This window comes from Ancylomarina euxina (assembly GCF_003863355.1).
Taxonomy (GTDB): Bacteria; Bacteroidota; Bacteroidia; order Bacteroidales; family Marinifilaceae; genus Ancylomarina; species Ancylomarina euxinus.
Window position 1 is genome coordinate 57,672 of the sequence record NZ_QQWG01000006.1, and the last position, 57,671, is coordinate 115,342.

The window sequence follows — 57,671 nt, forward strand, 5'->3', positions numbered from 1 at the left end:
GAAGCCATTGCTGGTAATATGGGCTGTGTCTTACCTAAAAAAGGATTCCTTGAAGAATTACGTCAAATCTGCGACGAAGAAGGTATTCTTTTGATTTTTGATGAGGTGATGTCTGGTTTCCGTTTGGGTAAAGGTGGTGCACAAGAGTATTTCGGCATTAAAGCTGACTTGGTAACCTTTGGTAAGGTTATCGGTGGTGGAATGCCTGTTGGTGCTTATGCGGGTCCTGATGAAATCATGAAAATTGTTTCTCCAGTAGGACCAGTATATCAAGCTGGAACGCTTTCGGGTAATCCTATTGCCATGATTGCAGGTTACACCCTATTGACTGAATTAAACGAAAAACCTGAGCTTTTCACTGAACTAGCTGATAAGTGTGAATACCTACACAAAGGTTTAGATCAAGTTCTGGCTGCTTCTGGCTTCGACTATAAAATCAACCGTTGTGGATCGATGATTTCAATCTTCTTTACGAATGTTGATGTGGTTGACTTCGATACGGCTGCAACAGCTAATAACGAGCTATTTCCTAAATTCTTCCATGAAATGTTGAAGAGAGGTATTTACTTGCCACCATCATCTTTCGAGAGTTATTTCTTATCTAACTCATTAACATACGAGATGCTTGATAAAACCATTCAGGCTGCTAAGGAATCCTTGGAAGCCATGAAAGCTTAAACCTTTTTAAGACTTCATATATCATCCCAAGTTCAAATAATGAACTTGGGATTGTTTTTTTTAGAGCACCACTCTTATTTCAAAAATTCATCACATCAATTAGATAAGGGAAGTACTCAGTTGCAAACTTGACCTCTTCCGTTGCACATGGAAGGTGTTCTGTTGGGGTGTGAAGGTCGTCCGTTGCACAACGGAGAGACTAAATTTCGTAAGGGAAGTCTTAAAAAAATCGAACCAGGGTATATGTTTTCTTACGCACTACTTTTCTTGGGATATCAAGTCAACTCTTCTACAATTTTTGTAAATTTACCTTCCTCATAAGACAAACACCTAAGACAAACCCCAATCATGCCTATCACACTAAAAGACCTTAAAGAAACCCACCAAAGAATAAAACCATATATTCATAACACACCTGTTCTAAGCTCAAGCTTAATTAACGAAATTGCAGGTGCTCAGCTTTATTTTAAGTGTGAGAATTTTCAGAAGATGGGTGCTTTTAAAATGCGAGGTGCTTTAAATGCTGTTCTACAATTGAGCGATGAGCAAAAGAAACGTGGTGTCGCAACACATTCGTCGGGAAATTTTGCCCAGGCTCTGGCCTTATCAGCAAAACTACAAGGCATAAAAGCCTATATCGTGATGCCCGAAAACGCACCTGAGGTCAAGAAAAAAGCTGTAAAAGGCTATGGTGGTGAAATCATAGAATGCGAAGCAAATCTTGAGGCCCGGGAAACAAGTCTCAATAAAGTTGTCTCAGAGACAGGTGCCACATTCCTGCATCCCTACAACGACTACCAGGTGATTCAAGGACAAGGAACGGCTACAATGGAGTTAATTGAAGAACATGATGATTTGGATTATATCATTGCTCCTGTTGGTGGCGGTGGCTTACTTTCAGGTACTGCCCTTGCTGCTTACCACTTTTCACCTAAAACCAAAGTCATCGCTGGTGAACCTTTCGGTGCTGATGATGTCTGGCAATCTTTAGAGAAAGGCGAATTGATTCCTCAAACGAATCCTCAAACCATGGCTGATGGACTACTCACGTCGTTGGGAGACAAAACCTTTCCCCTTATTCAGGAATTGGTCGAAAAAATCATCCGTGTGGAAGAAGACGAAATCGTTACAGCCATGCGACTGATATGGGAACGCATGAAATTAATCGTTGAACCTTCAAGTGCTGTAGCACTGGCTGCCATATTAAAAGAGAAGGAAAAATTTCAAGGTAAGAAGATTGGTATTATCCTTTCTGGAGGCAATGTAGATTTAGGGAATTTGCCTTTTTAATATCAATTGTATAACACTATCAACAAATGCATTTTTAAACGATATATATTAAAACAAACCTGTTTTTCACAGGATTATGGAAAAATAACATTACGATCAATGACATTGCTAGATACATGATTAATCGCGTCTCTACGGTTGAGCATACTTCAATGGAATGTGATGGCGCAACAGGATTAAAAAATCCAATGTTATCGGATGGTTTATCAAAAATAATACGATGGTATAAAGCTTGTGTATCATTAAAATCTCATAAAATTCATGTTGATTTCATATGGCAAGCCCGATTCCGTGATCATATTATTCGAAATGATGAATCTTTTCAAAAATCAAAGAATATATCATCAATAATCCTTTAACTTGGTTTGAAGATAAATTTCACATCACCAGTTAAAATCACTGAAAACAATTTATCCTGTTAGCTATCGGGAGCCCACAAAACTTAGCAAGACCATCAGTATATGAATAAAAACAGCAACAAGCCTATCGAAAGCCATATTGTCCCAAAACAAAACACCCCTATTCGTCTGCAGGAATATGGTGTCGGAATTTTTAATGCCGCCATAACCAAATCGGCCTTAAAAAAAGCCTTAAAGAAAAAATATATTAGAGTTGATGGTCATGTTGCCACTACGGCTACCTTTATAAAAGGAGGAGAAACCATTGATATTTTCATTACGGAAGCGATTAAGCCTAAGAAAAAACTGATTTTCCCACTTGAAGTATTATTTGAAGACGATTACTTAGCCGTAATTCATAAACCTGCGGGTATTTTGGTGAGCGGCAATCGTTTTAAAACCATTGCCAATGCCTTGGTTCAAAACATCAAACGAAGTGAACTTCCTGATGCAATTATCCCACAACCTGTTCATCGTTTAGATTATGCAACCACAGGAATTTTATTGGTAGGGAAAACGAGCAGTAGCATTCGGGCTCTTAATAAACTATTTGAAAACAAAGAGGTTGACAAAAGCTACTATGCCATAAGCATTGGTGAAATGGACATGGAAGGAAAAATCACTTCAGAAATTGATGGCAAAAAATCTCATTCAAACTATAGAGTCTGTGAATCTGTTCCATCAGAAAGATTTGGCAAACTCAACTTGGTGCAATTAGAACCGGAAACAGGTAGAAGGCATCAATTACGTATACATCTGTCGAGTATTGGGAATCCAATATTAGGAGATAAAGAATATGGAATCGAGAATTTAATATTAAACGGTAAAGGCTTATATTTGCATGCCTATTCTTTAAAATTCAGACATCCATTTACAAATGAAGAAATCCATCTAAAGGATGAACTGCCTCAAAGGTTTAAAAAAATATTTGATTAAATACAAACGACATCATTCATCCGTTCTGTTTTAGCTTTTGAGGTTTTATTAAAGCTCCCCTATCTTAAATTTGGTATATTTAAAATAAAAGCTCAAAATGTATCCATACCACAACAAAATAAAACAACGAATAAAAAACGATGAATTGAAAGGCTATGAGTATGTCGATAAATACAAATCAATAAGTCCTTGTTTGATACTGCACTTTATTACAGAACCCAAAATTAGACCCATTCGAGAACATCGTTTTAAAGAATACGAAGAGATCATTAATAAGCTTGCAAAAAAATAAAACGGCATATGGACTTTGAAGCAATCCTATCCACATTCCCTGGCAAAGAAGCCGCTGTTCTCATTGCTAAAGAAATAGCCAATGAGCCTACTCTGATGCCTAAACTTTGGAGATTTGCTACAAGTGCACATGAAAAATCGTGGCGAGCAACTTGGTTGATGGATAAGGTTTACGATGAAGCACCAGAACTCGTTCGCCCCTACATTCCACAAGTGATTCAACTTATTCCAAATCTCAAGTGCCAAAGCAAGCAGAGACAATTCCTAAAATTAATTTCTGCAGAACCACTTCCCAAAACCATATCGGGTGATTTTATTAATTCTTGTTTTGATCTACTAATCTCCAACTCCACTCCTGTTGCTGTTCGGGTTTATGCCATGCAAATTCTATTTAATTTCTCACAACAAGAACCTGATATCAAAAACGAATTAGCACTGGTTATTGAAGAATTTATTAGTGATGGATCAGCTGGCTTTAAGTCGAGAGGCAGAAAAATTCTTAAGAAACTGAATACCTAATATAAATATTTATCCAATTCAGCCTTAAGCTGAAAGAATGTTATTGGCTTAGATATGAGTTTTAAATCTGTTGATATCAAAAACATGACTGGAGTTGAAGTCATATTGTAGGCTACAGCAAACTCTCCTTTCAATCCAGCCTTATCGCAAGCATTAACCCAAGTATAATCACGATCTTCAACAAAATTCTCCCAAGACCTGATATTATTATCTATAGAAATAGCGACAACTTCGAGCCCTTTACGATGATAAGTTTGATATAAATTCTGAATTCTATCGAGTAATTCAACAGAACCCTCACAATGAGCTGACCAGGCAACCAATAAGGTGATGTCACTATTCACCTTTGAGAGTGATTCAATGTTGATACTCATACAGTTTTGAAGAATAAAATCAGGTGCTTTTGAACCAATAGAAAAAGTCTTTTCATTTTCCATTCGAGTTCTCATGCTCTTATTTGCCAAAACATACTCGCATGAATTGGCCAACTTGTATGTTTTAACAACTGCGGCATATACGTTTGGAAAACTAATTTCAGGATAAGTCTGCATTAAAAAATTGACTAAACACTCCTGAGCATATTTATTCACTTCAGCTAGCCAGAAGATTTGTTGGATCATTAGATCAATTTCTTTCGATTCATTGCGTTTAAGAAGAATTTGAATCTCCTTAGTATCGAAAAAACGTTCCAGTTTATTATAAAAACAAGGCGAGCCTACCATGAGCGTATCTGTAAAATCAAAATATTGAAAATACTGATCAACGAAAAAACGACTCATACTTTTCTGATTCAAGTCGGGTAGTATATCAGCATAACTTAATGCTAATTTCAAGGACCAATCCTCAGTTCTTTTAGACCACAAATCCTTCACAAGATCTTTATATTCCTTTTGTATTTCTTTATGAATCCTTAAAATATCCTTGGTTTCAAGGGAACTATCTATTGCTTTCTGATATTCATCACCTATACGTCTTGCTTCCTGATTGTAATATCCAAATTCTGAAATATAATATTGCAATTGATTGTTCATGTTTCCAGATTCGAAGACAAGCTCAGTCTCTGGGAAATGACCTCTTATCTCAAAAGACAAATGAGGCATCTCCATTCTGAAATCGACTAGATGTCCATCTTTATCAGATAAACGATATACTCCAGGTTCACCTTCCCAATTAAAAAGTAAAACGCCAAAAGCCTTCACGCGCGAACTATCAATAGTTACAATCCCCAGATCATCTCCCTTAAGCAAATAAAATTGCTCTGAGATATGATTGTTTGCTTTAACTGACAAGCTCATTTGCTCTTGAGAAAGACTCGAAAAACTTACAAATAGAAAAATAATTAACAGATATTTCATAAAATGACTGCGGTAATATATATAATCTGGTTACGATGTAAACTAAGAAGATTGATTAATTTAGCAATCAAACTGTTTTGCTTTCTCCCAAATCACATCCATTTCTTCCAAACTCATTTCCTTTAAACTGCGCCCTAAGCCCATAGTTTGACTCTCCAAATAATTGAAACGTTTTGTAAATTTCTGATTCGTTCTTTCCAGTGCATTCTCTGGGTTTACCCCATATAAGCGTGCCGTATTAATCAATGAAAAGAATAAGTCTCCAAATTCTTGTTCTATTTTATCCTGATTACCTGCTTTAATTTCAACTTCAAGCTCCGAAATTTCTTCCTTCACCTTATCCCATACTTGTTCCTTCTCCTCCCAATCGAAACCAACACCTCTTACCTTATCCTGAATACGATTAGCTTTCACCATAGCTGGTAAAGATTGTGGTACCCCTTCCAGAACAGTGCCTTTCCCATCCTTCTCCTTAAGTTTTAGTTGCTCCCAGTTTTCCTCTACCTCTCGAGCATCAGCCACCTTTACATCAGAGAAAATATGAGGATGACGGTAAATTAATTTCTCACTAATGCCTTTACAAATATCAGCAATATCGAAATCATTGGTTTCTGAACCAATTTTTGCATAAAAAACAATGTGAAGCAGCAAATCGCCTAGTTCCTTCTTTATCTCCTCTTTATCATTCTTTAATATGGCATCAGCCAACTCGTAAGTTTCCTCAATGGTTAATGTACGCAGGCTTTCAAGCGTTTGTTTTTTATCCCATGGACATTTCAAACGTAATTCGTCCATAATATTTAGTAGCTCTTCAAAAGCTTTCAAATTCTCATTCATTCTTTCAAAATTTAATAAGAGTATTTACTCTAATAATTATCGCTCAAGACTCCATGCCTCAGGTTTTGCGGCAAACCATGGTTTTACCTGTTCCCAATTTCCTCTAAAAAAAGCTGAATTTCTATATTTATTCAAAGCATTTTCTGACTGCCAATGGCTGTGTGAGAAAAATAGGTTTTTATTATTAACATCTTGAAGAATTTCAAGAAAAGAGCAACCGTCAAAGGCTACAATCTCCTCTTTTTCTCCAGCTGTCAATCTTTTAAAATCAGCAATATGCTGATCTTGAATTTCTAACTTTACAAATCTAACGATCATGAAATTTAACTCTTATATCCGAATTTGTGTCTATTTCCAATAATTTAGACAACTCACCTTTATTCATTGCTATCTCAAGCATTCCTGCCGAATTGAAAATAGCCAGAATATCTCCCTCTGGCACATCCTTGTAGTGCTGACTTATTTTTGTAATCAAATGTTGGTTACTCTGAACCAATATCTCAAAATCTCTCCCTTCCAGTGTTGAATAGAAAAGATCCTTCGAAATATTCACAATAGCATTGCTATACGAGTCAATATAAATGACCTTACCTGTTATGGTGTCCCTCTGAATGAGGGCTCGAATAGGTACCATATTATATAATGACTTTGCCTTTTTGCCCAAGTTAGATAATTTCCCATTATTATATAGATGAGCAGCTGCAAGTGCAAAAACAGACAATTCTGGAAAATTCAATAAATGATTCTCCTTATTATTCGCTTTCAGATGTATAATTTCATCTGGCTGGTCCCTAAAAATCAAATTAAACATACCATTGTCAGTCCCTATAAAATAATGCCCCTTATTGTATACAACAATATAAGGCTGATCAGAAGTGGTTTCAGAATTTACAGTGATGATATGAATACTACCTTCAGGATAATAATGATAAGCGTTCTTTACAATAAAAGCAGCTTGCGATATATTATATGATTCGATATTGTGACTCATATCTACTATTTGGGCACCTTCACATAGCGACAACAAACGTCCCTTTAATGCTCCCAAATAATAATCACGACCATTCCAGTCGCTGCATATTGTAATAACTCCCATGAACTAAATATTTTAATTAGTGTTTGATTTTCATTCTAAGATTAAACAGAGGCTGTCTATCCTTCAAAATTTAAAGAAATTATGAAAATGCAAATTGATAGACCCTAATTCAATCGAAAAAAATCACTAATTTGTAAGCTCAAAAGTAATAAATCTCGAACAATATTTATGATAGAAAGACATATATCTATAGGCTCAATTGACCCACTCGATTTTTATGGAATAAACAACTCTAAACTTGATATTCTTAAGGAACTATTCCCAAAACTCCAGATTGTTGGTAGAGGTAACGAACTTATTGTAAAAGGTGAAGAAAAAACTTTAGATCTATTTGAAACTAAAATTAATCTTATACTTCAACACTACAACCAATACAATTTGCTAACCGCTGCTAATCTGAAAAGAATTGTACTGGAGAATACTAAAGAGATAGAGAATCCTGAAGATCCTAAAAACCTGATACTTTTTGGAAATAATGGAAAACTCATTCGTTCCAGAACACCAAACCAAAGAAAGCTCGTTGAGGAATCGGAAAAAAATGACATGGTTTTTGCTATAGGCCCAGCTGGTTCAGGGAAAACTTATACGGCTGTTGCTCTGGCAGTAAGGGCGCTCCGAAACAACGAGGTAAAACGTATCATTCTGAGTCGGCCAGCTGTTGAAGCTGGAGAAAACCTCGGCTTTCTGCCTGGTGATTTAAAAGAAAAAATTGACCCCTACTTGCAACCTCTTTATGATGCTCTATTGGATATGATTCCTCCAAGAAAGCTAGCAGGATATTTAGACGCTGAAGTGATTCAAATTGCTCCCCTGGCCTACATGCGTGGACGAACACTTAACGAAGCATTTGTGATTTTGGACGAAGCTCAAAATACCACAAGCAAGCAGCTTAAAATGTTCCTGACTCGAATGGGTACTAGCGGCAAGTTTATGATTACAGGCGATATCACTCAAATAGATCTTCCGAGAAAACAACAATCTGGTTTGGTACAAGCTTTCCGTATTCTTAAGGATATTAAAGGTATTGCCATGGTTGAATTCGATAGTTCTGATATTATTCGCCATCATCTTGTGAAAAAAATTGTGAGTGCCTACGAAATAGATGAAGAAAACGAAGCGAAAAAGTGGAAAAAAGAGGAATAAATCTTTTAAATTTGCAGACGGAGTATAAATACTCCTCTTAAATTAAAGAATTACCATTTTATAAATAATAAATCTTTCTGTAAAGATGAACGAAGCAATTGTAAAAACAGATTTCACCTTTCCTAATCAAAAGAACTTATACGTAGGAAAAGTTCGTGACGTATATAATATCAACGATGAATACCTAGCCATGGTCGTTTCTGATAGAATTTCAGCATTCGATGTAGTTCTACCTGCAGGCATCCCTTTCAAAGGACAAGTTTTAAATCAGATTGCTGCCAAATTTTTGGATGCAACCGCCGACATCGTACCTAACTGGAAAATTGCGACTCCGGATCCAATGGTAACCGTTGGTCACCTTGCAGAGCCATTCATGGTTGAGATGGTGATTCGTGGTTATTTAACCGGACATGCCTGGAGAGAATATAAATCAGGGAAACGTACTCTTTGTGGTATGCCAATGCCTGATGGAATGGTTGAAAATCAAAAATTCGAAAAGCCAATCATTACCCCTACGACCAAAGCTCTTGAAGGACATGACGAAGATATCTCAAGAGAAGAAATTCTTGCTCAAGGAATTGTTAGTAAAGAAGACTACGAAAAATTAGAAGCTTATACTTTAGCTCTTTTCGAAAGAGGCACTGATATTGCTGCTGAGAAAAACTTAATTCTGGTTGATACAAAATATGAGTTTGGTAAAAAAGATGGCCAGATCTATTTAATTGATGAGATTCATACTCCGGATTCATCTCGTTATTTCTACGCTGAAGGCTATCAAGAAAGAATCGACAGAAACGAACCTCAAAAACAATTATCGAAGGAATTTGTTCGCGAGTGGTTGATGGAAAATGGTTTTCAAGGTAAAGAAGGACAGCAAATCCCTGAAATGAACTCGGATCGTATCAAGCAAATTTCTGAGCGATATATCGAACTTTATGAGCAAATCATTGGTGAGAAATTTGTGAAAGCGGATACTTCTTGCATTAACTCAAGAATCGAAAATGGAATTGCAGATTGTTTAAAAAGCATGTAATATTTCAATATTAAGTTATTATTTAAGGCTATTCTCTACCAAAGGGGATAGCCTTATTTCTTATTAGCATATTATAGTCAATATAGAATCATTTCTTATGTAAAAAAAAAGCTCATCCAAAATTGGTTTAAACAAAAACAAGCTTATATTTGTACTGACCAAACCCAAAACCGTTTAACTAACTAATACGACTATTTACATAAACAATATGTACATTAGTCAACAAGAACAATCTATGAAACGCCTTATTCCCCTACTGATTATCCTGCTATTAGGTACAACTACATTTGCAAATAACTCAACAAATAAATTCGGAGTTATAAATGGTACGATTAAAGATATAAAATCGAATGAAGCCATTGAGTATGCTACAGTTTCTGTTTTCAGCAAGGATAAATCGAAACTGATTGATGGAACCATCACTAACGAGAATGGTTTTTTCGAAATCAATAAATTAAAACCAGGTAATTATTATATCGAAGTATCCTTCATTGGTTATGAGAAAAAAATTATTCCTGATATTGCCATTAGGAGCTATCAAAAAATGATGAATCTTGATATCATCAAGTTAAATTACTCAACCAAGGCTCTTCATGAAGTTGTTGTAAACTCAGATAATCATGCTATAGATTATCAAATCGACAAAAAGGTAATACCAGTTGGGAGTCAACTTTCAGCAGCTGGTGGTACAGCAATTGATGTTTTAGGAACAGCTCCTTCAGTAAGCGTGGATGTAAATGGTAATGTTAGTTTAAGAGGAAGTACTAACTTCAAAGTTCTTATTGATGGACGTCCCACAATCCGAAGTGCTCAAGAAGTTTTAAGTCAGATACCAACCAATCAAATTGAGAATATTGAGATTATTACCAATCCATCTGCAAAATTCGATGCTGAAGGCGAAGCCGGTATTATTAATATTATCAGTAAAAAGTTTACTCTAAAAGGATCAAGCGGTTTTATAAATATCACTCCAGGCAGTCATGATAATAGGGCTGGAAGTGCAATGTTTAATCTAAAAAAACAGAAGAGTAATTTCAACTTAGGAGCCAATTATACTCAAAAAGCATATTCAGGTGAAAGAAATAATTATCAAACATTATTTACCGAACCCTATACATTTATTAACTCATCAGGAGAATTAGATTATAAGAGAAATATTTATAAATTTTCTACTGCTTATGATTTCGAAATTGACTCCTTAAATTCATTTTTTATTACTGCTGAAATTGGACGTTCAGATCTAGACAAAAAAGATGACTTAACCTACGATACTTTTCAAACAGGAAGTAGTCATTTTTTTGAAGAAAGTTTGGAACAAATAGATACTAGAACGGATCATTACGTTACAACATTCAATTATCTACGAAAATTCAATAAAAAAGGACATCACCTCAATACCTTTATCGATTATTCTGGCAGAAATTGGAAAAAAATAGTATTAAACAATAGCGAAATCACAGGCCAAAGCAATACTTATCATTCATTTATCGAAGAAGAGGCAAAAGGTGTTGTAATTTCATCAGACTACACCCTCCCCTTAGCTGGCAAAAGCAAATTTGAAGCAGGGTATAAATTTCTTTCATTTGAATTCAATACCGATCGGGATTTTAAGGTAAAAAATATTATTGATCCAGATTTCTCTCAGAATTCCGATTATAATAAAACAATGCATAGCCTTTATAGTACATACTTTGGCAAAGTAAATAAACTATCATATCAAATTGGCTTAAGAGCTGAGCATATCAATAGAGAGAATATATATGCAGGCAATAAATACAAGGTCAACCGTTGGGATCTATTCCCAAGCATTCATACACAAATGGATGTTGGTAAAGTGAGTGAACTATCGGCAAGTTATTCACGACGAATTAAACGCCCATCAAGTTCACTTTTAGAAGGCTTTGAAATATGGAATGATAGTCATAATCGCACCAAAGGAAATCCTAATCTAAAACCGGAATTAATTCATTCATTTGAATTAAATTTCAGCACCAAACTAGGAAAACATTCTCTGTCTTTTGACTCCTATTATAGATCTAAAAAAGGCAAAACAGAGCGAATTAAGACAATATCCGATGATAATTCGAGTATTGTTATTACAAGCTATGAGAATGTAGGTGAAGACCATACCGTCGGTCTTGAGTCATTTGCTAGCTTAGCGATTTCTAAATGGTGGAAAAACTTACTGCTTGTAGATGTTTCTCATTATAAAATTGATGGTGAATATTGGGATAGTTCTAATTTGAATAATATCGAAAAACATGATTTTTCAACTTCTAGCACCAACTACACTCTACGCAGTATAAGCAATTTTCATTTGAGTAAAATAACCCAACTACAACTTGATCTAGAATATAACTCAAAATCGAAATGGGCGCAAGGCGAAAACGGTGATTCATTCCTAGCGACAAGCACACTTAAGCACAGTTTCTTCAAACGAAAACTATCTGCAAGCTTTATTGTTCGCGATATATTAAATACTGCAAATTTGAAGAAAACATATTACAACAACGACTTTAGTCTAATTAATAAATTCAAACAAAAAGCACCAACTTTCAAAATAAGCTTAAGCTATAAGATTAATAATTATAAAAGCATTAGAAGAGCAAAAGGGGCCGATATAGGTCAAATGTAAAATTTCTAAAAATATAAATGAGAATCTGTGAATGATAAAGCTTAATCAGCTTCGTTTCACAGATTTTTTTTGCCTAACACTTTTTATCACGTCAAAATCTATCAATTCTTATATAAACCAGAAATTTTATGTCTCAAAATATTTTATTTGAAAAATTCTTATTTGCTTTGTAGTAAGCACATACAAAACTGACGAGAGTGCTCAGCTTACAACCTATAAACCAACTACTTTCATGGCATTTATTCAAAACGAAAAATTATTCTCAGGCAAATGGTTCTATAATTACGCCCTACTTGTGGCAGGAGCCTTTGTACTAGCCCTAGGTTATATTTTCTTTATTACACCTCACTTTATAGTCCCTGGAGGGGCTTATGGTATTGGTATTATCGTCCACAAGCTTTCTATTGGTTTATTTCCTCATGGTCCCTTTGGCGTTCTGGAAGCATCAGAATACTCCGGCTTCTTTTCGAATATCGCCTATTATTTTATGGACTATCAAAACGATATGTTTCATCAATACCAAGGAGGTATTCCAGTTGGTCTCACAGGCCTTGTTATTAATATTATCTTGGTTTTAGCGGGTATAAAGATCTTAGGCCCACGCTTTGGCTTAAAAACCTTTTTTGGCTTTTTCCTTAGCTCTCTTTTTATAGATCTGGCGACAAAATGGTGGGGATTGGTTCCCTTAGTTGATGATGTGCTCCTATCCTGCGTTTTTGGAGGTATTTTTATTGGTTTTGGTTTTGGCCTGATATTAAAAGCAAAAGCGACAACGGGAGGAAGCGATATTATTGGTATGATGGTATCTAAATCTACCAAATTACCATTAGGGCAAATGATCATTTATATCGACTTACTTATAATACTTTGTAGCCTGTATGTTGATATGGATTGGCAAATCCCTCTCTACTCACTTATCGTTCTTTATATTTCGGGTCGAGTAATTGATATCACCATTCAGGGTTCAACTTTTGAGAAAGCTTTATTCATTATCTCAGATAAAACAGAGGAAATCCGTGATAAAGTTGTAATAGATATGAAACGAAGTGGAACCTATCTTAAGGGACAAGGGATGTATAATGGGCAGGATAAAACAATGATCTTTATCGTTGTCAATCGTCGAGAATTATCTATTCTTAAAGATTATATTGAATATATCGATCCCAATGCATTCATCACAGTAATGGAAACCAATGAAATCTTAGGAAAAGGCTTTAAGTCTCTTTCTGATACAATGGAATAAATTCGATTTAGTTTCCTTCTAGAAACAACAAATACCTTCATAAATTATGAAGGTCTTTGTTGTTAAATGATGATTTAGGACTTACATCATGTTATGGAAAACATGCTGTACATCGTCATCCTCTTCTAACTTGTCAATTAGCTTTTCAACATCAGCAACTTGCTCTTCACTAAGCTCTTTTGTATCCATTGGAATACGTTCAAAACCTGAACTAATTGGTGTAATATCATTATCTTCCAAATAAGCTTGTACTCGACCAAAGTCTTCAAATGAGGCATATAACATGATACCATCTTCTTCAGCAAATACATCTTCAACACCCAAATCAATAACTTCAAGTTCTAGTTCTTCAAGATCCTGACCTGTGTTCTCAATTTTGAAATGACACTTATGTTCGAACATGAACTCGACACTACCGGTAGTACCTAAACTACCTTTAGTCTTAGTAAAGTAAGAACGAACATTTGCAACGGTACGCAGGTGATTATCAGTAGCAGTCTCTACCAATACAGCAATACCGTGGGGTGCATATCCTTCATATATAATCTCCTTATAGTCTTTTTGATCTTTAGAAGTCGCTTTTTTAATCGCTCGTTCGACATTATCCTTAGGCATATTAACAGCCTTTGCATTTTGGATTACTGCACGAAGACGAGAATTAGTTACAGGATCAGGGCCACCTTCTTTAATAGCCATTACAATTTCTTTTCCTATTCGGGTAAAGGCTTTAGCCATTTTATCCCAACGCTTAAACTTGCGTGCCTTTCTAAATTCAAATGCTCTTCCCATGATTTATGATTATAATTTTCGGCAAATGTAACACTTGCCTTTTATTCTATAAAATTTTTCGCTGATTAAATCGCAGATCTTACGATTTACGGTAGGTTTAATACTTATTAATCGCAATATCTGCATTATTTATTGCCTATTCCAATCCTGAATTAGGTTCTTTAGCCATATGATTATAGGTCAATTTTTCCAATAAGCCTGGAAACCATTTTTTCAACCAAACCGTAAATTTACCTTCTACAAAAGTTAAAATCAACTCGCGCTTACGTTTTACAACAGCTTTAGCAATATGAGCTGCACAAACCTCAGCGGTCATCATCTTAGCTTCATCGCGCGGTGTTTCGCCTTGAGAGCTACCATCTGCTGTTAAAGCTACATTCCTAACATTAGAAGCTGTAAAGCCTGGAGCAGCGACCAAAACGTGCACTCCCGTTTTTAAGTTTTCGACTCTAAGTGTATCCAGGAAACCACGAATCGCATATTTAGAAGCCGAATAACCCGTTCGGCCAGGTAAGCCGACATAGCCCGCTATAGAGATAACACCTACAACAGATCCTTTTGATTGAGTAATGTATGGCATGGCATATTTGGTACAATACACGGTACCCCAAAAATTCACATCCATCAAATTTTTAAGAACGGATAGATCACAATCTTTAAATAAGGCACGCATTGAGATTCCAGCATTGTTTATTAAAACATCTATACGCCCATATTTAGCAATAGCTTCTGAAACGAGATTCTGACAATCACTTTCAATGCTAACATCAGTTTTTACCGAAAGAACTTCGGCGCCTTGTTCGATTAATGCTGTTTCAACCTCTTTTAATTTTTCAAGGTTTCGAGCAGCTAAAACTAATTTTGATCCGCGAGATGCAAATTCAAAAGCCAAAGCCTTCCCTATCCCAGATGATGCTCCAGTAACAAGAACTATTTTATCGATCATATGCGTTTTATTCCTTTTTTATTTGTGTAGTGTAATTAAGAAGACTTTTTAATTTTACCGATATCTAATGGAATATTTCGATTGTCTACTTTTCAGAAACACAAATTTAATTTTTTTTCAGCTTTATTGTACAATCTAGACTAAATTATAAGTTGAAGCTTGAAAAATTAAAATTTCGGCTCATTTGATGCAAAAAACAACAAAATTGGCCATTTACTAGTCCATTTTTCTCAATCGAATATTGGCAGCTTATTCTCTAACAAAGCTTTAGATAAAGATAAAAAGGTTTTAACTTGCAGGAATCAAAATCAGATTTTATGCTCCTTTTTAAACCTTATCATAAGGGCAATATCAGTCATACAAAAGAATGTGCTTTTTTTTATCTTTTTTCAGTTTCTGATATCATTTTACGAACCAGTGCTATAAGGGTACTTGCAGCGCTCCAACATTAAAAAAACAAGGTATTACAAGCTTTTACGGTTTGCGTATTTAATTTAAAGGATCTATATTTGCAACGCTTTTGAAAACAAAGCTTCTTACTGATTCCTTAGCTCAGCTGGTAGAGCACATCACTTTTAATGATGGGGTCCTGGGTTCGAACCCCAGAGGGATCACAACAAGACAAGCAAAAGTCTTGCAAATAAAATCAGCACGATTCCTTAGCTCAGCTGGTAGAGCACATCACTTTTAATGATGGGGTCCTGGGTTCGAACCCCAGAGGGATCACAATAAGACAAGCAAAAAGTCTTACAAATAAAATCAGCACGATTCCTTAGCTCAGCTGGTAGAGCACATCACTTTTAATGATGGGGTCCTGGGTTCGAACCCCAGAGGGATCACAATAAGACAAGCAAAAGTCTTTTAAATAAAATCAGCACGATTCCTTAGCTCAGCTGGTAGAGCACATCACTTTTAATGATGGGGTCCTGGGTTCGAACCCCAGAGGGATCACAATAAGACAAGCAAAAGTCTTTTAAATAAAATCAGCACGATTCCTTAGCTCAGCTGGTAGAGCACATCACTTTTAATGATGGGGTCCTGGGTTCGAACCCCAGAGGGATCACAATAAGACAAGCAAAAGTCTTTCAAATAAAATCAGCACGATTCCTTAGCTCAGCTGGTAGAGCACATCACTTTTAATGATGGGGTCCTGGGTTCGAACCCCAGAGGGATCACAATAAGACAAGCAAAAGTCTTTCAAATAAAATCAGCACGATTCCTTAGCTCAGCTGGTAGAGCACATCACTTTTAATGATGGGGTCCTGGGTTCGAACCCCAGAGGGATCACAACAAGATAAGCAAAAGTCTTTCAAATAAAATCAGCACGATTCCTTAGCTCAGCTGGTAGAGCACATCACTTTTAATGATGGGGTCCTGGGTTCGAACCCCAGAGGGATCACTCGAAGAGATTGTTTATAAAACAATCTCTTTTTTATATCTACTGCGCACAAATCAGACCTACTCATCTTTTATTGTAATAATCCTACTATCTTTGTATAAAAATTACAAAAGATGAGTTTATACAAATTAGCTATACGCCCCATCCTGCTTCAATTCGATCCGGAAACGATTCACAAGTTTACCTTTAAGTGTTTTAAACTTTTTCAAAAATCAGCTTTGATGCGTTCCATCGTTTCAGCTCAATTCAATGTGAAACATCCCAAGCTTGAAAGAGAACTCTTTGGTTTAAAATTCCCAAATCCCGTTGGCCTGGCTGCAGGCTTGGATAAAAATGCCGAAGCTTTCGATTTTTTAGGGAGCATGGGCTTTGGTTTTATAGAAATTGGAACCGTCACACCAAAAGCACAAGCAGGAAATCCTCTACCTCGCCTTTTTCGCTTTGTAAATGATAAGGCTCTTGTCAATCGAATGGGATTTAATAACGAAGGTGTTGAAGAGGTTGTAAGCCGTCTACGCAAAAAGAAAACGCAGGTTATTATTGGTGGAAATATTGGTAAGAATAAGCTAACTCCAAACGAAGAGGCTACAAGCGACTATATTAAATGCTTTAAGGCTCTTTACCCTCTTGTCGATTATTTCGTTGTGAATGTAAGCTCTCCCAATACACCAAACTTAAGAGAACTTCAGGATAAAGACCCCCTAACCAAATTGCTAACTGACTTAATGGATCTTAATCGTTCTATGGTAAAGGCTAAACCTATTCTTCTAAAAATTGCTCCAGATCTGAATCAATCTCAACTTGATGATATCATAGATATCGTAAAAGAAACTAAAATTGATGGTATTGTTTCAACCAATACAACCATTTCAAGAGATGGCCTGTCTTATCCCGAAGATCAAATCCAAAAAGTAGGTGCTGGAGGTCTGAGCGGGCAACCTCTTCGTGAACGTGCAACTGAAGTCATTCGATACATTCATAAAAAATCGAATGGTAGCATTCCTATTATTGGTGTAGGAGGTATTATGAGCAAGGAAGATGCCCTTGAAAAACTGAAAGCGGGAGCTTCACTTATTCAACTATACACCGGTTTTATATACGAAGGCCCAGCCTTGGTTAAGGCCATTAATAAAGAATTACTCCGTAAACTCTAAACTTACTTGATACTCTCTTTGAATTAACACTTAAAATCGACTTGTGATAATTTATTGATTATATTCTCTTTTATCAAAAAGAGGCTAACTTTGTATACCTAACATTTAACAAATACCCCTTTTCATGGAGATTTTCATTAATCACAACAAAGTAAGTACCTTTAAAGGGGCTCGCTTATGCGACGCTTTGATGTCCTACTCAAAAGAGACTTATAAACTTCTGATAGAAAAGGAAATTTGGCTCGAAGATGAACGCGGCAACCCTATGGATGCTGACGGGCGACTTTGGGATGGCATTCAACTTTTTATTAAACTCAAAGCGAAATGATAAAAACAATTAAATCCTTATTCTTCCTCTCACTCCTACTGTTTATTGGAGCATGTAGTCAGGATTCATCCAATACTATTGTCGTTGAGAATAAGAATGAAGATATTGTGATTCTTCACATGAACGATATTCATGCAGACATCAATAATTTCCCTAAAATAGCGGCTTATATCAATAAACTGAGAGAAACCAATGAAAATGTATTTTTGCTTTCGGCTGGTGATTTATTTAGTGGTAATCCAGTAGTCGATCAACATAATAAGCCTGGTTATCCCATGATTGATCTGATGAACAAATTAAAGTTTGATGCTTCTGCTATTGGGAATCATGAATTTGATTATGGACAAGATGTTTTAAACAAAAGAATCAACCAGGCAAACTTCCCCTTTATCTGTGCTAATATAGAGGCTGAAAATGCTATTTTAAATCAACCAGAACCCTATATCACACTTGAGACTCAATTGGGATTCCAGATTATTATATTGGGCTTAATTGAAACAGGAACCCAAATTGGTGATCGCTACATTCCCTCTACTCACCCTGACAAGCTTGATGGTATTGACTTTCCTTATTACAGATATGAAATTAAAGACTATACGAATCTTAAAAAGTCGAATAACCTCTTTCTGGTCCTTTCTCATTTGGGAGAAGGTTCAGATCAGAAATTGGCTGATGAAAATTCTATAATCGATATAATCATGGGAGGTCACTCTCATAAAATTATTCAAACCCCTTATAAACGAAACAATGCTCTGATTTGCCAAGCGGGTTCGAAGGGGAGATATATTGGCCGAGTTGATATTAAAATTGAAGATGGACTTGTAGTTTCAAAATCGGCCAAACTAATAGAGGTCAACAATTTAAATGAAACTGATGAAGAAATTGCCTTATTGACTAACCAATACAATAACAACCCCGTTTTAGAGCGTGTGATTGCTCAAAATTTGGCTGAATTCAGAAATAAAGATGAGCTTGGTTCACTCATGACTGATGCGATAAATTGGAATTTAAACACGGATATTTCTTTTCAAAATTCAGGAGGAATTCGTTCATGGTTACCTTTGGGAGATATAAAAATCAAGCATGTTTATGAACTCGATCCCTTCAATAATGAAATCATTATTTTCGAGATGACTTGCGACGAAATACGTTCTCTTATCAATAACTCAGGAAAAGGTGATTTAAAGGTAGCCGGAATGCATTATCAATATATCGAAGAAGGAAATATTCAGCTTGAAAACTACGATGGAAATCTAATAGATGAAACAAAAACCTATAAGGTTGGTGTCAGCTCTTATATTGCCAGTGCCTATATTTTTGATCACAATGATGAAGGACAAAATTCTTTTATCAGTAGTTCAGAATGCCTCATTAAGTTTCTCGAATACAAAAAAGTGATTAATTATTCAGGAGTTAAACGTATTTTTGGCACAAATTAAAAAAACTCTATTATGAATTTCAAGAAGATTATAGCAGCAATTCTCGTTGTTTTAGGAATCATCCTCATTGCATACGGCTTTACTGAGCTCAACAGCTTAGAGTCACAATTCACCCGTGCTCTTGGACAAAAGGACAATAATGCTATGGGGAGTATCATTGGTGGTGCTATATCTGCAATGATTGGTTTATATCTAATGTTACATAAACGTTAAACCAAATATTCAGACATAAAAAAGGGGATAAACCATACAGTTTATCCCCTTTTTTATATGTCGTTTTCTATCTATATAATTTCTAATTACACATCATTGCAGATTGAATTAAGCTAACTCTTAACACAATATGTCCATTAGGTCTATTCCCAATAAACTCTGGTTTAAAACCAGCAGCTTCCAATTCATGCTTTACCAATCTAATTAAATCAGAGCTTACTTGATTGAAGTGATGAGCAACAACTAAACTTCCTTTATTGAATTTTTGTTCAAACTTATCTAGAATTTTACGCGCTTCAATTTTATGCTGCTGAATTTCTTTTTCTACAATATGCGAGTATGCGGATACGTTTTTCATAACTAAATAGAATTAAAGGTGAAAAAATAGATTACTGTTTAAACCGAATCAACAAGAACTAAAGTTTAAGTTAGTTCCCTCTTTGAGAATCATATTTGACTCTCCTTCCTCTCTTTAAACATTGTTTTAATTTCAAACAGAAATGTTTTATCTCAAACTTCTCTATGACAATTATAAACCTTTTTTATTAATAATCGATGATGAAACGCAAATTTATTTAGACTAACAAGCAAATAGTTGTGATTAAGCAAAATTCACTAATTTTATATCATCCTAAAAAACAAGCATTTGATATCTATAACGTAGCCAGCCTGAAAATATTCTATATTTTAATTCAGAATGCATCTAAATTCGACCAGCATTAAAGGGTCTTCTTCCTTCAGATGAGGATAAAAACCAATTAGTGCATTCCAAAGCTCTTCTTTTGATTGAAAACCATCTTTCCGGATTTCATTCACACTCATATTATTTATTGTTTTGAATGATAGTCCAGTGACTTCAATTGGCAAAGTCGAACCATCCGAAAAGTCAGCCATAGCTTCACCTAGAGGATAATGTGGCTCATCAATACGAGCCGTTTGTATTTTTTTACCAAGACGAATGTCTTGGTAAAAACTTTCGTGAAAATGTATTCTTACCATTTTATTAAAATATTATTCGCTTTCAATTTCATTCAATACCTAAAAGGTATTTATCTTAATATAAAATCATTACTTTTAATTAAATAATTCTATGAGTTTCTAGATTCAATTTTTTTATGAAAAAATCAATTCTCTGTTTATTAATAGCCTTAAGCTTTCCATTGCTTAGTTTTTCACAAAACTATTCTAATATTGACTTCGCACATCGTATTTCGGAGAAAGATCTTGAAAAAAATGTCAAAGCTCTTTGCTCCTCAATAATGCAAGGACGTGAAACTGGAACCCAAGGACAAAAAAATGCAGCAGTCTATATCTATTCGCAATTTAAACAGTTTGGACTGAAAGCAATAGATAAAAGTCAAGATAGTCTCTCCTACTTTCAAGATTTTAATCTTTCAAAACTTAGATTACCTTCGGGTAGTATTCGGATAAATACGAAAACCTTTCACAACTATAAGGATTTTGTGGCAGATCCTATACAAGATTCCACATTCTTAAATTTAGATGTTATTTTCATTGGGAACTCATCTATCGAAGACTATTCTGATATCGATTTCACAAATAAGGCAGTCTTTTTCCTAACATCAAATTTCCATAAAGCCTTTTATGAAGCTCATCAAATTTGGAAACATTCAAAACCAAAGTTGATCTTATTTAACGATCCTATAAATGATAAACTCTTTACTCGATTTATTAAAGCAAAAAAGCTCATTAGAAATAATCGATTTCGCTTTAAAGAGCCAACAAATCTGGCTGATTCTATCCATTCAACTAAAGAATCCGATTTTTTTAAAACTCTGATATCAAAACAGATCATCCCCATATCAGCACGCTTAGCTAAAGCCCTAAGTGGGTTAAAACTAAAACAACTCAAAAGAATTGTCAACAATCAAGATAAAATTGAAATAATCCAAAACCACTTAACTTTTAAATTGGTTAAAGAAGATGACATAGTCAAGACAGAGAATGTTATAGCAATGATAGAAGGTTCTAAGAAACCAGACGAATACATTCTTATCTCTGCTCATTATGATCATTTAGGAACAAACAACGGCCTGGTCTATACAGGAGCAAACGATAATGCCTCTGGAACTTCGGCACTTATTGAAATTGCTGAGGCTTTTAAACAAGCTGAATTAAAAGGATTTTCCCCTAAAAAGAGCCTTATTTTTGTTGCTTTTACGGGGGAAGAGAAAGGCTTGCTTGGATCCCAATACTTTGTAAACAATTCACCTGTTCTATTACAGTCTATCAAAACGAACTTAAATATGGATATGTTGGGACGTCTAGATGATAAGCATCAAAATCCAGACTATATCTACTTACTTGGCACTTCAGATCTAAATCCACAACTTAAACCTCTGAGTGACAGCTTAAATAGACTGCAGTCAAATTTGATTCTGAATTATAAATACGATCAGCCTCATAACCCACTCTATGGTGCTTCCGATCAAGCTTCTTTTGTAGAAAAGGGTATCCCCTCCATCATGTATTTCAATGGATTACACAATGATTATCATACTACAGAAGACACGGCCGATAAATTGAATTATAATAATATTAAACGGGTTGCACAACTCGTATTTCTAACAGCTTGGGAACTTGCCAATCAAGACTAAGTATAATTGCACAAGTCTTCAATATGATTCGTTTCGTGTACAATATTAACTCTTTTATCAAGAAAATAATCAAGCAATAATTTATTAAATCTTATTATTTGTTCAATTTAATTCTGATTTTTCAGATAAGAAGCACTATTTTTGTATAATATAATCAACAACATCCTGTTTATGAGAGCTATTCTACCCTTATCGATTATTGCCCTGAGTTTATTGTTATTCTCATGTCAAAAAGAATCTAAGCATTCTGGCTATGTAGATGAAAACGAAGCTTTAGTTGAAGATTTAAAAAAAGTATCTGGTGATTCAAGAACCTATAACTACGATTTTAAAATTCTGGAAGAGCCTAAATCAGAGGGTGTCAGTTACTATGAACCAACCTCTATTAATGAAGCCTTTACAAGTATTCCTAAAGAAATGAAGGATGCCATTCACTTGCCAAACGTAGGTAGTTTCCCTTTTACTTCTGGCACTGAGATGGCTAACATTGTAACATTTTGGAATAAAACGAATAAGCTCATTTTTGAAATTCAGATTTCTTATTTTGAAAATGGAGCTGGATACAAGGCTGACAATCAAGATTTCTTTATTATATCAGCAACCCAGTTGGCTGATAATCCATTTATAGACACCAGTTCTGAAGAGGATCCAATCGATTTATGGATTGAAGAATTTAATATGAACGGCATAGAAGGTCCCGAAGAAGTTGTAATCTATCGAAAATTAGATCTAACTCCTGACTATCCCTTATTCTTCAAAAATTGGCAACAAAATTGGTCAACCATGTACGCATACTATTCATATGATTCAAGCAAAAGCCTGATTGAGCACACGTCAACGGGTTCAAAAATGTATTATGCCTGGCACAAAGGTTTAATATTCCAAATTGGGTATAAGTTTGCAGATGACACCATCGATATGGAAGCCGTTGTTCGTAATATTATTTTAGGTTCTTAAATTATAAACCTTCACAATGCCTTTTTAGGTGTCGCAAGCCATTCTGTATACCTTCATCAGAATAGTGATGCCAAAAGCTGTCAAAGCCATGCTCTACTCCATGCAGATACTCAAAGCTATGGGGTAGTTTTATTTCATCCAGATAGTCATGCATAGCAAAACTCGCTTTTCTATTCTGATCTCTTACAAAACGATCTTCAGTCCCAATTTCCAGATAAAGCTTAACCCCAGAGTCAATTAATGTTTGACGATTATCACTTACCATTTCTTTGTTTAAGGCAAGGCTGTAATCGCTTACGTAGCCCATAGAAATGACCGATTTAAAACTATTGGGATATTTAAACAAATAGTGTAGAGCACCTCCTCCTCCTCTGGAGTGACCTTCAATCGAAACACCTTCCTTCACTCCACCTGCTTTAAAATTAGCTCTACAAAACTCTATAAACTCACCATTCAGTTCGGGTATTAGCAAAGCTTCATTTTCGGGAGTAAACCATTGAATCAAATCTCTGTTTTCATCCCCCCGAACACCAGCAATGACAACATCTGGGATTTTTTTCAACTTAATCCATTGATTTAAGTCCTCAGCCCTAACATACTTTGAAAAAGTTTCTTCATCACCTCCCTGACCGTGTAAAAATAAAATCAATCTATAACTTCGATTAGGATCCCAGTTGGGTGGTAAGTAAACAAAGTACGGTACCTGAGCTCTCACCATTGACTCAAATGAGGATATGGTATATTTTCCTATGGCTCTAGTTATATCGAAGGCTAATGTCATTTCTAATAGATCTGTTGAATCGATTAACATCAAATCCTATCTTATATATCCGATGATTTTTCATGATGCTTATCATTCATTGGATAAATTATTGGACTGCTTATTTAAAAAAGCTGTTGAAGTTTAATTGGTATGACAAAAATAGCTTTTTTCAAAAAAAGAGAGAGATGTTCCAAGCAATTTAAATTTGATACAACAAAAAATCCTGACTGTTCGAAAACGTGTCAGGATTAATTTTGGTTAAACTGTTAGAAGTCTAGGATAAATAGTGGCTATAAGTATTAATATCCAGAGTTTCCAGTGATTTTTTACAGAACGAGTAGATAAATGCACTGGCCAATCTCGCATTCGTTACTAAAGGTACATTTAGGTCGATTGCGGTACGTCTAATCTGATAGTCGTTAAACAATTCATCTTCGCTTAAATTCTTAGGAATATTGATCACAAAATCGACCTCTTTACTTCGAATCAAGTCTAGTGCTGTTATTTCCCCTTTTTCATCAGGCCAAGCAACACCTTCTATCTCAACACCATTCTCAGAAAGGAATTTTGCAGTCCCTCGCGTTCCATATAATTTGTACCCTTTCTTCTGTAGCATCTGAGTACTTTTTAGAAGCTCAATCTTAGAACGAATGGGGCCACTACTGATTAACACGCCTTTTTTCGGTATTCGATAACCCACTGATAACATTGATTTTAGTATCGCATCGTAATAATCTGGCCCAATACAGCCTACTTCACCTGTCGAAGCCATATCAACACCCAGAACCGGATCCGCTTTTGACAATCTTGAGAAAGAGAATTGTGAGGCTTTCACACCAATATTTTCTAATTCAAACATAGATGGCATTTGAGAAGGAATCGTTCCATTAAGCATCGCTTTGGTAGCCAACTCCACAAAATTGAAGTCCATTACTTTCGAAACAAATGGAAAACTACGGCTAGCTCTTAAATTACATTCGATCACTTTTATATCGTTATCCTTAGCCAATAATTGCATATTGAAAGGTCCAGTAATATTCAAAGACTTAGCAATCTCTCTTGCAATTTTACGAATACGACGAATCGTCTCGAAATAAAGTTTCTGAGGTGGAAATACCAAAGTGGCATCACCAGAATGAACCCCTGCAAACTCGACGTGTTCCGAGATAGCATCGATCAGGATTTCACCATCTTTTGCGACTCCATCGAACTCAATTTCTTTAGCTTCCTGAATAAACTCACTCACAACCACAGGATATTGTTTAGAAACCTGAGTCGCCAAATTTAGGAAATGTTCCAGTTCGTTTTTATTGGATACCACATTCATTGCTGCACCAGACAGTACGTAACTAGGACGAATCAGAACAGGGAAGTTAACTTCATCAATAAAGGTATGAATGGCCTCAATACTGCTCAATTCCGCCCAACGAGGTTGATCTACACGCAAATCATCGAGCATCGCCGAGAAGGTTTTTCTATTCTCTGCTCTATCGATACTTTCAGGTGAAGTTCCCAATACCTTCACATCCGAATGATGCAGACGCATAGCAAGATTATTAGGAATCTGACCACCCACAGAGACAATCACGCCCTTAGGTTGCTCTAAATCGATAATATCAAGCACTCGTTCAAATGATAGTTCATCGAAATATAAACGGTCACATACATCATAGTCCGTACTAACCGTTTCTGGATTGTAGTTAATCATGACCGAACGATAACCTTCTTTCTTCACACCACTTAAGGCATTCACACTGCACCAGTCGAACTCGACACTGGAACCAATACGATAAGCTCCCGATCCCAAAACGATAACCGATTTATTGTCATTCTCATAAACCAGATCATTTTCACTACCACTATAAGTTAAATACAAGTAGTTGGTTTGAGCAGGATATTCAGCTGCAAGCGTATCAATTTGCTTCACAACTGGAGTAATTCCAAGTTTCTTACGGGCATTTCTAACCTGTAAAAGCTCCGGTTCCATATTGCCATCTTCGGGTTTTAGAACAAAGCGAGCAATCTGAAAATCAGAGAAACCATATACCTTAGATTTTCGGAAGAGATCAGTACCTAAAGAATTCAATTCATTAACTTTCTGAAGCTCCCATTTTAGCTTGCTAATATTCTCCAACTTACTCAAGAACCACTTATCAATAGCAGTTAGGTCATGGATTTGATTCACCGTATAGCCTTTTTCGAAGGCTTGAGCAATGGCAAATATCCTCATATCTGTAGGGTTAGCCAATTCTTTATCAACATCCTCGAACTTGGAATTTTTGTTGCCTACAAAACCATGCATGCCCTGTCCTATCATTCGAAGTCCTTTCTGAATGGCCTCCTCAAAGTTTCGACCAATGGCCATCACTTCTCCAACCGATTTCATACTAGATCCGATTTCCTTAGTCACGCCTTCGAACTTGTTCAAATCCCAACGAGGTATTTTACACACCACATAGTCGAGTGCTGGCTCAAAACAAGCTGTTGTAGTTTTGGTTACCGCATTTTTCAGATCCTGAAGCGCATAACCCAATCCTAACTTAGCCGCTACGAAAGCCAATGGATAACCTGTCGCTTTTGAAGCAAGCGCAGAAGAACGAGACAGACGTGCATTCACCTCAATTACACGGTAATCCTCCGAGTTTGGATCCAAAGCATACTGGACATTACATTCTCCAACCACACCAAAGTGACGAATAATCTTAAGGGCAAGCGATCTTAGCTTGTGATATTCTGAGTTGGTTAGTGTTTGTGATGGTGCAATAACGATACTTTCACCCGTATGAATTCCAAGAGGGTCAAAATTTTCCATATTACAAACCGTAATACAGTTGTCATAGGCATCACGAACTACTTCATATTCTACCTCTTTCCATCCCTTCAGGGACTCTTCAACTAAAATTTGAGATGAGTAGGACAAAGCATTTTCAGCTAAGACTCTTAGCTCATCCATATTGTTACAAAAACCTGAACCTTGACCACCCAAAGTAAAAGCAGCACGAACAATGATTGGAAAACCTAATGTTCCTGCAGCATTCAAAGCATCATCGATTGAACCTACAGCCATACTCTTTGGCGTTTTCACATCGATAGAGCGAAGTTCCTGAGCAAATATTTCTCTATCTTCAGTTTTAATGATGGTCTCAATAGGTGTTCCTAAGACCTTCAGATTATATTTTTTAAGCGTTCCAGCATTAAAGAGCTCAATACCGCAATTCAGGGCCGTTTGTCCTCCAAAAGCTAATAGAATACCATCAGGCTTCTCTTTAAGAATCACTTGTTCTACAAAATAAGGTGTTATAGGTAGAAAATAGATTTCATCTGCAATACCCTTTGAAGTTTGAACCGTAGCAATATTAGGATTAATCAGTACCGTTTTGATACCTTCCTCTTTCATCGCTTTAAGAGCCTGAGATCCTGAGTAATCAAATTCACCCGCTTCACCAATCTTAAGCGCTCCTGAACCTAATACCAATACTTTCTTTATATTATGAGTCATGTTTTTTTGAGTTAATGTTAAGTCACTTTTCCTTCAATTTTTCTCCTTTTACACTTCAACCTTTATACTTTATCCTTGTATGTTTCCATCATTCCAATGAAATCGTCGAATAAGAATTCTGTATCAGTTGGCCCACTTGAGGCTTCAGGGTGGAACTGAGATGCAAAGAAAGGCTTCGTTTTGTGCTTAATTCCCTCACAGGTATTATCATTAGCATTTTCAAACAAAACCTCCCAATCCGATGGTAATGTTGCCGTATCGATAGCATAACCATGATTTTGAGAGGTGATGTAACAACGCTTGGTACCTTTTAAAAGCACGGGTTGATTGTGTGATCGATGACCATATTTTAGTTTATAGGTATCAGCTCCTGCAGCTAAAGCCATTAGCTGAGTCCCCAGACAAATACCCATAATTGGTTTATCCTGACCAATAGCAGTTTTAACATGTTCTATGGCTTTCACATTCAATTTTGGATCACCAGGTCCGTTTGAGATAAACAGGCCATCGTAATCTTCATTCGTAAAGTCAAAATCGTAAGGAACACGGGTGATTGTTGTATCACGCTTCAACAAGCAACGAATGATATTATTCTTCACACCACAGTCCAAAAGAAGAACTTTGTGTTTTCCCTTACCGTAAGTCTTTATTTCTGTAGTGCTGACTTCAGAAACAAGATGACGAGAATTTGGATCGATAAAAGGAACGTCCTGATCATCTACAACAATCTTAGCCTTCATGCTTCCTCCATTTCGAAGCTTCTTTGTTAATGCTCGCGTATCCACACCATAAATACCTGGAATCTGATGCTCTTTCATCCAATCGGATAGACTTAAACTCGCATTCCAGTGACTAAAATCCTCGGTATAATCCGATACGACAAAACCCGAAAGTTGAATCTTCTCCGATTCGAAATGACGAAACAAATCATCTTCTTTTCTGTCTCCTGGCACGCCATAATTTCCAATCAAAGGAAAGGTTGTCACCAAAATTTGTCCACGATACGATGGATCACTCAAACTTTCAGGATAACCTGTCATAGCCGTATTAAAGACCATTTCTCCTGCCACAGATCCTTCATAACCAAAAGAAGTTCCATGATACTCGCTACCATCTTCTAGTATTAACTTTGCTTGTTTCAACATAAATTGTAATTATATAATGGTTGTTTATTATTCTTTGTTCTATTGTCTTATAAGTTACTAACTTCTCCCCAATAAATTTTGATAGGCTTGATCGATCTTATCGAAATTAAATGCTGAAATCGTTTTTTCCAGTTTTTGTTTGATCTCATCATTACATAGATTCCCAATACTCCCTTCGTGCTGATGTTTCAAATCTCCTTCAAACTTAAATTCTCCTGATTCAACCAATGCACCGACCTCTTTGTAGGCATCACGGAAAGGAACACCCTTAAGAACCAATTCATTGACCATCTCAACGGTAAAGAGATATTGATACCTTTCATCATTCAGCAAATCCTCATTAACCTTAACATTCGACAACATAGTTTTAGTCATCTCTAAACAAGAGATTAGCTGATCGAATGCCGGCATAAAAAACTCTTTGGTGAGCTGATAATCTCTATGATATCCCGAAGGCAAATTTGAGCTTACAGCTTGTATTTGTGTTGGCAAAACCTGTAATGAATTCGCTTTAGCTCTTACCAATTCAAAAACATCGGGGTTCTTTTTGTGCGGCATAATGCTACTACCCGTAGTAAACTCGTCAGCAAAGCTGATAAAACCAAAATTCTGAGAGTTATACAAACAAGCATCCATGGCCAGTTTACCAATGGTATAGGCCATATTGGATAGAGCAGACACAACGGCAAACTCCATTTTCCCTCTCCCCATTTGTGCGTAAACCACATTATAATTCAGGTCATCAAAGCCAAGCAAGTCCGTAGTCATCTTACGATCAAGAGGAAATGATGAACCATATCCTGCACCTGAACCCAGAGGATTCTGATCGACAATTTTAAAAGCAGATTGTAGTAGTCTCAAGTCATCGCTCAATGCCTCTGCATAAGCGCCGAACCACAAGCCAAATGAAGATGGCATGGCCACTTGCAAATGCGTATAACCTGGGATCAATATATCCTTGTATTTCTCGGAATTTCCGATCAGAACATTAAAAAGTTCTTGTGTTTTATTGACAAGCTGCTCAATCTTATGACGTGTGAATAGTTTCAAATCGAGTAAAACCTGATCGTTTCTCGAACGGCCAGAGTGAATCTTCTTTCCCACATCACCTAAAGTCTGAGTCAGAAGAAATTCTACTTGTGAGTGCACATCTTCAATACCCTCTTCAATCACAAAATGACCCTCTTCAATATCAACAAATATCTTTTGTAGCTCCTTCTCAATCAGAACAAGTTCTTTAGGGTCTAATAAATTGATACTTGCCAACATCTTACAATGCGCTAATGATCCCAATACATCAAAGGGAGCCAATTGCAAATCAAGTTCACGATCTTTGCCAACTGTAAAGCTTTCAACATTCTGATTAACCTTTGTACCTTTATCCCAAAGTTTCATACTTTTCTTTTTTATTTACCAATAACCATTAGCTATATGCCACCTTTTCACTTTCCCCTTTTCCACTTTAACCTTGTATTTCTAGACCATTCAATAGTTGGTAATAGATCTCAACACCTTCTTCTATTTCAAACAAATAGATAAATTCATTAGCCGTATGTGATCGAGCTGAATCCCCAGGTCCAAACTTTAAAGTTGGAAAACCTTTCATAATGGCCTGATCCGAAGTCGTAGGTGAACCGTAATAGCTTCGTCCCATCTTAATTCCTGCCTGCACAAGAGGGTGATTCAAATTAATTCCCGATGAATTCATTCGAAAAGATCGAGCTTTTACATCACTCTCGATTTGCTGATCAATCAGTTCAAAAAGGTCTTGATTGCTATAGTGTTCATTACTTCTCACATCCACAACAAAACGGCAACTATCAGGTACCACATTGTGCTGGCTTCCTGCAGCAATCTGAGTCACAGTCATTTTCACTGGCCCAAGTATTTCTGATTCCTTATCGAACTTGTAAGTTTGAAACCATTGTAAATCCTTCATGGCTTTGTCAATAGCATTAACGCCTTCACCTCTGGCCGCATGACCCGAAACACCCTTGGTTTCAACATCCAAAACCATCAGACCTTTTTCGGCGATAGCCATCTGCATAAGGGTGGGTTCACCAACAATTCCCAAATCGATTTTCCCAATCTCCTTTTGAATCAATTCAAATCCATTTTTGCCAGATATCTCTTCTTCAGCCGAAGCAGCAAAAACCAGATTGTAGTCTTGCTCCTTTTCATCAAGTGCTAGAAATGTTGCCATTAGAGAGCACAAACAACCTCCCGCATCATTCGATCCCAATCCGTATAATTTCCCATCTTCAACAAGTGGTTGAAAAGGATCCTTAGTCCAGGATGCCGAAGCATTTACGGTATCTAAATGCGAGTTTAAAAGCAATAAAGCTTTGTCCTCAGCATTATGTTTCCCATAGACCCAAACATTATTCCCTTTTCTATGGGTTTGATATTGGTAGCTTTGAAGCACTTGCTCCATCAAATCAGCAGCTAAGTTTTCCTCCTTACTGTAGGACTGTATCGCAATCAAACCCTTTAAGGTTTCAATTGCCAAAGCTTTATATATCTCTAAATTCTTCATGAACATTCGATTAATTGGGTGCCACAACATTCATCTTTAGCGAGTATCAACAGATCTCCAATAATAACTTGTACGCCTTTATCAAAAGCTCTAAAAGCATTCTCTGCCTTTGGTAGCATTCCCTTGTTTATTGATCCATTTTCTTTCATTTCCTGATATAGATTCATATCTAATCGTTTCAGAAAACTCATATCATCCTCAGGATTAATCAAAACCCCCGGCTTTTCAAATGAATAAATCAACTTAACCTGATACTGCTGACTTAATGCAATAGCTAATTCCGTTGCAACCGTATCGGCATTGGTATTCAAGAGCTGCCCTTTACCATCGTGTGTGATGGCCGAAAGAACTAAAACTTTATCTTGTTCGATGTAGGTCGCTAGAGCTTCAGTATTCACCTCAAGAACATCACCTACATAGCCATAATCGATACTGGCATGCTGACGTTTCTCAGCCAAAATCAAATTATCATCCGCACCACAAAGACCGATTGCTTGCTGATTCAAAGCTTGAAGACCAGCAACAATCTTTTTATTAATCCAACCGGCATACACCATGCTAACCACCTTTAAAGTCTCGGCATTGGTAATTCTTCGTCCATCAATCATTGGCGAGCTAATACCCAACTGTTTGGCCATATCTGTGGCTAATTTGCCTCCTCCATGAACCAAAAGTTTAGCCCCTTCTATTTTTGCAAAAGCTTCAAGACTTGCGGACAGCTTACTTTCATCGTCGATCAGATTGCCTCCAATTTTTACTAGCGTTAGTTCCTTCATCTCTATTGCTTTTTAATTAGGGATGAAAACTCACTAATAAATGTTTCAGACTCTGTCATCGAAAGCGTTAAAGGCGGCAGTAACCTTAAGGTCTTTTTCCCTGATGCACCCGTAAAATAGCCTTTCTCGAAAAGCAAAGCCGACTTTATTTCAGCCATATTTTCCAAATCAACACCTATCATCAAACCTTGGGCTCTAAGGGCTTTTTCTCCCACAAGTTTCTTAAGCTCATCTTCCAAATACTGCCCCACTTTTGCCGCATTATCAATCAGCTTTTCTTCTTTCATTACCTCTAAAACAGCGATTCCTGCAGCACAAGCCAAGTGATTGCCACCAAATGTGGTTCCTAAAAGTCCTGATTTCCCTTCAATTTTAGGGTGAATTAGCACACCAGCAAGGGGAAATCCATTCCCCATCCCCTTAGCAGTTGTAATGATATCGGCTTTGATATCTGCGTGCTGGTGTGCAAAAAACATCCCTGTTCTTCCATAACCCGATTGAATCTCGTCGAGAATAAATAAGGCACTATATTTTTGACAAAGGCTTTCCGCCTCTTTTAAAAACTTAGTTTCGGGTATGACTACGCCATTAACCCCTTGTATACCTTCGATAATGAAACCTGCTACATCGCCCTTTTCAAGTTCAGTTTTTAAGGCTTCGGTATCGTTCATCTCTATAAAAACCACATTGTGCTTGGCATTATAGTTTGAAGCTAGCTTGGCATCATCTGTAACTGCAAGTGCGCCGCCAGTTCTTCCATGGAAAGCACCCTTTATGGCAATAACCTTTGATTTGCCTGTATGAAAAGCGGCCAATTTTAAGGCATTTTCATTGGCTTCAGCTCCCGAATTACATAAAAATAAGTTGTAATCGGTATAACCCGAAAGCTCTCCCAACTTCTCAGCTAGTTGATCCTGTAATTTATTCTCAACCACATTAGAGTAAAATCCCAAACATTTCATCTGATTTTCAAGACGAAATAAATAGTGTGGATGACTATGCCCAATGGAGATGACACCGTGACCTCCATAAAAATCTTTATATTCTTTTCCCTCAACATCAGTAAGGATTATTCCTTCTCCTGAAACCAAGTTGATATCGTATTTTGTATATGTGTTGAATAATTGCATTGCAAAAACTTATTTAGAAATTGAGACTGATGAATTAGAAGTTTGAATGGCGTAGAAACCTCCAATCACCAATCTCAATTCAGAATTCATAAATTAAAAAGCCACTGGCTTCAACCTTAAACCTGCATCCTCAGCCAATCCAAACATGATATTCATATTCTGTACGGCCTGACCTGAAGCACCCTTCAATAAATTATCTATTATTGAAACGATCAAGAGTTTATCCCCGTGTTTCTCTAGGTGTAAAATGCATTTATTGGTATTCACAGCTTGCTTAACATCTGTGTTTTCATCACTAATGACTACAAATGGATGTTCCAAATAATAGTTCTGGTAATGAACCATGGCTTCTATAAGGCTCCACTCACAAGTGGTATAAACCGAGGCTAAAATCCCACGTGAAAAATTACCTCGTACAGGTATAAAATTCACCGCTTTATTAAAGCTATTCTGTAAGTTACAAAGACTCTCTTTAATTTCTGCTAAATGCTGATGATCAAAAGCTTTATATAGCGACACATTATTGTTCTTCCACGAAAAGTGAGATGTATCGGTTGCAGCTTGCCCAGCTCCTGTTGATCCGGTAATAGCCGTCACATGAACTTCGCCTTTCAGGGCTTGTTCCTTTGCCAGTGGCAAAAGAGCTAACTCAATAGCCGTTGCAAAACAACCCGGATTCGCAATATACTTAGCGCCTGAAATAGCAGCCTTATTCATTTCAGGTAGGCCGTAAACAAAATCATGATGATCACTTTCTAACCTAAAATCCATACTCAAATCGATGACCTTTAAATTCTCAGGCAAGTTGTTCTGTTCAAAAAAGCTTTTGCTTTGACCATGACCTGAGCAAAGAAAAACCACATCGACAGCCGCAAAATCAGCTTCTGAAAAATTCAAAGAACATTCACCAAGCAAATCTTTGTGTACTTTGGTAATAGCTTGTCCTTTATGGCTACTACTCTGAACAAAAACAATCTCTGCCTCTGGGTGCCAAAGTAAGAGTCTCAACAACTCGCCTGCGGTATATCCCGCTCCTCCTATGATTCCTATTTTTATCATCCTTTTGCATTTACAGTGTGATAAATCTTCATCGAGTTGGCAAGAATTGTGGTAAAACCTTTCACATCATCGGCAGTCCATCCCTCATTCTTCTCTCCATATTGTCCAAAAGCATCATTCATTAAATCGTTTGGAGAATTCACCCCAATCATTTGATAATACTTTGGATATAGCATCAGTTTCACTTCTCCCGAAACAGTTGCTTGTGTGTCTTCAAGGAAACACTCTATATTTCTCATTAAGGGCTCCAGATATTGGGCTTCGTGCAGTAACATACCGTAGAAATCACCTAATTGATCCTTCCAGTGCATTTGCCATTTGCTTAAGCAGTGCTTCTCAAGCATTTCATGAGCTTTTAAAATTAAAACTGGCGCAGCAGCTTCGAATGCAACTCTTCCTTTGGTTCCCAAAATGGTGTCGCCAATGTGCATATCTCTGCCAATTCCGTAGGCCGATCCTAATTTTTCTATGGTTTTAATCGCATCAATTGGATTCTCGAACTTTTGTCCGTTTACTGATACGAGTTCTCCTTTTTCAAAGCCGATACTTAATTCGCTTGCTACCGTTTGAGTCACCTGCGATGGATAAGCCTCTTCGGGTATGGTTTGATCCGATACTAAAGTTTCTTTTCCACCAATACTGGTTCCCCAGATACCTGCATTGATTGAATAGGCCATTTTCTCAAAGGTATCATCAATGCCATGGTCTTTCAGATATTGAATTTCTTCTTCACGGCTCAGCTCCAAATCTCTGGTTGGGGTAATGATTTGAGCATTGGGTGCCATAATCTTAAAAATCAGATCGAATCTGATTTGATCATTCCCCGCCCCTGTGCTTCCGTGGGCAATAAAATCAGCTCCAATTTCATTGGCATATTGGGCTATAGCCATAGCCTGAAAAGCTCTTTCTGAACTTACTGATAAGGGGTAGCAGTTGTTCTTTAGAACATTCCCCATAATCAGGTACTTGATACATTTCGCGTAATATTCTTCGGTAAGATCGATGCTGGTGTGTTGGATCACGCCCAGCTTTTGAGTTTTATTTTCTATTGCGCTTAGCTCTTCATCACTAAATCCGCCAGTATTTCCTAATACCGTATAAACCTTCATTCCCAAATCCTTCGATAAGTGAAGGGCACAATATGTGGTATCTAATCCGCCACTGTAGGCTAAAACGACTTTTTTATCTTTTGTTATCATGATCTATTTTTAACGATGATTGTTGCTAAATTTTTTGTTGAGGTTTTTTCGGATCACACAACATGCCTGTACACAAACACATATTGTGATTGGTTCTTTGCAAGATGTCATAATTGATACATGATGCACAACCTTTCCAAAAGGTTGCATCTTTAGTAAGTTCCGAAAAAGTAACGGGCTTGTAACCCAGGTCTGAATTGATTTTCATGACCGCCAAGCTGGTGGTTAATCCGAAGATCTTAGCTTCGGGGAAACGCTTTCTCGATAATTCGAAAGCCTTCTCTTTAATTTGCTTGGCCAATCCAACATAACGGTAGTCGGGGTGGACTATTAATCCCGAGTTGGCTACATATAACTCATGTTCCCAGGTCTCTATATAGCAAAAACCAATCACCTTGTTCTCGGCAAAGGCAATGATCGCTTTTCCTTCCTGAAGTTTCTGAGCAATGTATAAAGGATTTCTTTTGGCAATCCCTGTTCCTCTTATTTTAGCAGCTGCTTCAATCATTTCGCATATCTCGGTCGCATACTCAATATGTATAATTCCCGATTCGATAACAGCTATTTCTTGTTTTATGTCTACAGTTTCCATTTTATTCTAAATCACTAGGTTTCCCAAAATAGAGCCACGCCTGTCAGGCTCAACCATTTATTATTAATCTCAATTTCGAAGCTTTCTTTCAAGCCGTTTGTTACACTGTTATATCGGAGCCTTAGCCGATTTTTCCTGTTAATAAATGTTTTCATCTTATTTAAATTTATTTTAATTTACTAATCTAACTTCCTTCTCTATACAACTCTTATTCAAACCTATACCACCAATTATTAGGCACAAAAAAAGCCCACCGTGGTCGACGGTAAGCTTAGGTATCCTATTTAAGTTAATAGCACATCAGACTCATCCGCCCCTTCTGGGTAGCAGTTCGAACGCAAATGGCGTCGGCTTACTGTGTAGATAGTTGTTGGCATATGAGTGATTGTTATAATTTAAATTTGAATCTTAAAAAAAATTCTAAAAAAAAGGCTTACCGTATAAACGGTAAGCCTTTTAAAATATATCATGGTCAATTCAGACAACACGACAATAAGACATCCACCGCTTTCTTTAAAAGTGCGCTTGGTCTTCGTCGGATGTTTAAAAATTGATTCATTGTTCCGTATTTTTTTCTTTTGATACTCGATAATTTTACTGAATGGGCATAAAAAAAGCCTTCCGATATAAAGGAAAGCCTGGATAATAATCCACAAACAATGCTCCCTTATTGTTGAAATAAAGATCTGCGTCGTCGAATTATCATTTTTGTAGCCATGCTTTTTCTGTTTTTTGTTGAGACAAATGTAGAAACAATTTTTCGATAAAACCAAATCAAGCCCAAAGGGAATATTGACGCAAAGGTTTACGGAAAAACTAAATTAGATTCTTAATCACCTCTAAACACAACACTTGCAGTTCATGTTATTTTTTTGAAAAATCTAATATTTAATACTGCTTTTTTTCTATAAAGTCACATAATGAGTCCAAATTCTTATTTATAACCTTTGCGGAAAAGGTTTTTTACAAATAGAGCAATCATTATTTTTTTTCAAAAATCGATTTGGCTTTTTAAAAAAATTCCCAATTCAAGTTGGCTAGAATTCTCCCTCTTTAGATCTTTAATATGGACCTGATAAAATTCATCAACAAATGGTCGACTCATCGTTAATTCAGCATAAATCAACTGCTAAATGAGAGTTTTTTTTCAAGTATTTTTCTATCAGGAATTCAATAAGATAGTAAGCCACATTCTGATACTTACAGTTTGTCCACAGTCACAAATTGCAGATAAAAATCCATAAAAAAAAAAGAGCATCACTCCAATAAAGTGATGCTCTAAATATAATATCGTAAGCGAATTAGGCTACTACTGCTTCCTCAGCAACTGTTGCTTTCTTCGATTTGCGGTATGTGTATGAGTTGTAGATGCTTCTCTTTGCAAAACGAGCTTGCTTATCAGAGTTAATCATCTTTTGGAAAACATTCTTATTCACACCAAAGTATTCGTAAGCTGAACCATCTAAAAAGGTCACCTCAAGCAATAAGCCTTTATGCTTTAAATCGGCAATACCAACTTGATTTGTAGTATACTCATACTCCTCTAAGTTTGCAGCTTTAGTCTCAGGAGCAATACTCACTAAGAAATGATAAGCATCGATAATCTGACGGCTTTTTAATTCAGCCTCTTCGTACAATTCATGTCCTTCAGGAAATTTATCGGTATGCCACTCTTTAACTAAATTTCTGTAAGTTGATTTTAGACTTCTAAGTGTCGTGTCCTGATCAACATTAAACAATTTCTTGTATTCATTAATACGCTTCATATATGCTTCCTTTGTAAATTTCCTCTCAATAGATTCTTAGGTGTTTTTTAAGGCACACCCATGCCTTTTTTTTTCCAAAACAGCCGCAAAAATATACATTTAAAAGTTATGAATACGATGTATTGGTTCTTTTCTCCTTTTTAATTATTTTCAGCTATCCCGCTACCGCACGATTTCATCGTGTAAGATTTGATTAAAAAGATAAAGGAACGCGATATAATCGCGCACCAGCGGTGCTGGATCAAACCCGAAACATTATTTATAGCAATATAATCCCTAGTCATACCCTGACATGTGCCCCCGATTATTCCCTTAGGTTAGCATAGTCATTACAAAATCTGAGATTGCCACATTCTCATACTTCGGACTCGCAATGACAGGTGTGTTGGGATTGGGATTGCAATGACAATAAAAAAACCCCCTTCTCCCTAATGGTTAAAAGGAAAAGGGGCTTAGTCTAAATCAATCTACCACGGAGATTAGAGAATGTTCTTTTGATTCGAGAACGGAACTACCGCTCAGATAAATATCTACTTTACGCGCTGCCTCACGCCCTTCGCTAATGGCATGCACCACGAGGGATTGCCCCCGGCGCATATCACCGGCAGCAAACACACCTACTTTTGAGGTGGCATACTTATGGGTTTTCACATTGCCTCTTTCGTCCAGTTCCACGCCCAGATCTGATAGCAAGCCCTCGTATTGGGGGTGCAGAAACCCCACGGCCAAAAAGACCAGGTCACAGTCCAGTTCACGCTTACTACCCTCAATTTCTTTTAATTTGTCATTACCCCACTCAATATCGACAAGTCTTACGGCTTTTAGCTGCCCCTTTTCATCTCCCACAAATTCTTTGGTTAGAACCGACCATTCCCGCTCACAACCTTCCTCTTGCGAACTACTTGTTCGTAATATGGCTGGGTATTGTGGCCAAGGTGTTGCCGGGTTAAAACCTTTAGGTGGCTGAAACAACAGTTCAATTTGAAGAACAGACCGAGCCCCTTGCCTGATAGATGTTCCAACACAATCGGAACCCGTATCGCCACCGCCAATGACCAAGACATGCTTATCTTTTGCCAAAATGATCTCTTCTTTCTTAATGGCATCGCCCGCATTACGCTCATTTTGCTGACGTAAAAAATCCATGGCAAAATGAACACCTTTCAGCTCGCGTCCCTTAACATCAACATCTCTGGGGATGGTTGAACCTCCTGAAAGCAATAAGGCATCGTAATCGTTCAAAACACTTTCGACGCCAATATTTTTTCCGACATAAGCATTGGTTTTAAATTCAATACCCGCTGCTCTCATCACATCCAATCGCCTATCGATCAGGGTTTTTTCCAACTTAAAATCGGGTATTCCATAACGCAATAAACCACCAATGCGGTCGCTTCGTTCAAATACAGTAACCCTATGCCCCGCCGAGTTGAGTTGGGAGGCCGCTGCCAAACCTGCAGGACCTGAACCAATCACAGCCACTTTCTTATTACTGCGCATTAAAGGGATATTAGGTTGTACCCAGCCTTCTTTGTACGCTCGCTCAATAATGTTCTTTTCAATCATCTCAATAGCTGTAGCTTCCTTATTGATAGCTAATACGCAAGATGCCTCACAGGGTGCCGGGCAAATTCGTCCAGTAAACTCTGGGAAATTATTGGTAGAGGCTAAAATTTTATAGGCGGCCTTCCAATTGTCTTTATACACCATATCGTTAAAATCTGGTATATTATTTCCCAATGGGCATCCGCTATGGCAAAAAGGTACTCCACAATCCATACAACGTGCTGCTTGTTTTTCAACTTTAATTTTACTTATCGATTCTATAAATTCTTTATGATCGTTAATACGAACTGCCACGGGCTTGTATGCTGGCAATTCTCTTCTATATTCTAAAAATCCTGTTGGTTTTCCCATCTTTCAATTCTCTTAATTTGACATTTTTAGTCTGAGTGTCTCACTTTTTTTTTGTGATTCCGATAATTCCCTTAGGTTTGGATAATCAATAGTCAGAACCTGACATGTACCCCCGATTATTCGGGGTGTCTATAGTCAGAGACTGACAAACTTGTACAATTCAAAGCACTTAAACCAGCATTGCTTTTTCTAAGGCTTCAGTTTTATTTTTCTGATTATCCAAGGCAAGTTTATATTCCTTAGGAAAAATCTTAATGAACTTTAGCATGGCATTATCCCAATCGTCAAGAATTTCCTTGGCTCGCCTGCTCTTTGTGTATATATAATGCTTACTGATGTAGTTGTTCAAGACCTCTTCATCTTCCAAATCGATACTTTCGTAATCATCCAACTCGTAGTTTTTATATTTCTCGAAAGTTCCCTCAATATCGTACACATAAGCGATTCCACCCGACATACCTGCCCCGAAATTTGAACCCACACTGCCAAGAATAACAACCTTTCCTCCAGTCATATACTCACAAGCATGACGCCCCACACCTTCGACTACAGCTGTTACACCCGAATTTCTCACACAAAAACGCTCACCTGCTACACCATTGATATAAGCTTCGCCCGATGTCGCACCATAAAAGGCCACATTACCGATAATCATATTATCTTCTGCTTCGTAAGTCGATTTTCTATCGGGATATACAATCAGCTTACTGCCCGAAAGGCCTTTACCAAAATAGTCGTTGGCCTCACCTTCCAATTCGAAGGAGATTCCCTTAGCCGAAAAGGCGGCATAGCTCTGTCCTGCCGAACCTCTAAACTTCAGTTTGATGGTATCTTCGGCTAAGCCGTCAGATTTGTATTTCTTCGATATCTCGTGAGACAGTAATGTTCCTACGGCCCTGTCGGTATTCATCAAATCGAACTCTCCATAAACCGATTCCCCTCTCTCCAGAGCTGGTTGTGCCAGTTCGATCAGTTTCCAATCGAAAAACTGATCGATACCATGGTCCTGTTCCGTCTTTTTATACAAAGTACCCCCTTTAACCGCCTTTTCTTTATAAAGGATCGGACTTAAATCGAGGCTTTTAATCTTCCAATGTTCAATATCCTCTCTTACTCTAAGCACATCGACCTGACCAACCATTTCGTTGATAGTTCGAAAACCCAATTCAGCCATAATCTGACGCAAATCTTCGGCAAGGAAGGTGAAATAATTCACCACATGCTGCGGATCACCTGTAAATAGCTTACGCAATTCTTTATTTTGAGTTGCCACACCAACCGGGCAGGTATTTGAATGGCATTTTCGCATCATGATACAACCCGTTGCAACCAAGGCTGCCGTAGCCACACCCCATTCTTCTGCACCCAAGAGAGTCGCTATAGCCAAATCTCGACCAGTTCGCATCTGTCCATCGGCTTGTACAGTAATTCTATCGCGAAGCTTGTTTTTCACTAAGGTTTGATGGGTTTCTGACAAACCTAGCTCCCATGATGTACCGGCATGTTGCACCGAACTAACAGGTGAAGCACCTGTTCCGCCGTCGAAACCTGAAACCAAAACCACATCGGCATGAGCCTTGGCCACACCCGCAGCAATAGTTCCTACGCCTGCTTTTGCAACCAATTTCACATTGATTCTAGCTTTACGATTGGCATTTTTCAGATCGTAAATCAACTGAGCCAAATCCTCAATACTATAGATATCGTGATGTGGTGGCGGTGATATCAAACCCACACCCGGAGTACAATGTCTCACCTTTCCAATCCATTCATCTACCTTATGCCCTGGCAGCTGCCCCCCTTCGCCTGGCTTAGCACCCTGCGCCATTTTTATTTGAATTTCATCGGCTTGGCTGAGGTAATAAGAAGTCACTCCGAATCGACCCGAAGCGACTTGTTTAATAGCCGAACGCATACTGTCGCCATTGGCTAGTGGTTCGTATCTCATTTCGTCCTCACCCCCTTCACCACTGTTGCTCTTACCACCAATACGATTCATAGCAATGGCCAAAGTTGAGTGGGCCTCATGAGATATGGAGCCGAATGACATGGCACCCGTTGCAAAACGCTTGAATATATTTTCAATCGGCTCAACCTCTACCAAGGGAACCGATTTACGTTTCTTGAATTCAAACAAGCTTCTGATGGTTACTGCTTTTTCGGACTGATCGTTTATCTCACGAGCATATTCGTTGTAGGCTTCCTGAGACTTTCTTCGAGCAGCTTGTTGCAACAAACGAATCGTTGTTGGGTTAAACAAATGGTGCTCTCCCTTTTTTTTCCACTGATAAAGGCCACCTTCATCAAGGCGGGGTTTTAAACCTGCCTGTTTGGGGAATGCCAATTTATGTCGAACCAAAACCTCACGTGAAATCCCTTCAAAGTCAATGCCTCCCAATCGGGAAACCGTGCCCTTAAAACATTTATCAACCACCTTATCTGACAAGCCAATGGCCTCGAATATTTGAGCCCCATGATAGGATTGCAGGGTAGAGATACCCATCTTCGAAAAGATCTTAAGCAAGCCGCCACCAATGGCTGCAATATAGTTCTCAAAGGCAAGTTCATTGGTAAGCCCTTTCGGTGTTAATTTATTAGCCTCTAGAGATACAATGGTATCGAAAGCCATATACGGGTTAATCGCATTGGCTCCATAACCAATAAGAGTGGCAAAGTGATGTGTCTCTCTAACATCTCCAGCTTCCACAATCAGCCCCACACGCACGCGCAATCCATTCTCCACCAAATGGTGATGAATAGCTCCCACCGCTAATAGAGAAGGAATTGGTGCATACTCTGCGTCAATCTTCCTATCGGATATTAGAATCACGTTGTGCCCATTTTCTATGATAGCCTTATCAACTTCCTGACACATTTGAGCTAAAGCTTTTTCCAATTCGCCCGGTTCACCTGTAGCTGAATAAACTGCATCGAGTACTTTGATACGAAAATTAGTATCGTGGTAACAACGAAGCTTTTCCATCTGATCATTGGTTAATACAGGCTGATCGAATATAATCTGCTTACAATGCAAAGGCGTCTCTGACAATAAATTGTAGAGTTTACCTACTGAAGTGCGCAATGACATCACTATTTTTTCCCTAATAGGATCGATAGGCGGGTTACTAACCTGAGCAAATTGCTGCTTAAAATAGTTCGACAAATGCCGGCTTTGATTGGATAGGATAGCCAAGGGCACATCGCTTCCCATAGAACCCAAAGGCTCCTTACCCGTTTCGGCCATACCTGTAATAATGAAATCCACATCCTCCTGACTAAAGCCAAAAGCTTGTTGACGACTCAGCAGATTATCGGCATCGTATTGAAAGCTCATTTTCTGTTCAGGAATCTCATCAATATGCAATTGATTCATATCGAGCCAACTTCTATAGGGTGCTCTTTTTGCTATTTCGCTTTTTATTTCCTCATCAAATACAATTCTTCCCTTTTCCAGATCAGCATAAACCATCTTACCAGGTTGTACTCGCCATTTTCTCACAATCTTTTCAGGAGCTATTGGCAAAGCACCCACTTCCGAAGAAACAATAATTCTATCGTCCTTAGTCAGAATCATTCTCGAAGGACGCAGACCGTTACGATCAAGAGTGGCTCCTACAATGTTTCCATCGGTAAAGCAGATGGAAGCAGGTCCGTCCCAGGGCTCCATAATAGAAGCATGGTACTGATAAAAAGCTTTCTTCTCATCATTCATCTTATGCGTTTGCTGCCAAGCCTCAGGAATCAACATCATCAATACATGAGGTAAAGAACGCCCCCCCATCACCAGCATCTCGACCATTGAATCGAGATTACCTGAATCGGAGTTCGTTTCGTCCATCACAGGGCGCAACTTGATCATATCCTCATTTGTGAACTTGGTACACTCCAAGAATTTCTCATTGGAACGCATCCAGTTCATATTTCCTCTCACCGTGTTGATCTCACCATTGTGGGCAATATACCTGAAAGGCTGTGCCAATCGCCACTTGGGAAAGGTATTGGTAGAGAAACGGGAATGAATCAGCGCAATGGCCGATTCAAGATCTTCATCGAACAAATCGGTATAATATTGTCGGGTTTGATGTGTTCTGAACTGCCCCTTGTACACAATGGTTTTATACGAAAAGGAGGTAAAATAAAAAGTCTGACTGTCATTTAAAATCAGTTTATTAATGGTATGTGCGCTGTACTGGCGTAAAACAAAGAGCTTTCGTTCAAGATCCATACCTGTCAGTCCATCCTTATGCCTGACAAAAATTTGCTCGGTCTTGGGTTCAGTTTGGCGAGCCGTTTCGCCCACTGAATTGGAAACACCAGGCACATCGCGGTAGCCAATCAACTCAAATCCCAACTCCGACAAGTTGATATTTAAAAGTCTTCGGCAATCTTCTCTTTCCTTTACATCATCAGGAAAATAGAGCATGCCCACACCATACTCTCCAAAGGCTGGTAATTCCAGACCGATTGTTTTCAATTCTTTTCTAAAAAATTTGTCTGGTACCTGGATCAATATGCCGGCACCATCACCCGTTTCCGGATCACTACCAATGGCTCCACGATGTTCCATATTCTCCAACATGGTCAGGGCATCAAGTACAATCTGGTGAGATTTCTTTCCTTTTACATGAGCAATAAAACCAATACCGCAAGCATCCGATTCGCATTGGGGCAAATACATCGATTTCTTTTGTTGCTCACATTCATTTTCGGGTAAATTGAACTTTGTCATAAAATTAATCTTGGCTTAAATGATTCTGCTCTGAGGCAAAATCATGGGTTAATAGTTTCCCAACCGCTGTTCTGGGATTTGTGGTTAAATGAATAGCAGTCGTTCTAATTTTTATACGATTTAAGGAAAAGCCAAAATGTGGTGCGTAAATAAAAAGAGTTCTCCTCCACAGGGAAGAAAACCGATATTTAAGCCATTTAAGAAGTGTTGTTGTTTAATGCTCCCGAATACTTGCATTCTGAATCTTTAAATTTTCATTTGTTTCAATCAAAATAAAGGGATGATTTGATCAAAAAATCAGTTATGCAATCCTAAGAGAATCTTCTTTAAAATGACATCAAATTAGTGTTTAGCTTTAATGTCATGTCTTAAATATAGGCGATCAGCACAGGAATTGCAAACCAAAGATTCCCATTCATAGCTACTTCAAGCAATAAAAACCAGGAATATTTCGATAAATATGAAAGTAAGAATAAAGCCTTAAGCCAATAAAAATGCACCAAAGGGGGAATGAAAGCCGAAATGAAATAACACGACCGCCAAAGGCCTCTTTTTCTTCATCTTTTTTTGAGAAAAAACACCGGTTTAATCCCGCAAAGGATTCCGAAACACAAGGCTTTAGAAAATCAACACCTCTGAATTATCACAAAAAACATCTTATCATAAATTAAGCAAACGATTTCGATTTTGGCTTTATAATACCAATCTCACTCATCAATAATCGTCATCAGATTAGGCTTGAAAATTTTAGAGGACTAAAAGAAAAAAAGCAGTTACCGTAATTGGGAAAATTCTGTAAATGTATCTCTTGAAAGAACCAACACTACTTGAGAGAAGCAAAAATTGAGTCTGTCGTATTTTAAGGAGATGAAGCTGATCCATCAATCGGAACTGTATTAAATACAACTGCATGCCTTACTCATTAGCAGCCAGATGTAATCCTTGATTTGTGAAAAATGAACAATGCAAAAACGAATCAGCCCCTGACATTTACAGACTAAGAGTCTGAGCATACAAAAAAAAGCCTGGATACAATTGTATTCAGGCTTTATGCATTCTAGTAAGTCAATTTTAAATACCCACTACGAAATTTTATCATATGAGGTTACAATTCCCTTAATTAAAGATGAACTCAATCCATTATGCTCCATCTCATTCAATCCAAGAATAGTACAGCCTTTTGGCGTCGTTACTTTATCAATCTCAAATTCCGGGTGATTCTTTCTTTCGATCAACAAATTTGCCGCTCCCTTTACCGTTTGATTTACAATCTCGGTGGCTGTTTTTGAATCCAAACCAATTTGAATTCCCCCCTGTACCATCGCGCGGATGAAACGTAGAACAAAGGCCGTTCCACAAGAACCCAAAACCGTCGCTGCATCCATCAATTCCTCATTAATGGTAATACTAGTCCCAATTTTATCAAAAAAGTATTGAACCGTTGCAAGCTCCGGTGTACCTGCTTCGTTGTGACAAAGACTCGTCATCGATTCTTTCACATCAGCAGCCGTATTGGGCATTGCTCTAAAAACCGGCATATTATCAGGTAAAGATTCCTCAAGTTCGTTAACATGCACGTTAGTTGCCAACGAAACAACAATATGTTTCTCTGGCTTCAAATGTGCCTTTATATCATTCAGCACACTTATAACCTTATAAGGCTTAACAGCTACTATAATAACATCAGACTCGCCCACTGCCCATACATTATCGGTGGTAATCCTTACGCCTTTTTCTTCGTATAACTTTATCGCATCAAGACTTCGCTTTGTTGCAATAATATTTTCAGATGGATAATCCTTATCATCGACTAAACCGTTCAAAATCGATTTTCCCAGATTCCCACAGCCTATAATACAGACTCTTTTGTTTTTTAAATTCATTTTGATGTTTTCTTTATTCTCGTATGCGCACAATCAAGCCTGTTTTGAGTAGACAAAACAGTTAGATTAACTTGAAAATGATAATAGAAAATTGTGTTGTTTCTGTTGAGTTTTCGGGCTGCAAGTTAAGCATATAAATTCGAAAAACTTTATGACTGCAGCATTATCAGAGGGTATCAGCACAAAAGCTGCACATCATTTATATCTCCTTAATCAGGATTCTAATTTATTAAAACAACTGATTTTTCCAATTCTTTTCCTTCAGGTTTTTCGAACCAGTTTTCCATAAAATTGAAATTTTCCTCGCTCACTTCAAACTCAAAGGACTCGCCTTTTTCCTGATTACGTTGCATAACCCTCTCCCATCTTATTTCCTTAGGGATATCAAGAAAATGAAGCTTGATTTCAAAACCATTTTCATGGGCAAATTTTCTAAACTTCTCTCTATGTTCAAATTTAGAGAGACCCAAATCCAGAACTGAATCTCTTCCTACGCTTTCCAATTGCAATACTAAGTCAACAATCATACTTTCAGCACGCTCTATGCGTTCAAGAAACCATTCCAAGCCATCATTCTCGGTCTTATCATCTAAGAACAAAGTTTTATTCCACTTGTCTATAGAGAAAATGACAGCCTGTGTTTCTGCTTTCAACGCCTGAGCATATGTGGTTTTACCCGATCCTGTATTTCCAACGATCAAGTGTATCATATTTATGGGATTGTGTTTACTATTTATTCATTTCTCAACTTACTATACACCTCTAGATCGGTAAATACGCCACCCGATAACAACTCACCATCTCTTTCAATTCCTTCCAATACAAAGCCAAGTCGTTGCGGTATTTTTTTACTTGGAAAATTTCGTTCAGCACATTTTAATTGAATCCGGTTCATTCCCAATTCTTCAAAAGCAAATTTACACAGAGTTTGTACCGATTTAGTCACAATACCTTTCTTTTGATATTTCTCAGAAAGCCAATAACCAATTTCAGTCTTCTTATTTTGACTATCAGTATCTTTAAACCCTATTAAACCCGCAAATTTGCTATTGTAGTGGATAACAAAAACGAAATTGTCACTGGGTTTCTCTAACATCTTCTTTATAAAACCCTCAGTATCTCCTAATCTTCTAGTTAATTCAACAAAAGGTAACCATTTACCCAGATATGATCTTTGACTATCGATTGTATTAAAGATATCTTTTGAATCCGATAATTGTATTTGCTTAAGAAGGATACTATCAGATACTCTAATTTTTTTTGTCAGTTCTTTTATTGCCATTATTTCATTTTTAGGTCACCCTAAAGTAGTCTTTTTATTTCTGATAAAACATAAGATGATTTATCAGAAATAAAAAAAAATGACATGAGGTAAATTCATGATTGTTTAGATGAATCGTTTAAAATTCAAATACTGCCAAAATGCCTTTATGATCTGATGGCCATGTATCTGTGGGCTTACTAAATAAATCTTTGGCTTCAACATAAACCTCCGATTTTACAATTGAGGCATCAGGACCTACAATTATAACCTCCTTAAGCTTAAGCTGAGACGTCTCATTATAAAAAATGAAGTCGATACGTTCTCTTTCGTCAGACTTTGGAGCCCACGTTAATTTATGAATAGGTATCAGGGGATTATATGATGGGTATGTAAAACCAGGATTCTTCAATGGATCTGGATATCGTTCACGATAGGTATCGATGAAACCAGCCTCTTCCAATAGTTTCGTACACTCCCATTCTATAACCACACCATTGTGATCGTAAAGATCACTGTTCTCAGCAATCCAATCTCTATGAGATGGTTCATTAAAATCGCCTCCAATAATCACCTTACTCCCTTTACTCATCTCTTCCTTTGCATCAGCAATAAATACTTTTATAGCATCGTCGCGTTTCGAAGCTTGACTCACAGATAGAAGCTCAACCACATCAGTAGTTGGCTCAGACAATTCTTCCCATGTATTACCAGAATAACCTCTTGGCATATAATAACTGCAATTCAAATAGTCGAGGTGCGCTGAATAAAAAGCGACTATTTCACCATCAATATTAATTCTTGCCTTGGTGATAGAACCATGATCATCCTTAACCGGATAGAGTGCCGAATAACTCTCAATTGGATATCTTGAAATCAAACCAGAATCATAACTTTTGCCACCATAGAATTTTAATCCTCGAAGCTCCAATTCTGCAATTATTCTTTCGTTAAAATTGCTATCATCATAATTACGAACCTCACTAAAAGCAACAAGGTGGGCATCTGTACGAACAATTTCTTCAACAATTGCATCAAATCCACCAGTAACAACTGTACCTTCCTGCCAAATATTAAATTGCAAGACTCTCAATTCTTGTTTCGGCTGACATGCCCACAAACTTGACATAATCACTAATAGGCTTAGGAAAATTAGTTGGTTTTTAACCGGGTGTTTCATTTGGGTTATTTTAAGTTTTTAAGTGGATTCTATGTGCAAAAAAAAAGGCGCTTGGGGGAAGCTTGAGACGCCATATTAAAGTTTTAATCTGAGCCTTTACTTAGGGCATATTTACTCCTGTTGCTTCATATATTCTAAACCATTGTTCATGACTCATCTCAATAACCAAGGCATCGACAGCCGTTTTAACACGCTCAATTTTACTTGTTCCAATAATGGGCAACATGCCTACAGGATGCTTCAATAACCAAGCATAAATAACCTGATCGATATGCTGAAGCTCTAACTCATCAGCAATCTCAACCAATACCTTAAAGATCTTCTGTCCTTTTTCTGTTTGAGGATTCAACAAACGGCCTCCTGCCAAAGGTGACCATGCCATTGGCTTAACTCTCTCCTTTAAGAAAAAATCCAGATTTCCATTTTCGAAGTGATCCAAACAATAAGGCGAAACTTCAACCTGATTGGTTACTAATCTTTCAACAGTATATGAATTTAGCATCTCAAATTGTTGGCTATTGAAATTAGATACGCCAAAATTCAAAACTTGACCTCTTCTTTTGAGATCAGAAAAAGCTCTTGCAACTTCTTCGGCATTAAAAAAGGGTGACGGTCTATGCAGTAGCAATAAATCAAGATAATTAGTCTTCAAATTCTTCAACGAATTCTCAACCGAATCAACAATATGCTCATAAGAATAATCGTAGGTCTTTAATTTTCGCTCTGGAAACTTATCCGACTTCAGCTTAATCCCACACTTGCTAATAATTTGAATCTCATTCCGCAATGAAGGCTTCAAACTTAAGGATTCACCAAATAAAGATTCACAAGAATAATTACCGTAAATATCAGCATGATCAAAACTTGTCACACCCAATTCTATTGCTTGTTCTGTGAGTTTCAACAATTGCTGATTAGAAAGCTTCCAATCAGCTAATCGCCAATGCCCCTGAACAATTCGAGATAATTTAAGATCGGGAGATAATTGTATTTGCATGATGCATCATATTTTAAGAGGGTAAGTAATCTGATATTTGAAAATGCAATTTATCCTATTTCTTCAAATCAACAAGCAATCTATTAATCGAAATCATATCAAACTCTCCAAATTGTTCCTCCTTATAATTCTTAATGAACTCTCTATTGATAAGAAATAACTTACTATTATAGGTATCTTGTGGGTAAGTGTTCTCTGCATGAAAATCGTCGAATTTCTTGAAGTTTAAAGGGCAAGCCGATAATTCCCAGGCATCACCTTCCTGGTTCATAAATAATAGTGGCAAACCATGAGTTCGACAGATAATAGGTCGGGCTTCGTACATCTGACAGATGTGATCAATCAAAAAATTACAATCGTCATGTTCTGTATCCAAATTCCTAAACTGCCGAGGCGGATTGGCTTTCAACTGTTTCAATATATTGAAGTATTCAACAGGCAGCACCTGAAAATTCATACAACACGACGAACAGCCTTTCTTGCAAGCCATTTCGTTTTTATGTAATGCTCCAAGCTTTTTACTTAACTCGCTAATCTCGGTTCTTAATTGTAGGTATTTATCAACCTCCTGAAGGGCTTTCTCGTTCATCTTTCTATAATTTTCAAATTTTTGATAAAGATAGAATCTTAATTTTGAAATTAGAAGATGAGAGGATATGCTAATGTGTTAATGTAGTAACTGATTATTTTTGCTGGCGCAACCTTTAACCTTTGTGTAACTCAAATCAATAGGTAATTGCTTAACTAGCTCTATGCCTTCAGGATTAACCTTAGCCTGAAAGGCAAATACCTCAAGCCCACTATCAACAGCTTTTCTAAGCGTTTCAGCATAGTCAGGATCAATATCCCATGCAGGACCAAAAACCGAAACATCTGAACGTTGAATCACATAAAACATGACAGCACGCATGCCTCCAGCCTTCACCCTCATTAAGGTTTCCAAGTGTTTTTTACCACGTGTAGTCACAGCATCAGGGAAACGAGCGTACTCGCCCACTTTCATGCTAACATTCTTCACTTCAATAAAACAAACCTCTTGCTCATTTTTAGCATACACATCAAAACGAGAATCTTCAAATTTCACCTCCCTCCTGACTTCGGTATAAGATTCAAAACCTTCAATTTCCCCATCACAAAAGGCTTCATACGCCAATATATTGGGGCTGCCTGTGTTTATGCCTATCCAATCGCCATTCATATAAATCATCTCCCAAGTATACTTCGTTTTTCTTTTCGGATCATCTACGTAAGTGAGATAAACCTCTGCACCTTCTTCTAAGCAGGTTTTCATACTCCCCGAATTGGTGCAATGTGCAACAACAATTTCACCAGAATCAAGTTCTACATCTGCTAGAAATCGCTTATATCGTTTGATAAGCTTACCATGTACTAAAGGTTTTAAGAATTGCATATATTGGGGTATCTGTTTTAAATATTGAAGTTTGATAGATTAAAGCGAGGGCGTATATCCTTTATAAATTTGCTTTCAGCTTGAATCAGAAATATTACTTTTGCGTTAAATATACAATCTTATGAGTTGCAAAGCACCCCAAATATACATTTTCAATGCCACATGTGAGATGGCTATATCCAATGGAACTGTTAGTTTTATGCCCAACAAAGTGCTAACTCGTTTTGAACAGGATCTGGATCTATTACCCATGTATTATGCCAAGCCTGACGATGTTATTTTAGTTCATCAACTTCCTGATGCTCAATTTTTGAGTTTTATCGAAAGTAAGGGAATTCAAACACCGAGATTTCAACTTTTCCCTCAAGCCCTTACTGATCAGGCCTTCTTAAAGGAAGCAAAAGCGGGCTTGCAACCTTGGGGCTGGAGTCCTCGTATGCATTACCTACTGGCTCCCTTTAAAGATCAATGTCAACAAAGCTTTTTAACTCAGCCCAATGCATACTGGCAACCTAAATTTAAGGAACTTTATAGCAGAGAAATGGCGCTTTCCTGTCTGCAACACTTTCTTCAGAACAATCGCTCTGAGCATTATATCTCAACCGATCTAATTCCTCAAATTTGTACCACCATTTCTGAAGTTGAAGCGCTACAAAACAAATGGCAACAGATCGTTATTAAGTCTCCCTGGAGTTCTTCGGGGCGAGGTTTGCAAATCTTACGTAAAGCTTTTATAAACAAATCAGTTGAACAAGCTCTGGGTGGAGTCTTAAAATCGCAGGGTTTTGTTATGGTTGAAGCTTTTGTTGACAAACAATTTGATTTCTCAATCCAATTTTATGCAGATGGTAATGGAGAACTCGATTTTAAAGGGTTCGCATTTTTTGAAACCAATGATAATGGTCAATATCAATCCAATCTTTTAGGATTCATTCCTCACGCATTAAAACAGTTTCTAAATCCTATTATTCAAGAGGAATTAATATCAGGCTTGAAAGAAGCACTAAAAGCTCACAATATTCCCAATGACTATTGCGGCCATTTAGGAATCGACTGCATGCTTTTTATCGACACAAAGGGTATCGCTAAAATACAGCCCTGCCTTGAAATCAACCTTAGGTACAACATGAGCGTAATTGCCTCACATCTATCACAGTACTTACACCCTGATGCAAAAGGCAGCTATAATATCTTTGCCGAAAGTAAATCAGTCTTTATAAATTTTAATAAAAGAATGATTCAAGAACATCCTTTTGAATTTAAAGATGGGAAATGGTATAAGGGTTACCTGCCTCTGACAAGCCCAAACCAAGATAAACTCTTCGGTGCTTACGTTTTTCTTGACTAACAGAAGCTTTAAAACCGATTTCACGACACATTTAGAGTCTTTTCTAATATTGATTCTAAAAAAAAACTATTTCTTCTTCCATCTATTATGACAATAAATGCACTATGATCAAAAGTTATCGACTCATCTAGAACCCTATGCCCATGGGATATAGAGATGATTACATTAAGGATTAAGCATGAATAAAGCGATTGCTAAGTCAAACTTTTATCATAAATATTCACTATTTGAATAAAACTATTGAAAAATATTTTGGATACTCAAATTATTACTATTACATTTGTTGCGTTGTGAAGCATTAACAAGAAGATAATATCATTAATATTCGTTACCGCCGTTCTCTTGAGGACAAAACTTAACTGAATCTTTACTTGTAATTATTGAAAGGAACGCTTTCCACAAATATTTATTATTTTAAAAAACATTACAATGCAAGGAACAGTAAAATTCTTTAACGAAACTAAAGGTTTCGGTTTCATTAAGCCATCAGATTCAAGTGAAGACATTTTTGTACACTCTACAGGTCTTATTGACGAAATTCGTGAAGACGACAAAGTTGAGTACGATATGGAAAAAGGCCGTAAAGGTATGAACGCCGTAAACGTAAGAGTAATTGACTAATTCAGTTACTAAGATACATAAAGGAAACCACCTCTCAAGGTGGTTTTTTTATGCCTTTTTTTTTATAAACCAATCTGACTCATTATTGGAATAATAATATTCTCAGATCACTGCTAAAAAAAATTAGACTTTCCTTAGCGAAGAGAATTTTCAAAATAATTTACTTTATTATCTCTTAACCCGCGAACAACACAATTTGCATAACCTGTATTTTTCTAGTTGGTCCAGATGAAGCAAGCACAAATCAATTAGTCCTTTCACTAAAATATATAATCAGAAACCACCTTTAGGGGTGTTTTTTTGTACTCTATTTTTCCGTACAAATTTTATATATCAATCAGGCAAAAAAAAAGGATACAAATCTTTACGATAAGTATCCTTGAATATTGAAGAACAGTTTAAAACTGTATCTGTGTTATTTCTTAATTAAAGTTACATTCACAGCATTCATGCCCTTAGGACCACGTTCTGTTTCAAAGTTAACTTTATCATTTTCATTCACTTGATCAACTAATCCATTGATATGAACAAAAATACTCTCTGCTGTTTCAGAATCCTTAATGAAACCATATCCTTTACTTGTATTAAAGAAAGTGACAGTTCCTTTGCGTAGTGGATCCTCAACATAACCTGCATTACTATTTCTAGCTCCAAGAACGATGCTTTCAGCATCAATTTCTACTTTTTTAGTTGGATCTGGAGGAGTTGACACAAGCTGTCCATTCTCATCAACATAGACTAGCATATCTTCAAAAGAAAGACCACCACCACTGGCTTTTCTTTCCTCTTTACGTTGTTCTTTTTCTTTTCTTTTTTTGAGTTTCTTTTTTTCTAACTCTTTTTTACCGAAAGTTTCTTTTGATCTGGCCATTTAATTCTTTAGTTCTTTTACAATAATGTACCTATTAAGATTTAATCACATGACTACAGAGGCATCAAAGCCAAATCCTAATGGTGCTGCAAGGTACGGAAATTATTCAACTTTTACTTATTTTTTTTTAACTCATCAGTAAAATGAAAATTTATATTTCATTGACTACCATTAAGAAAGTCAATCCTAAGAACAATTATATGTTTAGTTTTACACATTAATTGTGCTCTCAAGCCCTATATACTATCAACTTACGCCTTAATATGAACTCAAACTCTTTCATATCTTTTCAATGCAGAAACCATTCTTTCCAAACCTTCAAGTATGACAGCTTGAGGTGATCCAATATTTAAACGCATAAAATTGTGCCCATTCAACCCAAATGAGATTCCTTTATTCATGGCTACTTCGGCTTCGTCAATTAGAATCTGATGTAAACATTCATCCTCTAAATTTAAAGCGGAAAAATCCAACCATAAAAGATATGTTCCTTCAGGCTCTACCACTTTTATAGTTGGTAAATGTTCCGCGAAATAAGACTTTACCAATTCAACATTGCCTTTAAGATAAGTTATTAACTGATTAAGCCATTCTTTACCATGAGTATAAGCTGCCTCAAAAGCAACAGTTCCAAAAACATTTCCACTGTCAAGATGCAGACGAGAAGCTAAAGCTATAAATTGCTTGCGAAGCTTTCTATTGGGAATAATAGCAACCGAAGTTGACAAACCTGCAATATTAAAAGTTTTACTAGGCGCCACAAAGGTCAAACTATTGTTGTGGGCATATGAGCTAATACTTGCAATGGGCGTATATTGATTAGGTTCAAACACAATATCGGAATGAATTTCATCTGCAATAATCAGAATCTTATTTTTCGCACAAATTGCCACCAGTTTTTTCAACTCTTCCTTTGTCCAAACTCTCCCTACTGGATTATGCGGATTCGATATAATAATCATTTTGGTATCCTTGTCGATGCACTTTTCCAGATGCTCAAAATCCATCTTATAACATCCATTCTCAAAAGTAAGTTCGTTCTGAACCAACACACGATCATTAGATTTTACTAAATGAAAAAAAGGATGATAAACAGGAGGCTGAATAATAATTTTATCCCCAGGATTTGTCAACGCCATAATTGCCATCGATATTCCTGTTAAAACACCTGGTGTAACTTTCAGCCACGAAGCTTCGATTCTATGATCGTGTTTATCTTTCATCCATTTAATCAGCGAAGAATAAAAGCTATCACTAAAAAAAGTATAAGCATATACGGGATGATTAAGTCTATCTTTCAAAGCATCACGAATAAAATCAGGAGATTCAAAATCCATATCGGCCACCCAAAGTGGCAAAATATTAACGGTACCGAAAAAAGTCTGAAGGGCATCATGTTTTACACTATTCGTATTTTTCCGATCTATTATTTTATCAAAATCGTATTGCATATAGATATTCTTACTTTTTAACTACTCAGGAATTAATTGATCGAAATTACACTTTTTACTTCTATCATTCAATTATTCTTAAAGATTTCAAGTCGTAAAATCAGATCATATCCTCTCTCTTACTATGTAAAATCATTACAGATAAGATTTGAATTTCATTATTTTGTTTTACCTTTGTCTCACTACAAACAACCACGAGGAAATCCCTCCGATTGAATATTCAGAAATAATATTGTAATCGAAAACAGATAACTAAGAGACCATAAACAATTGTTTTTTTTCAGTCTATGCTGATTTTTAGCCAGTTTATGATTATCCTACTCACAAGGCTATCTTAAATATATTTAAATTAAAGATATGATTCCTAAAATTGAACGTGCGACTATTGTAGTTCTTGACAGTGCTGGTGTTGGGGCTTTACCTGATGCTGCTGATTTTGGCGATGTAGGCTCAAATACATTTGGAAATATTGCTAGCCATTGTGGCGGAATAAACCTTCCCAACATGCAAAAATTGGGCTTAGGTAATCTAACCGATATTCAAGGTGTTGAACCAACTAATAACGCAAATGGTGCTTATGGAAAAGCAGCTGAAGCATCTAAAGGTAAGGATACAACAACTGGGCACTGGGAAATTGCAGGTGTGGCTATCGACAAGCCTTTCCCAACCTATAGCAATGGTTTTTCAGATGAAGTTATTCGTCTTTTTGAAGAAAGAACCGGGCGTAAAGTCATGGCAAACAAACCTGCTTCAGGGACAGCAATTCTTGATGAGTATGGCGAGGAACACATGAAAACAGGGAACTGGATTCTTTATACATCTGCCGACCCTGTTTTTCAGGTAGCTGCACACGAAGAGATCGTTCCATTAGAAGAATTATATAAAGCTTGTGAAATTGCTTTAGAAATTTGTACCGAATTGGCTCCTGTAGCTCGAGTAATTGCTCGACCATTCATAGGTAGTGGTGAAGGCAAGTTCACTCGAACTGCTCATCGTCATGATTTTTCAGTAACACCTCCTCGTCCAACCCTTCTTGATCGTTTATTGCAAAATAAACTGGATGTGATTGGTATTGGTAAAACCAGCGATATTTTTGCGGGTCAAGGAATATCTGATTCTCGTGGTACCAATAAAGACAATAATGATGGTGTTGCAAAAACACTTAAAGCTCTTGAGGAAGACACAAAAGGTCTGATCTTCACAAACCTTGTTGATTTCGACATGGCTTATGGTCACCGTAGAAATCCCGAAGGTTATAAGGCAGCTCTTGAAGAGTTCGACCAACAATTACCAGAAATCCAAAGCCGTTTAAAAGAGGATGAAATTCTAATTCTAACTGCTGACCATGGTTGTGATCCAACTTATAAAGGAACAGATCATACTCGTGAATATATCCCTGTATTGGTTTATGGTAAAAATATCAAGACCAATATCAACCTGGGAACACGTACAACATTCGCTGATATAGCTTCGACTGTTGAAGAGTTATTACTAGGAACACAATCAGAAGGTAGTTTCGCAAAAGACTTATACCTGTAAGTTGCATTGTAATATTAATAGCGAAAGCCTTGGCATTTATGTCAAGGTTTTTTTTGTTTTTATTTCTCTTCATTCATTAACAAAATAGTTACAATTCAGATTCATTAAATCCATATTTTTCAGTAATTTAAGAGGCAAAATCAATAAACAAGCATCTATGTCTAGAACAAGATCTATCGTTTTATTCCTTTTTCTACTGTTGCCCCCCCCCCTCGTGGCACAACAACAGCATATCCAATTCAAACGCCTGACAATAAATGATGGTCTCTCCTTAAGCTCCGTCTACTGCATTTTTCAGGATTCCAAAGGCTTTATGTGGTTCGGAACGGAGGATGGACTCAATCGTTATGATGGGCAGAATTTCACCATATATCGAAGCAAAAGCAATAATGTGAATTCTATAGCCTACAAATGGATTGAAAAAATTATTGAAGACAGTAGCGGGAAACTTTGGTTTGCATCACAGGGTGGTTTGACTCACTTTGATATGGAGACGGAGAAATTCACTCAATTCACGACCCTTTCTGATCCCCCAAAACAAATTAGCAACGATACCATCACCCAGATTTTTGAAGATGAAAATAAAAACCTTTGGGTAGGTACAAATAATGGGCTAAACCTTATAGATATTCGAAGCTTAAATACTAAAAAGATAAAAAGTACTAAGGCCAATATATCGTGCAGAATAAACGCTTTCCTTA

50 protein-coding genes and 8 tRNA genes (2 of these 58 cut by a window edge) are annotated in these 57,671 nt (G+C 37.0%); 28 read left to right on the forward strand and 30 right to left on the reverse strand.

The window, feature by feature from the left end:
* The 6 genes from hemL to DWB61_RS07755 form a co-directional block, all read left to right on the forward strand.
* Positions 1-678: the 3' portion of a glutamate-1-semialdehyde 2,1-aminomutase gene (gene hemL / locus DWB61_RS07730; protein WP_125030332.1), read on the forward strand. The gene continues 618 nt to the left of window position 1, outside the view; only the last 678 of its 1,296 coding nucleotides appear in the window; the start codon falls outside the window, past its left edge; its stop codon occupies positions 676-678.
* Positions 679-1,026: 348 nt separating this feature from the next.
* Positions 1,027-1,968, forward strand: coding sequence for a pyridoxal-phosphate dependent enzyme (locus DWB61_RS07735; RefSeq protein WP_125030333.1), 942 nt, complete (start codon positions 1,027-1,029; stop codon positions 1,966-1,968).
* 116 nt (positions 1,969-2,084) lie between these two features.
* Positions 2,085-2,327: a hypothetical protein gene (locus DWB61_RS07740; protein ID WP_125030334.1), complete on the forward strand. Its 243-nt coding sequence runs from the start codon at positions 2,085-2,087 to the stop codon at positions 2,325-2,327.
* A gap of 102 nt (positions 2,328-2,429) precedes the next feature.
* Complete coding sequence (locus DWB61_RS07745) at positions 2,430-3,302, forward strand: RluA family pseudouridine synthase (protein WP_125030335.1); 873 nt, start codon at positions 2,430-2,432, stop codon at positions 3,300-3,302.
* Between the two features lie 97 nt (positions 3,303-3,399).
* Positions 3,400-3,594: a hypothetical protein gene (locus DWB61_RS07750; RefSeq protein WP_125030336.1), complete on the forward strand. Its 195-nt coding sequence runs from the start codon at positions 3,400-3,402 to the stop codon at positions 3,592-3,594.
* An 8-nt stretch (positions 3,595-3,602) separates the two neighbouring features.
* Entirely contained in the window at positions 3,603-4,112 is a 510-nt protein-coding gene (locus DWB61_RS07755) for a hypothetical protein (RefSeq protein WP_125030337.1), read from the forward strand.
* Here the strand turns inward: DWB61_RS07755 and DWB61_RS07760 are convergent.
* From DWB61_RS07760 to DWB61_RS07775, 4 genes are read right to left on the reverse strand one after another with little or no spacing between them, the layout of a single operon-like run.
* Positions 4,109-5,467 carry a peroxiredoxin family protein gene (locus DWB61_RS07760; protein ID WP_125030338.1) on the reverse strand — a complete coding sequence of 453 codons (1,359 nt, stop codon included), beginning with the start codon at positions 5,465-5,467 and terminating at the stop codon, positions 4,109-4,111. The two genes, DWB61_RS07755 and DWB61_RS07760, sit on opposite strands and share 4 nt — an antisense overlap.
* A gap of 60 nt (positions 5,468-5,527) precedes the next feature.
* Positions 5,528-6,304, reverse strand: a complete 777-nt coding sequence (gene mazG, locus DWB61_RS07765; RefSeq protein WP_125030339.1) for a nucleoside triphosphate pyrophosphohydrolase — start codon at positions 6,302-6,304, stop codon at positions 5,528-5,530.
* Positions 6,305-6,340: 36 nt separating this feature from the next.
* A complete protein-coding gene (locus tag DWB61_RS07770) occupies positions 6,341-6,622 on the reverse strand; it encodes a putative quinol monooxygenase (RefSeq protein ID WP_125030340.1) in 282 nt (93 codons plus the stop codon).
* The gene (locus DWB61_RS07775) at positions 6,612-7,400 is read right to left on the reverse strand and encodes an SAM hydrolase/SAM-dependent halogenase family protein (protein WP_125030341.1); all 789 of its coding nucleotides are present in this window, start codon (positions 7,398-7,400) and stop codon (positions 6,612-6,614) included. Before DWB61_RS07775 ends, DWB61_RS07770 begins: the two co-directional genes overlap by 11 nt.
* Before the next feature lie 168 nt (positions 7,401-7,568).
* Between DWB61_RS07775 and DWB61_RS07780 the strand changes: the two genes are divergently transcribed.
* The 4 genes from DWB61_RS07780 (at position 7,569) to DWB61_RS07795 (ending at position 13,454) form a co-directional block, all read left to right on the forward strand.
* Positions 7,569-8,543, forward strand: coding sequence for a PhoH family protein (locus DWB61_RS07780; protein ID WP_125030342.1), 975 nt, complete (start codon positions 7,569-7,571; stop codon positions 8,541-8,543).
* A gap of 85 nt (positions 8,544-8,628) precedes the next feature.
* The gene (locus DWB61_RS07785) at positions 8,629-9,576 is read left to right on the forward strand and encodes a phosphoribosylaminoimidazolesuccinocarboxamide synthase (protein ID WP_125030343.1); all 948 of its coding nucleotides are present in this window, start codon (positions 8,629-8,631) and stop codon (positions 9,574-9,576) included.
* Between the two features lie 235 nt (positions 9,577-9,811).
* On the forward strand, positions 9,812-12,211 hold the full coding sequence (locus DWB61_RS07790; protein ID WP_158614381.1) for a TonB-dependent receptor: 2,400 nt from the start codon (positions 9,812-9,814) through the stop codon (positions 12,209-12,211).
* Positions 12,212-12,443: 232 nt separating this feature from the next.
* Complete coding sequence (locus tag DWB61_RS07795) at positions 12,444-13,454, forward strand: YitT family protein (RefSeq protein WP_125030345.1); 1,011 nt, start codon at positions 12,444-12,446, stop codon at positions 13,452-13,454.
* 81 nt (positions 13,455-13,535) lie between these two features.
* On the opposite strand, the gene DWB61_RS07800 is transcribed toward DWB61_RS07795, so the two are convergent.
* Together DWB61_RS07800 and DWB61_RS07805 are read right to left on the reverse strand one after the other, a co-directional pair.
* Positions 13,536-14,243, reverse strand: a complete 708-nt coding sequence (locus tag DWB61_RS07800; RefSeq protein WP_125030346.1) for a YebC/PmpR family DNA-binding transcriptional regulator — start codon at positions 14,241-14,243, stop codon at positions 13,536-13,538.
* Positions 14,244-14,379: 136 nt separating this feature from the next.
* Positions 14,380-15,189: an SDR family oxidoreductase gene (locus DWB61_RS07805; RefSeq protein ID WP_125030347.1), complete on the reverse strand. Its 810-nt coding sequence runs from the start codon at positions 15,187-15,189 to the stop codon at positions 14,380-14,382.
* A gap of 541 nt (positions 15,190-15,730) precedes the next feature.
* Between DWB61_RS07805 and DWB61_RS07810 the strand changes: the two genes are divergently transcribed.
* The 12 genes from DWB61_RS07810 (at position 15,731) to DWB61_RS07865 (ending at position 19,722) form a co-directional block, all read left to right on the forward strand.
* Positions 15,731-15,803 (forward strand) — tRNA-Lys (locus DWB61_RS07810).
* Between the two features lie 39 nt (positions 15,804-15,842).
* Positions 15,843-15,915, forward strand: a tRNA-Lys gene (locus tag DWB61_RS07815).
* A 40-nt stretch (positions 15,916-15,955) separates the two neighbouring features.
* Positions 15,956-16,028: transfer RNA gene (locus DWB61_RS07820), tRNA-Lys, on the forward strand.
* A 39-nt stretch (positions 16,029-16,067) separates the two neighbouring features.
* Positions 16,068-16,140: transfer RNA gene (locus DWB61_RS07825), tRNA-Lys, on the forward strand.
* A gap of 39 nt (positions 16,141-16,179) precedes the next feature.
* A tRNA-Lys gene (locus DWB61_RS07830) sits at positions 16,180-16,252 on the forward strand.
* Between the two features lie 39 nt (positions 16,253-16,291).
* A tRNA-Lys gene (locus DWB61_RS07835) sits at positions 16,292-16,364 on the forward strand.
* Between the two features lie 39 nt (positions 16,365-16,403).
* Positions 16,404-16,476 (forward strand) — tRNA-Lys (locus tag DWB61_RS07840).
* A 39-nt stretch (positions 16,477-16,515) separates the two neighbouring features.
* Positions 16,516-16,588, forward strand: a tRNA-Lys gene (locus DWB61_RS07845).
* A gap of 113 nt (positions 16,589-16,701) precedes the next feature.
* Entirely contained in the window at positions 16,702-17,742 is a 1,041-nt protein-coding gene (locus DWB61_RS07850) for a quinone-dependent dihydroorotate dehydrogenase (RefSeq protein ID WP_125030348.1), read from the forward strand.
* Between the two features lie 124 nt (positions 17,743-17,866).
* On the forward strand, positions 17,867-18,070 hold the full coding sequence (locus tag DWB61_RS07855; protein WP_125030349.1) for a hypothetical protein: 204 nt from the start codon (positions 17,867-17,869) through the stop codon (positions 18,068-18,070).
* A complete protein-coding gene (locus tag DWB61_RS07860) occupies positions 18,067-19,509 on the forward strand; it encodes a bifunctional metallophosphatase/5'-nucleotidase (protein ID WP_125030350.1) in 1,443 nt (480 codons plus the stop codon). Before DWB61_RS07855 ends, DWB61_RS07860 begins: the two co-directional genes overlap by 4 nt.
* A gap of 12 nt (positions 19,510-19,521) precedes the next feature.
* Positions 19,522-19,722: a DUF3185 family protein gene (locus DWB61_RS07865; RefSeq protein ID WP_125030351.1), complete on the forward strand. Its 201-nt coding sequence runs from the start codon at positions 19,522-19,524 to the stop codon at positions 19,720-19,722.
* An 82-nt stretch (positions 19,723-19,804) separates the two neighbouring features.
* On the opposite strand, the gene DWB61_RS07870 is transcribed toward DWB61_RS07865, so the two are convergent.
* Positions 19,805-20,080 (reverse strand): hypothetical protein, encoded by a 276-nt coding sequence (locus tag DWB61_RS07870; RefSeq protein WP_125030352.1) that lies wholly within the window; start codon positions 20,078-20,080, stop codon positions 19,805-19,807.
* A gap of 329 nt (positions 20,081-20,409) precedes the next feature.
* Positions 20,410-20,721, reverse strand: coding sequence for an ASCH domain-containing protein (locus tag DWB61_RS07875; protein ID WP_125030353.1), 312 nt, complete (start codon positions 20,719-20,721; stop codon positions 20,410-20,412).
* 116 nt (positions 20,722-20,837) lie between these two features.
* Between DWB61_RS07875 and DWB61_RS07880 the strand changes: the two genes are divergently transcribed.
* Together DWB61_RS07880 and DWB61_RS07885 are read left to right on the forward strand one after the other, a co-directional pair.
* Positions 20,838-22,340, forward strand: a complete 1,503-nt coding sequence (locus DWB61_RS07880) for a M28 family metallopeptidase (protein ID WP_125030354.1) — start codon at positions 20,838-20,840, stop codon at positions 22,338-22,340.
* Positions 22,341-22,511: 171 nt separating this feature from the next.
* Positions 22,512-23,297 (forward strand): hypothetical protein, encoded by a 786-nt coding sequence (locus DWB61_RS07885; RefSeq protein WP_125030355.1) that lies wholly within the window; start codon positions 22,512-22,514, stop codon positions 23,295-23,297.
* 1 nt (position 23,298) lies between these two features.
* On the opposite strand, the gene DWB61_RS07890 is transcribed toward DWB61_RS07885, so the two are convergent.
* The 20 genes from DWB61_RS07890 to sfsA all read right to left on the reverse strand — a co-directional run bounded on the left by DWB61_RS07890 (position 23,299) and on the right by sfsA (position 51,140).
* Positions 23,299-24,108 (reverse strand): alpha/beta hydrolase, encoded by an 810-nt coding sequence (locus DWB61_RS07890; RefSeq protein WP_125030356.1) that lies wholly within the window; start codon positions 24,106-24,108, stop codon positions 23,299-23,301.
* Positions 24,109-24,334: 226 nt separating this feature from the next.
* Positions 24,335-27,559, reverse strand: a complete 3,225-nt coding sequence (carB, locus tag DWB61_RS07895) for a carbamoyl-phosphate synthase (glutamine-hydrolyzing) large subunit (protein ID WP_125030357.1) — start codon at positions 27,557-27,559, stop codon at positions 24,335-24,337.
* A gap of 62 nt (positions 27,560-27,621) precedes the next feature.
* A complete protein-coding gene (gene carA, locus DWB61_RS07900; RefSeq protein ID WP_125030358.1) occupies positions 27,622-28,704 on the reverse strand; it encodes a glutamine-hydrolyzing carbamoyl-phosphate synthase small subunit in 1,083 nt (360 codons plus the stop codon).
* 57 nt (positions 28,705-28,761) lie between these two features.
* Positions 28,762-30,099 (reverse strand): argininosuccinate lyase, encoded by a 1,338-nt coding sequence (argH, locus tag DWB61_RS07905; protein ID WP_125030359.1) that lies wholly within the window; start codon positions 30,097-30,099, stop codon positions 28,762-28,764.
* 67 nt (positions 30,100-30,166) lie between these two features.
* On the reverse strand, positions 30,167-31,240 hold the full coding sequence (locus DWB61_RS07910) for a M20 family metallo-hydrolase (RefSeq protein WP_125030360.1): 1,074 nt from the start codon (positions 31,238-31,240) through the stop codon (positions 30,167-30,169).
* Positions 31,237-32,016 carry an acetylglutamate kinase gene (argB, locus tag DWB61_RS07915; protein ID WP_125030361.1) on the reverse strand — a complete coding sequence of 260 codons (780 nt, stop codon included), beginning with the start codon at positions 32,014-32,016 and terminating at the stop codon, positions 31,237-31,239. Before argB ends, DWB61_RS07910 begins: the two co-directional genes overlap by 4 nt.
* A gap of 2 nt (positions 32,017-32,018) precedes the next feature.
* On the reverse strand, positions 32,019-33,146 hold the full coding sequence (locus DWB61_RS07920) for an aspartate aminotransferase family protein (protein ID WP_125030362.1): 1,128 nt from the start codon (positions 33,144-33,146) through the stop codon (positions 32,019-32,021).
* Positions 33,147-33,239: 93 nt separating this feature from the next.
* Positions 33,240-34,205: an N-acetyl-gamma-glutamyl-phosphate reductase gene (argC, locus tag DWB61_RS07925; protein WP_125030363.1), complete on the reverse strand. Its 966-nt coding sequence runs from the start codon at positions 34,203-34,205 to the stop codon at positions 33,240-33,242.
* On the reverse strand, positions 34,202-35,404 hold the full coding sequence (locus DWB61_RS07930; RefSeq protein WP_125030364.1) for an argininosuccinate synthase: 1,203 nt from the start codon (positions 35,402-35,404) through the stop codon (positions 34,202-34,204). Before DWB61_RS07930 ends, argC begins: the two co-directional genes overlap by 4 nt.
* Positions 35,405-35,429: 25 nt before the next feature.
* On the reverse strand, positions 35,430-35,996 hold the full coding sequence (locus DWB61_RS07935; protein WP_125030365.1) for a GNAT family N-acetyltransferase: 567 nt from the start codon (positions 35,994-35,996) through the stop codon (positions 35,430-35,432).
* Positions 35,997-37,297: 1,301 nt separating this feature from the next.
* The gene (locus DWB61_RS07940) at positions 37,298-37,762 is read right to left on the reverse strand and encodes a KTSC domain-containing protein (RefSeq protein WP_125030366.1); all 465 of its coding nucleotides are present in this window, start codon (positions 37,760-37,762) and stop codon (positions 37,298-37,300) included.
* Between the two features lie 462 nt (positions 37,763-38,224).
* Positions 38,225-39,679 carry a glutamate synthase subunit beta gene (locus tag DWB61_RS07945; protein WP_125030367.1) on the reverse strand — a complete coding sequence of 485 codons (1,455 nt, stop codon included), beginning with the start codon at positions 39,677-39,679 and terminating at the stop codon, positions 38,225-38,227.
* A 169-nt stretch (positions 39,680-39,848) separates the two neighbouring features.
* Positions 39,849-44,408: a glutamate synthase large subunit gene (gene gltB / locus DWB61_RS07950; protein ID WP_191984771.1), complete on the reverse strand. Its 4,560-nt coding sequence runs from the start codon at positions 44,406-44,408 to the stop codon at positions 39,849-39,851.
* A gap of 1,082 nt (positions 44,409-45,490) precedes the next feature.
* Positions 45,491-46,291, reverse strand: coding sequence for a pyrroline-5-carboxylate reductase (gene proC / locus DWB61_RS07955; RefSeq protein WP_125030368.1), 801 nt, complete (start codon positions 46,289-46,291; stop codon positions 45,491-45,493).
* A 221-nt stretch (positions 46,292-46,512) separates the two neighbouring features.
* Positions 46,513-47,001, reverse strand: coding sequence for an AAA family ATPase (locus DWB61_RS07960; protein ID WP_125030369.1), 489 nt, complete (start codon positions 46,999-47,001; stop codon positions 46,513-46,515).
* A gap of 23 nt (positions 47,002-47,024) precedes the next feature.
* Positions 47,025-47,573 carry a GNAT family N-acetyltransferase gene (locus DWB61_RS07965; protein WP_125030370.1) on the reverse strand — a complete coding sequence of 183 codons (549 nt, stop codon included), beginning with the start codon at positions 47,571-47,573 and terminating at the stop codon, positions 47,025-47,027.
* A 118-nt stretch (positions 47,574-47,691) separates the two neighbouring features.
* On the reverse strand, positions 47,692-48,732 hold the full coding sequence (locus DWB61_RS07970; RefSeq protein ID WP_125030371.1) for an endonuclease/exonuclease/phosphatase family protein: 1,041 nt from the start codon (positions 48,730-48,732) through the stop codon (positions 47,692-47,694).
* A gap of 100 nt (positions 48,733-48,832) precedes the next feature.
* Positions 48,833-49,729, reverse strand: a complete 897-nt coding sequence (locus tag DWB61_RS07975) for an aldo/keto reductase (protein ID WP_156190201.1) — start codon at positions 49,727-49,729, stop codon at positions 48,833-48,835.
* A 55-nt stretch (positions 49,730-49,784) separates the two neighbouring features.
* Entirely contained in the window at positions 49,785-50,318 is a 534-nt protein-coding gene (locus DWB61_RS07980; RefSeq protein ID WP_125030373.1) for a YkgJ family cysteine cluster protein, read from the reverse strand.
* A 78-nt stretch (positions 50,319-50,396) separates the two neighbouring features.
* Positions 50,397-51,140, reverse strand: a complete 744-nt coding sequence (gene sfsA, locus DWB61_RS07985) for a DNA/RNA nuclease SfsA (RefSeq protein WP_125030374.1) — start codon at positions 51,138-51,140, stop codon at positions 50,397-50,399.
* Between the two features lie 121 nt (positions 51,141-51,261).
* Between sfsA and DWB61_RS07990 the strand changes: the two genes are divergently transcribed.
* Together DWB61_RS07990 and DWB61_RS07995 are read left to right on the forward strand one after the other, a co-directional pair.
* A complete protein-coding gene (locus DWB61_RS07990; protein ID WP_125030375.1) occupies positions 51,262-52,488 on the forward strand; it encodes a hypothetical protein in 1,227 nt (408 codons plus the stop codon).
* 429 nt (positions 52,489-52,917) lie between these two features.
* On the forward strand, positions 52,918-53,109 hold the full coding sequence (locus DWB61_RS07995; RefSeq protein WP_125030376.1) for a cold-shock protein: 192 nt from the start codon (positions 52,918-52,920) through the stop codon (positions 53,107-53,109).
* Positions 53,110-53,524: 415 nt separating this feature from the next.
* Here the strand turns inward: DWB61_RS07995 and DWB61_RS08000 are convergent, their stop codons facing one another.
* Together DWB61_RS08000 and DWB61_RS08005 are read right to left on the reverse strand one after the other, a co-directional pair.
* The gene (locus DWB61_RS08000; RefSeq protein ID WP_125030377.1) at positions 53,525-53,980 is read right to left on the reverse strand and encodes a cold-shock protein; all 456 of its coding nucleotides are present in this window, start codon (positions 53,978-53,980) and stop codon (positions 53,525-53,527) included.
* A 269-nt stretch (positions 53,981-54,249) separates the two neighbouring features.
* On the reverse strand, positions 54,250-55,431 hold the full coding sequence (locus tag DWB61_RS08005) for a MalY/PatB family protein (RefSeq protein ID WP_125030378.1): 1,182 nt from the start codon (positions 55,429-55,431) through the stop codon (positions 54,250-54,252).
* 357 nt (positions 55,432-55,788) lie between these two features.
* On the opposite strand from DWB61_RS08005, the gene DWB61_RS08010 reads away from it, so the two are divergent.
* Entirely contained in the window at positions 55,789-56,970 is a 1,182-nt protein-coding gene (locus DWB61_RS08010) for a phosphopentomutase (RefSeq protein WP_125030379.1), read from the forward strand.
* A 157-nt stretch (positions 56,971-57,127) separates the two neighbouring features.
* Positions 57,128-57,671, forward strand: the start of a protein-coding gene (locus DWB61_RS08015; RefSeq protein WP_125030380.1) for a ligand-binding sensor domain-containing protein. The gene runs 2,849 nt beyond the window's last position; 544 of the gene's 3,393 nt are visible here — the first part of the coding sequence; its start codon is at positions 57,128-57,130; the stop codon falls past the right edge of the window.

What these genes read in the sequence shown, in the direction of transcription:
- DWB61_RS07735 (WP_125030333.1), top strand. Translation starts at nt 1,027, where the DNA reads ATGCCTATCACACTAAAAGACCTTAAAGAAACCCACCAAAGAATAAAA.
- DWB61_RS07740 (WP_125030334.1), top strand. Translation starts at nt 2,085, where the DNA reads ATGATTAATCGCGTCTCTACGGTTGAGCATACTTCAATGGAATGTGAT.
- DWB61_RS07745 (WP_125030335.1), top strand. Translation starts at nt 2,430, where the DNA reads ATGAATAAAAACAGCAACAAGCCTATCGAAAGCCATATTGTCCCAAAA.
- DWB61_RS07750 (WP_125030336.1), top strand. Translation starts at nt 3,400, where the DNA reads ATGTATCCATACCACAACAAAATAAAACAACGAATAAAAAACGATGAA.
- DWB61_RS07755 (WP_125030337.1), top strand. Translation starts at nt 3,603, where the DNA reads ATGGACTTTGAAGCAATCCTATCCACATTCCCTGGCAAAGAAGCCGCT.
- DWB61_RS07760 (WP_125030338.1), bottom strand. Translation starts at nt 5,467, where the DNA reads ATGAAATATCTGTTAATTATTTTTCTATTTGTAAGTTTTTCGAGTCTT.
- mazG (WP_125030339.1), bottom strand. Translation starts at nt 6,304, where the DNA reads ATGAATGAGAATTTGAAAGCTTTTGAAGAGCTACTAAATATTATGGAC.
- DWB61_RS07770 (WP_125030340.1), bottom strand. Translation starts at nt 6,622, where the DNA reads ATGATCGTTAGATTTGTAAAGTTAGAAATTCAAGATCAGCATATTGCT.
- DWB61_RS07775 (WP_125030341.1), bottom strand. Translation starts at nt 7,400, where the DNA reads ATGGGAGTTATTACAATATGCAGCGACTGGAATGGTCGTGATTATTAT.
- DWB61_RS07780 (WP_125030342.1), top strand. Translation starts at nt 7,569, where the DNA reads ATGATAGAAAGACATATATCTATAGGCTCAATTGACCCACTCGATTTT.
- DWB61_RS07785 (WP_125030343.1), top strand. Translation starts at nt 8,629, where the DNA reads ATGAACGAAGCAATTGTAAAAACAGATTTCACCTTTCCTAATCAAAAG.
- DWB61_RS07790 (WP_158614381.1), top strand. Translation starts at nt 9,812, where the DNA reads ATGAAACGCCTTATTCCCCTACTGATTATCCTGCTATTAGGTACAACT.
- DWB61_RS07795 (WP_125030345.1), top strand. Translation starts at nt 12,444, where the DNA reads ATGGCATTTATTCAAAACGAAAAATTATTCTCAGGCAAATGGTTCTAT.
- DWB61_RS07800 (WP_125030346.1), bottom strand. Translation starts at nt 14,243, where the DNA reads ATGGGAAGAGCATTTGAATTTAGAAAGGCACGCAAGTTTAAGCGTTGG.
- DWB61_RS07805 (WP_125030347.1), bottom strand. Translation starts at nt 15,189, where the DNA reads ATGATCGATAAAATAGTTCTTGTTACTGGAGCATCATCTGGGATAGGG.
- DWB61_RS07850 (WP_125030348.1), top strand. Translation starts at nt 16,702, where the DNA reads ATGAGTTTATACAAATTAGCTATACGCCCCATCCTGCTTCAATTCGAT.
- DWB61_RS07855 (WP_125030349.1), top strand. Translation starts at nt 17,867, where the DNA reads ATGGAGATTTTCATTAATCACAACAAAGTAAGTACCTTTAAAGGGGCT.
- DWB61_RS07860 (WP_125030350.1), top strand. Translation starts at nt 18,067, where the DNA reads ATGATAAAAACAATTAAATCCTTATTCTTCCTCTCACTCCTACTGTTT.
- DWB61_RS07865 (WP_125030351.1), top strand. Translation starts at nt 19,522, where the DNA reads ATGAATTTCAAGAAGATTATAGCAGCAATTCTCGTTGTTTTAGGAATC.
- DWB61_RS07870 (WP_125030352.1), bottom strand. Translation starts at nt 20,080, where the DNA reads ATGAAAAACGTATCCGCATACTCGCATATTGTAGAAAAAGAAATTCAG.
- DWB61_RS07875 (WP_125030353.1), bottom strand. Translation starts at nt 20,721, where the DNA reads ATGGTAAGAATACATTTTCACGAAAGTTTTTACCAAGACATTCGTCTT.
- DWB61_RS07880 (WP_125030354.1), top strand. Translation starts at nt 20,838, where the DNA reads ATGAAAAAATCAATTCTCTGTTTATTAATAGCCTTAAGCTTTCCATTG.
- DWB61_RS07885 (WP_125030355.1), top strand. Translation starts at nt 22,512, where the DNA reads ATGAGAGCTATTCTACCCTTATCGATTATTGCCCTGAGTTTATTGTTA.
- DWB61_RS07890 (WP_125030356.1), bottom strand. Translation starts at nt 24,108, where the DNA reads ATGTTAATCGATTCAACAGATCTATTAGAAATGACATTAGCCTTCGAT.
- carB (WP_125030357.1), bottom strand. Translation starts at nt 27,559, where the DNA reads ATGACTCATAATATAAAGAAAGTATTGGTATTAGGTTCAGGAGCGCTT.
- carA (WP_125030358.1), bottom strand. Translation starts at nt 28,704, where the DNA reads ATGTTGAAACAAGCAAAGTTAATACTAGAAGATGGTAGCGAGTATCAT.
- argH (WP_125030359.1), bottom strand. Translation starts at nt 30,099, where the DNA reads ATGAAACTTTGGGATAAAGGTACAAAGGTTAATCAGAATGTTGAAAGC.
- DWB61_RS07910 (WP_125030360.1), bottom strand. Translation starts at nt 31,240, where the DNA reads ATGAAGAATTTAGAGATATATAAAGCTTTGGCAATTGAAACCTTAAAG.
- argB (WP_125030361.1), bottom strand. Translation starts at nt 32,016, where the DNA reads ATGAAGGAACTAACGCTAGTAAAAATTGGAGGCAATCTGATCGACGAT.
- DWB61_RS07920 (WP_125030362.1), bottom strand. Translation starts at nt 33,146, where the DNA reads ATGCAATTATTCAACACATATACAAAATACGATATCAACTTGGTTTCA.
- argC (WP_125030363.1), bottom strand. Translation starts at nt 34,205, where the DNA reads ATGATAAAAATAGGAATCATAGGAGGAGCGGGATATACCGCAGGCGAG.
- DWB61_RS07930 (WP_125030364.1), bottom strand. Translation starts at nt 35,404, where the DNA reads ATGATAACAAAAGATAAAAAAGTCGTTTTAGCCTACAGTGGCGGATTA.
- DWB61_RS07935 (WP_125030365.1), bottom strand. Translation starts at nt 35,996, where the DNA reads ATGGAAACTGTAGACATAAAACAAGAAATAGCTGTTATCGAATCGGGA.
- DWB61_RS07940 (WP_125030366.1), bottom strand. Translation starts at nt 37,762, where the DNA reads ATGAAGCGTATTAATGAATACAAGAAATTGTTTAATGTTGATCAGGAC.
- DWB61_RS07945 (WP_125030367.1), bottom strand. Translation starts at nt 39,679, where the DNA reads ATGGGAAAACCAACAGGATTTTTAGAATATAGAAGAGAATTGCCAGCA.
- gltB (WP_191984771.1), bottom strand. Translation starts at nt 44,408, where the DNA reads ATGACAAAGTTCAATTTACCCGAAAATGAATGTGAGCAACAAAAGAAA.
- proC (WP_125030368.1), bottom strand. Translation starts at nt 46,291, where the DNA reads ATGAATTTAAAAAACAAAAGAGTCTGTATTATAGGCTGTGGGAATCTG.
- DWB61_RS07960 (WP_125030369.1), bottom strand. Translation starts at nt 47,001, where the DNA reads ATGATACACTTGATCGTTGGAAATACAGGATCGGGTAAAACCACATAT.
- DWB61_RS07965 (WP_125030370.1), bottom strand. Translation starts at nt 47,573, where the DNA reads ATGGCAATAAAAGAACTGACAAAAAAAATTAGAGTATCTGATAGTATC.
- DWB61_RS07970 (WP_125030371.1), bottom strand. Translation starts at nt 48,732, where the DNA reads ATGAAACACCCGGTTAAAAACCAACTAATTTTCCTAAGCCTATTAGTG.
- DWB61_RS07975 (WP_156190201.1), bottom strand. Translation starts at nt 49,729, where the DNA reads ATGCAAATACAATTATCTCCCGATCTTAAATTATCTCGAATTGTTCAG.
- DWB61_RS07980 (WP_125030373.1), bottom strand. Translation starts at nt 50,318, where the DNA reads ATGAACGAGAAAGCCCTTCAGGAGGTTGATAAATACCTACAATTAAGA.
- sfsA (WP_125030374.1), bottom strand. Translation starts at nt 51,140, where the DNA reads ATGCAATTCTTAAAACCTTTAGTACATGGTAAGCTTATCAAACGATAT.
- DWB61_RS07990 (WP_125030375.1), top strand. Translation starts at nt 51,262, where the DNA reads ATGAGTTGCAAAGCACCCCAAATATACATTTTCAATGCCACATGTGAG.
- DWB61_RS07995 (WP_125030376.1), top strand. Translation starts at nt 52,918, where the DNA reads ATGCAAGGAACAGTAAAATTCTTTAACGAAACTAAAGGTTTCGGTTTC.
- DWB61_RS08000 (WP_125030377.1), bottom strand. Translation starts at nt 53,980, where the DNA reads ATGGCCAGATCAAAAGAAACTTTCGGTAAAAAAGAGTTAGAAAAAAAG.
- DWB61_RS08005 (WP_125030378.1), bottom strand. Translation starts at nt 55,431, where the DNA reads ATGCAATACGATTTTGATAAAATAATAGATCGGAAAAATACGAATAGT.
- DWB61_RS08010 (WP_125030379.1), top strand. Translation starts at nt 55,789, where the DNA reads ATGATTCCTAAAATTGAACGTGCGACTATTGTAGTTCTTGACAGTGCT.